This is a genomic window from Klebsiella sp. C360 (assembly GCF_048822415.1).
In the GTDB taxonomy this organism is placed as follows: domain Bacteria; phylum Pseudomonadota; class Gammaproteobacteria; order Enterobacterales; family Enterobacteriaceae; genus Klebsiella; species Klebsiella quasipneumoniae.
The window spans coordinates 168,680-226,350 of sequence record NZ_JBMEZZ010000004.1 but is presented as its reverse complement, the minus strand read 5'-3'; the positions used below and the strand labels follow the sequence as shown (position 1 = coordinate 226,350).

At 59.8% G+C, this 57,671-nt stretch carries 48 protein-coding genes and 1 pseudogene (2 of these 49 running past the window's edge); 30 read left to right on the top strand and 19 right to left on the bottom strand.

Annotation, left to right across the window (positions count from 1 at the left end):
• Positions 1 to 224, top strand: partial view of a KdgM family porin OmpK26 gene (gene ompK26 / locus ACOI7D_RS12975; RefSeq protein ID WP_004205398.1) — the 3' end only. It extends 472 nt beyond the left edge of the window; the window shows 224 of its 696 coding nt (coding positions 473-696); its start codon lies beyond the left edge, outside the window; the stop codon is at positions 222 to 224.
• Between the two features lie 132 nt (positions 225 to 356).
• On the opposite strand, the gene ACOI7D_RS12970 is transcribed toward ompK26, so the two are convergent.
• Positions 357 to 1,532 carry an oligogalacturonate lyase family protein gene (locus tag ACOI7D_RS12970; protein WP_032453989.1) on the bottom strand — a complete coding sequence of 392 codons (1,176 nt, stop codon included), beginning with the start codon at positions 1,530 to 1,532 and terminating at the stop codon, positions 357 to 359.
• 483 nt (positions 1,533 to 2,015) lie between these two features.
• On the opposite strand from ACOI7D_RS12970, the gene kduD reads away from it, so the two are divergent.
• Positions 2,016 to 2,777: a 2-dehydro-3-deoxy-D-gluconate 5-dehydrogenase KduD gene (kduD, locus tag ACOI7D_RS12965; protein WP_023290920.1), complete on the top strand. Its 762-nt coding sequence runs from the start codon at positions 2,016 to 2,018 to the stop codon at positions 2,775 to 2,777.
• A gap of 296 nt (positions 2,778 to 3,073) precedes the next feature.
• On the top strand, positions 3,074 to 4,495 hold the full coding sequence (locus ACOI7D_RS12960; protein ID WP_004205402.1) for a sugar porter family MFS transporter: 1,422 nt from the start codon (positions 3,074 to 3,076) through the stop codon (positions 4,493 to 4,495).
• Here the strand turns inward: ACOI7D_RS12960 and ACOI7D_RS12955 are convergent.
• On the bottom strand, positions 4,492 to 5,487 hold the full coding sequence (locus ACOI7D_RS12955; RefSeq protein WP_032453988.1) for a LacI family DNA-binding transcriptional regulator: 996 nt from the start codon (positions 5,485 to 5,487) through the stop codon (positions 4,492 to 4,494). The two genes, ACOI7D_RS12960 and ACOI7D_RS12955, sit on opposite strands and share 4 nt — an antisense overlap.
• A 94-nt stretch (positions 5,488 to 5,581) precedes the next feature.
• On the opposite strand from ACOI7D_RS12955, the gene ACOI7D_RS12950 reads away from it, so the two are divergent.
• The 4 genes from ACOI7D_RS12950 (at position 5,582) to ACOI7D_RS12935 (ending at position 9,888) form a co-directional block, all read left to right on the top strand.
• Entirely contained in the window at positions 5,582 to 5,716 is a 135-nt protein-coding gene (locus ACOI7D_RS12950; protein ID WP_032429210.1) for a hypothetical protein, read from the top strand.
• Positions 5,717 to 5,728: 12 nt separating this feature from the next.
• Positions 5,729 to 6,970, top strand: a complete 1,242-nt coding sequence (locus ACOI7D_RS12945) for an MFS transporter (RefSeq protein ID WP_023290917.1) — start codon at positions 5,729 to 5,731, stop codon at positions 6,968 to 6,970.
• Positions 6,971 to 6,989: 19 nt separating this feature from the next.
• Positions 6,990 to 8,423: a glycoside hydrolase family 32 protein gene (locus tag ACOI7D_RS12940; protein WP_032429209.1), complete on the top strand. Its 1,434-nt coding sequence runs from the start codon at positions 6,990 to 6,992 to the stop codon at positions 8,421 to 8,423.
• Between the two features lie 121 nt (positions 8,424 to 8,544).
• Positions 8,545 to 9,888 carry a carbohydrate porin gene (locus ACOI7D_RS12935; protein ID WP_109546963.1) on the top strand — a complete coding sequence of 448 codons (1,344 nt, stop codon included), beginning with the start codon at positions 8,545 to 8,547 and terminating at the stop codon, positions 9,886 to 9,888.
• A 59-nt stretch (positions 9,889 to 9,947) separates the two neighbouring features.
• On the opposite strand, the gene ACOI7D_RS12930 is transcribed toward ACOI7D_RS12935, so the two are convergent.
• From ACOI7D_RS12930 to ACOI7D_RS12915, 4 genes are read right to left on the bottom strand one after another with little or no spacing between them, the layout of a single operon-like run.
• The gene (locus ACOI7D_RS12930; protein ID WP_032453986.1) at positions 9,948 to 11,234 is read right to left on the bottom strand and encodes an ABC transporter substrate-binding protein; all 1,287 of its coding nucleotides are present in this window, start codon (positions 11,232 to 11,234) and stop codon (positions 9,948 to 9,950) included.
• Positions 11,235 to 11,250: 16 nt separating this feature from the next.
• A complete protein-coding gene (locus ACOI7D_RS12925; protein WP_017899248.1) occupies positions 11,251 to 12,378 on the bottom strand; it encodes an ABC transporter ATP-binding protein in 1,128 nt (375 codons plus the stop codon).
• Between the two features lie 12 nt (positions 12,379 to 12,390).
• Positions 12,391 to 13,293, bottom strand: coding sequence for a carbohydrate ABC transporter permease (locus ACOI7D_RS12920; protein ID WP_023290913.1), 903 nt, complete (start codon positions 13,291 to 13,293; stop codon positions 12,391 to 12,393).
• Positions 13,286 to 14,176 (bottom strand): carbohydrate ABC transporter permease, encoded by an 891-nt coding sequence (locus ACOI7D_RS12915; RefSeq protein WP_002915995.1) that lies wholly within the window; start codon positions 14,174 to 14,176, stop codon positions 13,286 to 13,288. The genes ACOI7D_RS12920 and ACOI7D_RS12915 overlap by 8 nt, the downstream gene beginning before the upstream one ends.
• Before the next feature lie 259 nt (positions 14,177 to 14,435).
• Between ACOI7D_RS12915 and ACOI7D_RS12910 the strand changes: the two genes are divergently transcribed.
• Positions 14,436 to 14,633 (top strand): hypothetical protein, encoded by a 198-nt coding sequence (locus ACOI7D_RS12910; protein ID WP_109546964.1) that lies wholly within the window; start codon positions 14,436 to 14,438, stop codon positions 14,631 to 14,633.
• Here ACOI7D_RS12910 and ACOI7D_RS12905 read toward each other — a convergent pair.
• Positions 14,630 to 14,956 (bottom strand): cupin domain-containing protein, encoded by a 327-nt coding sequence (locus ACOI7D_RS12905; RefSeq protein WP_023290912.1) that lies wholly within the window; start codon positions 14,954 to 14,956, stop codon positions 14,630 to 14,632. The genes ACOI7D_RS12910 and ACOI7D_RS12905 overlap by 4 nt on opposite strands.
• A 139-nt stretch (positions 14,957 to 15,095) precedes the next feature.
• On the opposite strand from ACOI7D_RS12905, the gene ACOI7D_RS12900 reads away from it, so the two are divergent.
• Positions 15,096 to 15,809, top strand: coding sequence for an aspartate/glutamate racemase (locus tag ACOI7D_RS12900; RefSeq protein WP_023290911.1), 714 nt, complete (start codon positions 15,096 to 15,098; stop codon positions 15,807 to 15,809).
• Here the strand turns inward: ACOI7D_RS12900 and ACOI7D_RS12895 are convergent.
• Entirely contained in the window at positions 15,775 to 16,701 is a 927-nt protein-coding gene (locus tag ACOI7D_RS12895; protein WP_023319085.1) for a LysR family transcriptional regulator, read from the bottom strand. The genes ACOI7D_RS12900 and ACOI7D_RS12895 overlap by 35 nt on opposite strands.
• A 136-nt stretch (positions 16,702 to 16,837) precedes the next feature.
• Here ACOI7D_RS12895 and lysA point away from each other — a divergent pair, with 136 nt between their 5' ends.
• The gene (lysA, locus tag ACOI7D_RS12890; RefSeq protein ID WP_023290909.1) at positions 16,838 to 18,100 is read left to right on the top strand and encodes a diaminopimelate decarboxylase; all 1,263 of its coding nucleotides are present in this window, start codon (positions 16,838 to 16,840) and stop codon (positions 18,098 to 18,100) included.
• Here lysA and ACOI7D_RS12885 read toward each other — a convergent pair.
• On the bottom strand, positions 18,093 to 19,094 hold the full coding sequence (locus tag ACOI7D_RS12885; protein ID WP_004229436.1) for a LacI family DNA-binding transcriptional regulator: 1,002 nt from the start codon (positions 19,092 to 19,094) through the stop codon (positions 18,093 to 18,095). The genes lysA and ACOI7D_RS12885 overlap by 8 nt on opposite strands.
• A gap of 299 nt (positions 19,095 to 19,393) precedes the next feature.
• Here ACOI7D_RS12885 and ACOI7D_RS12880 point away from each other — a divergent pair, with 299 nt between their 5' ends.
• The 4 genes from ACOI7D_RS12880 to ACOI7D_RS12865 all read left to right on the top strand — a co-directional run bounded on the left by ACOI7D_RS12880 (position 19,394) and on the right by ACOI7D_RS12865 (position 23,483).
• Complete coding sequence (locus tag ACOI7D_RS12880; RefSeq protein ID WP_109546965.1) at positions 19,394 to 20,731, top strand: PTS sugar transporter subunit IIC; 1,338 nt, start codon at positions 19,394 to 19,396, stop codon at positions 20,729 to 20,731.
• Between the two features lie 7 nt (positions 20,732 to 20,738).
• Positions 20,739 to 22,166, top strand: coding sequence for a glycoside hydrolase family 1 protein (locus ACOI7D_RS12875; RefSeq protein ID WP_109546966.1), 1,428 nt, complete (start codon positions 20,739 to 20,741; stop codon positions 22,164 to 22,166).
• Positions 22,167 to 22,233: 67 nt separating this feature from the next.
• Positions 22,234 to 23,007: a GntR family transcriptional regulator gene (locus tag ACOI7D_RS12870; RefSeq protein WP_004205433.1), complete on the top strand. Its 774-nt coding sequence runs from the start codon at positions 22,234 to 22,236 to the stop codon at positions 23,005 to 23,007.
• The gene (locus ACOI7D_RS12865; RefSeq protein WP_023290906.1) at positions 23,004 to 23,483 is read left to right on the top strand and encodes a GNAT family N-acetyltransferase; all 480 of its coding nucleotides are present in this window, start codon (positions 23,004 to 23,006) and stop codon (positions 23,481 to 23,483) included. The genes ACOI7D_RS12870 and ACOI7D_RS12865 overlap by 4 nt, the downstream gene beginning before the upstream one ends.
• Here the strand turns inward: ACOI7D_RS12865 and galR are convergent.
• The gene (gene galR, locus ACOI7D_RS12860; RefSeq protein WP_002915981.1) at positions 23,444 to 24,460 is read right to left on the bottom strand and encodes an HTH-type transcriptional regulator GalR; all 1,017 of its coding nucleotides are present in this window, start codon (positions 24,458 to 24,460) and stop codon (positions 23,444 to 23,446) included. The genes ACOI7D_RS12865 and galR overlap by 40 nt on opposite strands.
• Positions 24,461 to 25,079: 619 nt before the next feature.
• Here galR and aas point away from each other — a divergent pair.
• The gene (aas, locus tag ACOI7D_RS12855) at positions 25,080 to 27,239 is read left to right on the top strand and encodes a bifunctional acyl-ACP--phospholipid O-acyltransferase/long-chain-fatty-acid--ACP ligase (RefSeq protein WP_032453978.1); all 2,160 of its coding nucleotides are present in this window, start codon (positions 25,080 to 25,082) and stop codon (positions 27,237 to 27,239) included.
• Positions 27,232 to 28,425 carry a lysophospholipid transporter LplT gene (gene lplT, locus ACOI7D_RS12850; protein ID WP_023290904.1) on the top strand — a complete coding sequence of 398 codons (1,194 nt, stop codon included), beginning with the start codon at positions 27,232 to 27,234 and terminating at the stop codon, positions 28,423 to 28,425. Before aas ends, lplT begins: the two co-directional genes overlap by 8 nt.
• A gap of 198 nt (positions 28,426 to 28,623) precedes the next feature.
• On the opposite strand, the gene ACOI7D_RS12845 is transcribed toward lplT, so the two are convergent.
• The 5 genes and pseudogenes from ACOI7D_RS12845 to ACOI7D_RS12825 all read right to left on the bottom strand — a co-directional run.
• A complete protein-coding gene (locus ACOI7D_RS12845; protein WP_008806332.1) occupies positions 28,624 to 29,664 on the bottom strand; it encodes an NADP(H)-dependent aldo-keto reductase in 1,041 nt (346 codons plus the stop codon).
• A 221-nt stretch (positions 29,665 to 29,885) separates the two neighbouring features.
• Positions 29,886 to 30,104, bottom strand: a complete 219-nt coding sequence (locus ACOI7D_RS12840) for a YgdI/YgdR family lipoprotein (RefSeq protein WP_002915974.1) — start codon at positions 30,102 to 30,104, stop codon at positions 29,886 to 29,888.
• Positions 30,105 to 30,227: 123 nt separating this feature from the next.
• Positions 30,228 to 30,941, bottom strand: a complete 714-nt coding sequence (locus ACOI7D_RS12835) for a TerC family protein (protein ID WP_109546967.1) — start codon at positions 30,939 to 30,941, stop codon at positions 30,228 to 30,230.
• Between the two features lie 63 nt (positions 30,942 to 31,004).
• The gene (mutH, locus tag ACOI7D_RS12830) at positions 31,005 to 31,700 is read right to left on the bottom strand and encodes a DNA mismatch repair endonuclease MutH (protein WP_032453976.1); all 696 of its coding nucleotides are present in this window, start codon (positions 31,698 to 31,700) and stop codon (positions 31,005 to 31,007) included.
• A gap of 88 nt (positions 31,701 to 31,788) precedes the next feature.
• A pseudogene (locus ACOI7D_RS12825) lies at positions 31,789 to 31,929 on the bottom strand (hypothetical protein); the annotation flags it as partial.
• A 453-nt stretch (positions 31,930 to 32,382) separates the two neighbouring features.
• Between ACOI7D_RS12825 and rppH the strand changes: the two are divergent.
• The 12 genes from rppH (at position 32,383) to recD (ending at position 50,870) form a co-directional block, all read left to right on the top strand.
• Positions 32,383 to 32,913 carry an RNA pyrophosphohydrolase gene (rppH, locus tag ACOI7D_RS12820; protein WP_004205443.1) on the top strand — a complete coding sequence of 177 codons (531 nt, stop codon included), beginning with the start codon at positions 32,383 to 32,385 and terminating at the stop codon, positions 32,911 to 32,913.
• A 12-nt stretch (positions 32,914 to 32,925) separates the two neighbouring features.
• On the top strand, positions 32,926 to 35,172 hold the full coding sequence (gene ptsP, locus ACOI7D_RS12815) for a phosphoenolpyruvate--protein phosphotransferase (protein ID WP_023290901.1): 2,247 nt from the start codon (positions 32,926 to 32,928) through the stop codon (positions 35,170 to 35,172).
• Positions 35,173 to 35,416: 244 nt separating this feature from the next.
• Positions 35,417 to 36,292, top strand: a complete 876-nt coding sequence (gene lgt, locus ACOI7D_RS12810) for a prolipoprotein diacylglyceryl transferase (RefSeq protein WP_004205445.1) — start codon at positions 35,417 to 35,419, stop codon at positions 36,290 to 36,292.
• Positions 36,293 to 36,298: 6 nt separating this feature from the next.
• Positions 36,299 to 37,093 (top strand): thymidylate synthase, encoded by a 795-nt coding sequence (thyA, locus tag ACOI7D_RS12805; protein WP_023290899.1) that lies wholly within the window; start codon positions 36,299 to 36,301, stop codon positions 37,091 to 37,093.
• A gap of 189 nt (positions 37,094 to 37,282) precedes the next feature.
• The gene (locus ACOI7D_RS12800; protein WP_072421894.1) at positions 37,283 to 37,834 is read left to right on the top strand and encodes a prepilin peptidase-dependent protein; all 552 of its coding nucleotides are present in this window, start codon (positions 37,283 to 37,285) and stop codon (positions 37,832 to 37,834) included.
• Positions 37,831 to 38,388 (top strand): prepilin peptidase-dependent protein, encoded by a 558-nt coding sequence (locus ACOI7D_RS12795; RefSeq protein WP_032453975.1) that lies wholly within the window; start codon positions 37,831 to 37,833, stop codon positions 38,386 to 38,388. Before ACOI7D_RS12800 ends, ACOI7D_RS12795 begins: the two co-directional genes overlap by 4 nt.
• Complete coding sequence (locus ACOI7D_RS12790) at positions 38,385 to 38,792, top strand: DUF2509 family protein (protein WP_050533526.1); 408 nt, start codon at positions 38,385 to 38,387, stop codon at positions 38,790 to 38,792. The genes ACOI7D_RS12795 and ACOI7D_RS12790 overlap by 4 nt, the downstream gene beginning before the upstream one ends.
• Positions 38,777 to 39,100 (top strand): prepilin-type N-terminal cleavage/methylation domain-containing protein, encoded by a 324-nt coding sequence (locus ACOI7D_RS12785; RefSeq protein WP_023290895.1) that lies wholly within the window; start codon positions 38,777 to 38,779, stop codon positions 39,098 to 39,100. Before ACOI7D_RS12790 ends, ACOI7D_RS12785 begins: the two co-directional genes overlap by 16 nt.
• Positions 39,101 to 39,112: 12 nt before the next feature.
• Complete coding sequence (recC, locus tag ACOI7D_RS12780; RefSeq protein WP_109546968.1) at positions 39,113 to 42,490, top strand: exodeoxyribonuclease V subunit gamma; 3,378 nt, start codon at positions 39,113 to 39,115, stop codon at positions 42,488 to 42,490.
• Between the two features lie 120 nt (positions 42,491 to 42,610).
• On the top strand, positions 42,611 to 45,496 hold the full coding sequence (ptrA, locus tag ACOI7D_RS12775) for a pitrilysin (RefSeq protein WP_109546969.1): 2,886 nt from the start codon (positions 42,611 to 42,613) through the stop codon (positions 45,494 to 45,496).
• Entirely contained in the window at positions 45,493 to 49,029 is a 3,537-nt protein-coding gene (gene recB / locus ACOI7D_RS12770; RefSeq protein ID WP_109546970.1) for an exodeoxyribonuclease V subunit beta, read from the top strand. The genes ptrA and recB overlap by 4 nt, the downstream gene beginning before the upstream one ends.
• Positions 49,026 to 50,870 carry an exodeoxyribonuclease V subunit alpha gene (gene recD / locus ACOI7D_RS12765; protein WP_109546971.1) on the top strand — a complete coding sequence of 615 codons (1,845 nt, stop codon included), beginning with the start codon at positions 49,026 to 49,028 and terminating at the stop codon, positions 50,868 to 50,870. Before recB ends, recD begins: the two co-directional genes overlap by 4 nt.
• Positions 50,871 to 51,078: 208 nt before the next feature.
• Here recD and argA read toward each other — a convergent pair whose 3' ends face one another.
• On the bottom strand, positions 51,079 to 52,410 hold the full coding sequence (argA, locus tag ACOI7D_RS12760) for an amino-acid N-acetyltransferase (RefSeq protein WP_004149616.1): 1,332 nt from the start codon (positions 52,408 to 52,410) through the stop codon (positions 51,079 to 51,081).
• A 226-nt stretch (positions 52,411 to 52,636) separates the two neighbouring features.
• On the opposite strand from argA, the gene amiC reads away from it, so the two are divergent.
• Entirely contained in the window at positions 52,637 to 53,890 is a 1,254-nt protein-coding gene (gene amiC / locus ACOI7D_RS12755) for an N-acetylmuramoyl-L-alanine amidase AmiC (RefSeq protein WP_023290890.1), read from the top strand.
• A gap of 17 nt (positions 53,891 to 53,907) precedes the next feature.
• The gene (gene cobD, locus ACOI7D_RS12750; protein ID WP_048298196.1) at positions 53,908 to 54,987 is read left to right on the top strand and encodes a threonine-phosphate decarboxylase CobD; all 1,080 of its coding nucleotides are present in this window, start codon (positions 53,908 to 53,910) and stop codon (positions 54,985 to 54,987) included.
• Between the two features lie 138 nt (positions 54,988 to 55,125).
• On the opposite strand, the gene ACOI7D_RS12745 is transcribed toward cobD, so the two are convergent.
• The 3 genes from ACOI7D_RS12745 to pduV form a co-directional block, all read right to left on the bottom strand.
• A complete protein-coding gene (locus tag ACOI7D_RS12745) occupies positions 55,126 to 55,992 on the bottom strand; it encodes an L-threonine kinase (RefSeq protein ID WP_132133851.1) in 867 nt (288 codons plus the stop codon).
• A 91-nt stretch (positions 55,993 to 56,083) separates the two neighbouring features.
• Entirely contained in the window at positions 56,084 to 57,298 is a 1,215-nt protein-coding gene (locus tag ACOI7D_RS12740; RefSeq protein ID WP_109547585.1) for an acetate/propionate family kinase, read from the bottom strand.
• A protein-coding gene (gene pduV / locus ACOI7D_RS12735) for a propanediol utilization protein PduV (RefSeq protein WP_109546972.1) crosses the window boundary here: on the bottom strand, positions 57,298 to 57,671 show its 3' portion. 67 nt of this gene lie beyond the right edge of the window; the window shows 374 of its 441 coding nt (coding positions 68-441); its start codon lies off the right edge, out of view; its stop codon occupies positions 57,298 to 57,300. The genes ACOI7D_RS12740 and pduV overlap by 1 nt, the downstream gene beginning before the upstream one ends.

Sequence of the window (57,671 nt, the reverse complement as noted above, 5' to 3'; positions counted from 1 at the left end):
TTGCCCTCGGCGACTGGCGCACCGAGCTGAACTATGTCTATGCCCGCAGTTCGGAAGGGGTGAACCGCAACGACAACAAACCCTACTCACAGGAATATAACGTGAAGGTAGCCTATAAGCTGGATAACAACTGGTCGCCGTATGGTGAAATCGGCAACGTCGGCGTGAATGACCGCAGCGATCGCCAGACCCGTTTCCGCGTCGGGGTGGCCTACTCGTTCTGATTTCCGCCAGACCCTCATCGTCTCTCTTCCCCGGCGCCGTCAGCCGGGGTTTTTTATGCGCCAAAGCGAGGGAACAAAAAAAGCCCTCCGCGAAGGAGGGCAAGGCCAGTTACAGAAAAACGTTCGCCGGGCTCAGGCGCTCAGCATCGGCGGATGGTCAGGTAATTTCGCGATATAGATGGCCGGCTTGCCGTCTTTATCGGAGCTGAACAGAATGGCGCTGTCATCCGGCGTAAACGAGGGGTGCGGGTGAGTCACCTGGCGGCTGTTGGCTACCGTCGCCCACGAGGTATCATGGCGCGCGACGCGGAAGTAGCGCTTCTCCGCCACGTTAAAGACGTAGAGATAAGGATCGTTATCAATGGAGTAGCCGCCGGTATCTTTGACATCGACCGGCGTGCCCGATCCATCGCCCACCAGCAGCGTGCCGTCGAAATTGCTCATCAGATGCGAGCAGGCGGGCATCGTCATCAGGGCCTCGTTGACGCCGCTTTCCGGATCAAAGCGATAGATCGTCCGCCCCTGCTGGCCTTTCAGATAGGAGACGTAGATCAGCGCTGAACCGTCCGGTACCCAGAATTCATGGGTGCAGCTTTCGCCCGGGGCATGCGCTTTGACTTTACGCACGTTGCTGCCATCTTCATTGACCAGCCACATGCGGGCGTCAACCAGATCGTGCGGCCCTTCATGGCAGAAGGCGACGGTATGGTCGTCGAAGGGACGATAGATCGGATGTCCCAGCCAGATTTTTTCCTCATGGATCACCTGGCTCTCTCCGCTGCGCAGGTCGACGCGCAGCAGGCGGCAGTGCGGTCCTTTGTGGAAAAAGTCATGAAAAATCTGCCAGTCGTTGAGCGGCGTCCAGTCGCTTTTCGCAATCTCAATGCCTACCAGTTTGCTGCAATCGCTGTTCGCCACCCAGGTGCCATAGCCGACCCACTCCTCGCTGACGCGGTAAACTTCACGCTCGGCGAGGGTGGTGAGGTTCACCTCCAGCAGGGTACGGTCATTTTTCACGTAATAGAGCGACTTATCGTCCGGGGAGAGGAAGCCGCCGAAGGTGTTATCCCCGGCGCCTTCCGTCAGCTGGACGGCTTCGGCGCTGGCGATATTCAGCAGATAGTAGTTCCAGTGGCCGTCAAACTCGCCGGCGAACAGTAAATGGCTGCCATCGTTAAAAAAGCACTTCTGATAGAAGTAGTTGCGATGACAGGTGACCTCCGGGGGGGTTAAGCGGGTGACTTCCGCCCCGGTATCCGGATCGCGGCTGACGTGATAGTTCAGTTTGACCCGCATGCCTTTAGCCATGTAGTGCTCCTTTCTTTCCTGCGATGCCGCTGGACCAGAGGCGTGTCGCTGAGTGATGTGTTTTAAAAGATGGGTGTTAATTTATCAAAACAACGTTTCATTATTTGTGATGTCTCACGCAGTTCAGCGCAATTCCCGCATCTTCCACGGCCTGCTGGCCCCACTTCGACCGTCTCTCCAGACAACCGGTTGAATCATCATCCTTTTAAAACCGCTTCCTGTCCGGCGCGGGTTGCCGCATCCGTTCGCTTTTTCTTTTTTTGTAATCGACGTCATAAAAAATGAAACGACGTTTTAAATATCATTGAAAATGACAGGGCGCGGGGCTAAGATGGCACCCATTAGTAAAACGGAACTCTGTTTTATTTTTATGATGGGCTATGCCCGTGAGTTCGCCCTACGCTCAGTCGCGCCGCCGGCGCGAGCCGGGCCGAGAGAACCTTGCCTGCATACTGCAGGCTCTGAACGACTAAGGAACACATTATGATTCTTGATGCATTCTCCCTGCAGGGAAAAGTGGCCGTCGTGAGCGGATGCGATACCGGTTTAGGTCAGGGGATGGCCCTCGGGCTGGCGGAAGCGGGCTGCGATATTGTCGGTATCAATATTGTCGAGCCGGTGGAAACCATCGAGCGGGTGACGGCGCTGGGACGCCGCTTTCTCAGCCTGACCGCCGACCTGCGCCAGATCGACGGTATCCCCCAGCTGCTGGAGCGGGCGGTGGCGGAGTTTGGCCATATTGATATTCTGGTCAACAATGCCGGCCTCATCCGCCGCGAGGACGCGCTGGCGTTCAGCGAAAAGGACTGGGACGACGTCATGAACCTCAACATCAAGAGCGTATTTTTCATGTCCCAGGCGGCGGCGAAGCACTTTATCGCCCAGGGCAGCGGCGGGAAGATCATTAACATCGCCTCGATGCTGTCGTTCCAGGGCGGGATCCGTGTGCCGTCGTATACCGCGTCCAAAAGCGCGGTGATGGGCGTCACCCGCCTGCTGGCCAACGAGTGGGCTAAACACCATATCAATGTCAACGCCATCGCCCCGGGGTATATGGCGACCAATAACACCCAGCAGCTGCGCGCTGACGAGCAGCGCAGTAGCGAAATCCTCGACCGCATTCCCGCCGGGCGCTGGGGCCTGCCGTCCGACCTGATGGGGCCGGTGGTCTTCCTCGCTTCCCCAGCCTCCGATTACATCAATGGCTACACGGTGGCGGTGGACGGCGGCTGGCTGGCGCGCTAACCGTCGGCGACGGCCGGCGCGACACTCATCGCCCCGGCCGTCTGAGCAATTATTGTCCATACCGTAAAATGAGGATCGTCCATATTCCAGAGTGCAGAATGAATGTTACCGCCCTGTATGGACAGGGTTATTAACTATGCGAAACGAATTTTTTGTTACTTTGAAAGTTTAATGTCCATCACAAAACCCATCTTGCCAGCAAAATAGTCCATATCTTTGGCGTATCCAGCCTGACAAACTCCTCCGCCAGTCACGTACTTTCGTCCTATGTCTTTCTCTGTGTGGCAGGAATAAAAATGACTTCAATCAGTAACGACTCTGCATTAACGCCGCGGGCGCAACGTGACACCCGGCGGATGAACTGGTTTGTTTCTATCGCCGCGGCGGTGGCGGGGTTGCTCTTTGGCCTGGATATCGGCGTGATATCCGGGGCGCTGCCCTTTATAACCGACCACTTCACCTTATCCAGCCAGCTTCAGGAGTGGGTGGTCAGCAGCATGATGCTGGGGGCGGCGATAGGCGCGCTGTTTAACGGCTGGCTGTCGTTCCGCCTTGGCCGCAAATACAGCCTGATGGCGGGGGCCGTGCTTTTTGTCGCCGGCTCTATCGGCTCCGCTTTTGCCGCCAGCGTGGAAGTGCTGCTGGTGGCCCGCGTGGTGTTGGGGGTGGCCGTTGGGATCGCCTCTTATACCGCGCCGCTGTACCTCTCCGAAATGGCCAGCGAGAACGTGCGCGGAAAAATGATCAGTATGTATCAGCTGATGGTGACCCTCGGCATTGTGCTGGCGTTTCTTTCCGATACCGCCTTTAGCTACAGCGGTAACTGGCGCGCCATGCTGGGCGTGCTGGCGCTGCCGGCGGTGATCCTGATCGTTCTGGTCGTCTTTCTGCCGAACAGCCCTCGCTGGCTGGCGGAGAAAGGGCGCCATATCGAAGCGGAAGAGGTGCTGCGGATGCTGCGCGATACCTCGGAGAAGGCGCGCGATGAGCTTAACGAGATCCGCGAAAGCCTGAAGCTGAAGCAGGGCGGTTGGGCGTTGTTCAAGGTCAATCGTAACGTGCGCCGGGCGGTGTTCCTTGGCATGCTGCTGCAGGCGATGCAGCAGTTCACCGGCATGAACATCATCATGTACTACGCCCCGCGTATTTTCAAAATGGCGGGCTTTACCACTACCGAACAGCAGATGATCGCCACCCTGGTGGTGGGCCTGACCTTTATGTTTGCCACCTTTATCGCGGTGTTCACGGTGGATAAAGCGGGCCGCAAGCCGGCGCTGAAAATCGGTTTCAGCGTGATGGCGCTGGGTACCCTGGTGCTCGGCTACTGCCTGATGCAGTTCGACAATGGCACCGCCTCCAGCGGCCTCTCCTGGCTTTCCGTCGGCATGACCATGATGTGTATTGCCGGGTATGCGATGAGCGCGGCGCCGGTGGTGTGGATCCTCTGCTCCGAGATCCAGCCGCTGAAATGCCGCGACTTCGGCATCACCTGCTCCACCACCACCAACTGGGTGTCGAACATGATCATCGGCGCCACCTTCCTGACGCTGCTTGACGCGATCGGCGCCGCCGGGACCTTCTGGCTCTACACGGTGCTCAACGTGGCCTTTATCGGCGTCACCTTCTGGCTGATCCCGGAGACCAAAAATGTCACCCTCGAGCACATTGAGCGCAACCTGATGGCGGGCGAGAAGCTGCGCAACATCGGTAACCGTTAATGTGAGGCGCGCGGCAGCCACGGGCTGGCGACCTTGCGCGTCTCCCGATGGTTGTCGCCGTGAATGATATGCAGGGCGCTCAGGCGCCCGATGTCGTAGTGCGGCAGCTGCACCGTGGAGAGGGGCGGCAGAAACAGATCGCCAATGCCCACCATATTGTCGTATCCCACCACCGCCACGTCCTGTGGAATGCGTAACCCCTGGCCCAGCAGCGTCTGATAGACCATAAAGGCGATGCGATCGTTGCCGCAAATCACCGAGTCAAAGCCGGGTTTACCCTCGCGGATATGCGCCATCACCACCCCCGGAATATCGTGGTAATGCTCATCGCCCTGGGCCATATACGAGTGGGTCAGGCTGTCCGGTTCGATGCCCGCCTCCCGGCAGGCGCGCTCCAGCCCCTGACGGCGGCGGATTGTCGCCAGCTGGCTGGCGGGTAAGTGCAGGCACAGCGGACGACGATAGCCCGCGGCAAGCAGGGCTTTTACCGCGTCGTACTGACCCTGTTCATCGTCCGGGATATAGCTGGCCACCGGCTGGCTGAGGCTTTCGCAGTTGGCCAGCACGCAGGGCAGGGTCAGCAGTTTGTCCGGCAGCGGCACCTGGCGCAGGCCCATGGTGGTAAAGATAATGCCGTCCGGACGGTGGGAGAGGAGCAGGTCGACCACCGCTTCAGGTCGATCGTCGGAAAACATGTTGACCACAAAGCTGTTCCAGCCGTGGGCGCGGGCGGTCTCTTCGATCGAGAGGGTGATCTCCACCGAAAAGGGGGTGGTGACGGTATCCAGCGCCAGCACGCCGATGGTGCTGGGGGTGGCCCGCGCCCCGCGGATCTTTTTCGCCGACAGGTCGGGGACATAGTTGGTTTCGGCGATGGCGGCCTGCACGCGGGCCAGCGTCTCCGGCTTGAGCCGCTCCGGGGTGTTCAGCGCCCGAGAGACGGTCATCAGAGATACATTCGCCAGTTTTGCTACATCTTTCAGGGACGCCATTTTTTCCTCCGCCATAGCTGCAGAGTACAGGCTATACAACTAAGTCGCTGATGTAAAAGCGTGAAACGATTTTATGCTAGCCTCGTCCTCCACGCTGCCGCGGTTAATATTTGATCGCGATCGCATCTTCATTATGTTAACGTTAACTTTTGTGATTAACATCATGTATCGCAGCGAATCCCCCTGCGCTTTGTTTTTTGTTAACGTTACCATAATTGCATTCCTCTAACACGAGAATGTCATGATGAAAGCGCATCACTCACACAGCTACCCGTTGCTCAGTGCCTTACTGTTTTTCTTTTTCGTGACCTGGTCGTCATCCGGCTCCTTGCTCTCCATCTGGCTGCACCAGGAGGTCGGGCTGAAGGCCGGCGATACCGGTATCATCTACGCCGTTCTGTCGGTTTCCGCGCTGTTTGCGCAAGTTTGCTATGGCTTTATCCAGGATAAGCTGGGGCTGCGCAAACATCTGCTCTGGTATATCACCGCGCTGCTGATCCTCTCCGGTCCGGCGTATCTGCTGTTCGGCCATCTGCTGAAAATTAACGTCCTGCTGGGCAGCATCTTCGGCGGGATCTACATCGGCTTGACCTTTAACGGCGGCATTGGCGTGCTGGAATCCTATACCGAGCGCGTGGCGCGCCAGAGCCAGTTTGAATTCGGCAGGGCGCGGATGTGGGGCTCGCTGGGCTGGGCGGTGGCCACCTTCTTCGCCGGTCTGCTGTTTAACATCAATCCGCAGCTTAACTTCCTCGTCGCCAGCTGTTCCGGACTGGTGTTTTTTATCCTGCTGGCGCGGCTGCGCGTCTCCTCGGCGCCGCATGCGATGCAGGAGGCGGTTTCGGGCGGCAAGGTGACCCTGGAAGATGCGTTGCGCCTGCTGACGCTGCCGCGCTTCTGGGCGCTGGTCTTCTTCGTCATCGGCACCTGCATCTACGGCGTCTATGACCAGCAGTTCCCGGTCTATTTCTCATCGCAGTTCGCGACCCTGCAGGAAGGCAATGAGATGTATGGCTACCTCAACTCCTTCCAGGTGTTCCTCGAGGCGGCCGGCATGTTCTGCGCGCCGTGGCTGGTGAACCGCATCGGCGCCAAAAATGGTCTGATTTTCGCCGGCATGGTGATGGCGATGCGCATGGTGGCCTCCGGCCTGGTGGAGGGGCCGCTGCTGATCTCCATCACTAAACTGCTGCACGCGGTGGAGCTGCCGATACTGCTGGTGGCTATCTTTAAGTACAACAGCATCAACTTCGATAAACGCCTCTCCTCCACCCTCTATCTGGTGGGCTTCGCCTGCACCAGCTCGATTATCGCCAGCGTTTTGTCGCCGCTGGCGGGCTACAGCTATGAAAAATATGGCTTCGCTCAGTCCTATCTGATCATGGGCCTGCTGGTGTTCTGCACCACCTTTATTTCCATCTTCTTGTTGCGCTCCGGCAAATCCTCCGCCGATCCGCTGGTGTCGCAACCTACCGCTGTCTGAATCAAAAAGAGTGAAAATGATGACTTACACAATCTCCAGGGCTGAACAGGTACTCCAGACACAACGCCAGGCGCTCAATCTGCGCTGGTATCCGCACTATCACCTGGCGGCCCGCGCCGGGTGGATCAACGACCCAAACGGTCTGGTGTGGTTCGACGGCTGGTACCATGCCTTTTATCAACATCACCCGTACTCCACTCAGTGGGGGCCGATGCACTGGGGGCACGCGCGGAGTAAGGATCTGGTGCACTGGGAGCATCTGCCGGTGGCCCTGGCGCCGGAGGGGCCGGAGGATAAAGACGGCTGCTTCTCCGGCTCGGCGGTGGTCGATGGCGATACCCTGGCGCTGATTTACACCGGGCATAAATTCCACGGCGATCCGGGCGACGAAGCCAATCTGTATCAGGTTCAGTGTCTGGCCACCAGCCGGGACGGGATCCACTTCGAGCGCCAGGGGATGGTGGTCGACACCCCGCCGGGCATGCACCACTTCCGCGACCCGAAGGTCTGGCGGGAAGGAGACAGCTGGTACATGATCGTCGGCGCGCGCGAAGGCGATACCGGCCAGGTGCGGCTGTACCGCTCAGCCGATCTGCGCCAGTGGCAGGATGTGGGGGTACTGGATGAAGCGGAAAGCGCCATGGGCTATATGTGGGAGTGCCCGGACTTCTTCACCCTCAACGGCAAACGCGTTCTGATGTTTTCCCCGCAGGGGATGCAGGCCGAGGGGTTCCGCAACCGCAACCTGTTCCAGAGCGGCTATCTGATCGGCGAGTGGCAGCCGGGGCAGCGATTCGTCCGCCACGGCGAGTTCAGAGAGATGGATCACGGCCACGATTTCTATGCGCCGCAAAGCTTCGCCACCCCCGATGGCCGGCGGATCGTGATTGGCTGGCTGGATATGTGGGAATCACCGCTGCCGGAACAGCAGGACGGCTGGGCGGGCATGCTCTCCCTGCCGCGCGAGCTGAGCCTGAGCGCGGATAACCGCCTGCAGATGCGCCCGGCGAAAGAAGTGGAGAGTCTGCGCGGCGCCTGGTTCCCGTGGCCGGTGAGCACCCTGAACAATCAGCAGACCACGATGGTCGACAACTGCGAGGCGATGGAGGTGAACCTGCGCTGGAACTGCGCCCGCAGCAGCGCCGAGCAGTATGGTCTGCGCTTTGGCGATGGCCTGCGCCTCTACGTGGATGCCCAGCAGCAGCGTCTGGTGCTGGAGCGGCATTATCCGCAGCATGGCCTGTGCGGGACGCGCAGCGTGCCGTTGACCGCCGGGGCGGATCTCAATCTGCGGATATTTTTCGATAGCTCTTCGGTGGAGGTGTTTGTCAATGACGGCGAAGCCTGCCTGAGCAGCCGTATCTATCCGCAGGCTCCCCGCCGTGAATTAGCGTTATTTGCCTGGAGCGGCTCAGCGGCATTAACTGAAGCCGGAGCCTGGCAGCTCGAATAATAATAAGGCTGTTGTCGTTAATAACCCGTCTTTGACGATGGGCGGGTTATTATTGCCTGCATCGTCGTGCATTACCCATTAATAACAAATTGAGTTCATTTCATAATAAAAGGGTTTACCGATGAATAAAATCTGGGTCGGGTGTTTTCTCACGTCTCTCTCTCTGCCACAGGCGATGGCGCAGGCGCCGTTATCGCTGGAGGATCGGCTGGCGCAAATGGAGCAGCGGCTGAAGGCGACGGAGGCGCGCGCCGCCAGCGCAGAGGCGGAGATTAAGACGCTGAAAGGCCAGCAGCAGGCCACGACGGTCGCCCGCGCGGCGCCGGCTACGCCGCGCCTGCAGCTAAACGACAATGGCGAATTAAAATTTTATGGCGATGTCGAATTTAATCTTGATGGCGCCAGCCGCACCGGCAGCCTGACGTCGGTCAAAACCAGCGCGAATAAAAGCTGGGCGCCCGGTGATAAAGAGCGTTGGGATATTAATGGCCGTATTCTGCTGGGTTTCGATGGCAGACGTAATGGCGCCGACGGGAAATATGCCGGATTCAGCGTGCAGCCCCTGGCGGATATGGATGGCAAAATGAATCTCGATGATGCGGTATTTTTCTTTGGTCAGCAGGATGACTGGAAAATAAAAATAGGCCGCTTTGAAGCCTGGGATATGTTCCCCCTGAATCAGGATACCTTTATTGAATATTCAGGAAATACCGCCAACGACCTCTATTCCGACGGCTATGGCTATATTTACATGATGAAAGAGGGGCGCGGGCGCAGCAGCAGCGGCGGCAACCTCCTGTTCAGCAAAACGGTGGATAACTGGTATTTCGAGGTTAACACCCTGGTGGAGGATGGCAGTTCGCTGTTTGTCGATCAGAACTATCACGGTAATGCGCTGGAAAACCGCAAAAACGTGGTGTACGTGCGGCCGGTGGCGGTGTGGCAGTCCGGCGCGTGGTCGGCGGCGGCGGCGATAGAGAGCAACCTCGTCAACAACGCCTACGGCTATCAGAACCAGGGCGGGCGCTGGGTCGACCAGTCAAACCGTACCGGCTACGGGATGACCATGAGCTGGAACACCCTGAAAAGCGATCCGCAGGACGGGGCGGTGGTCAATCTGAGTACCGCCCTGCTGGACGCGGCGGACGAAACCGACTTCAGCGCCGGGATCAACGCCCTGTGGCATCGCGTGGAGCTGGGCTATATCTACGCGCATAACAAAATCGACCAGTTCAACATGGCCGGGGTGAGCAGCGAGTGCGATGACGACTGCGCAATCCTCGCGCCGGGGCGCTATGACATCCACACCGTGCATACTTCCTGGCAGTTCCCGAATATTATGGCGATGCCGAACTTCAATATTTACCTTGGCGCCTACGCCTCGTGGCTCGATTCCACGGCAGCGAAGAGTGGGAATCCCGATGAACGCTACGGCGCCCGGGTGCGCTTTAAATATTTCTTCTGACAGGATACTCAGGCAGGCTCTCCCGCGGCGGACGCCGCGGGAGGTTTCCGACGGGCAGGTTAGCGCATCGCGCGGCGCAGAATGCGGTCGGTCTGGCGCTGGAAGTCCTCGGCCGCTTCTTCCACCGACTTTTTACCGTAGTCGATGTACTGCAGGGTAGTGCCGAACTGGGCGACGATCTGCGGGTCGTCGAAGTACGGCGAGACCGGCAGAGTGGTGGGCAGGGATTGCGCCAGCTTCAGACCGGACACCGCCGGATCGTCGGCTTTGATGATCCCGTCTTCGGTCAGGTAGGTGACCGCCGCTTTACTCAGCGGCACGCCGCGCTCCAGTCCGAGAATATCCACCCCTTCTTTACTGTTCAGCAGGAAGTTAATCACTTTCGCCGCCGCCTGCGGGTTTTTCGTCGATTTGCCAATCGACAGCATTTGCGCAGGCTTGAAGAACAGTCCGGCATCGGTGGCTCCGGGGAGCATCGGGTATTCCCCCAGCACCAGCTTCGCCGGCGGCTTCAGGTTGTCGGAATATTTGTTGATGGTGGAGTTCCACATGTAGGTCCCGCCCCATTCACCCTGGATCCACGGCTTCATCTCGTACATGTTGCTCTTGCCGAAGGAGGCATAGTAGCGGGTGTCCGGCATGACATGGCTGTCGATAAGCTTCTTATACATGCCGAAGAAGTCCGCCCACTGCGCTTTGCTGTAGGAGAATTTGCGTCCTTTCTCATCGATGGCCGGCTGGTTGTATTTTTGCACCATGTAAGAGTTGAGCAGGGCCAGCACGTCCTGGTGCTCAAGCACCACCGGGTAGTACTGTTTCCCGAGTTTGCTTTCGAAAGTTTTCCCCGCCGCCAGCAGTTCGTCCCAGGTTTTCGGGAAGGGGATGCCCGCCTTTTTCCACGCTTCGTCGTTAAAGTAGAAGACCCGGGCGGTGACCGACACCGGGATGCCGTTGAGCTTGCCATTGACCGTGGTGGACTGCAGCTCTTTGGCGTCGAACTGGCTGAGATCGATCTCGTCTTTCAGAGTGTTGAGATCGTAAAAACCCTCGCCATTTTTCGAAAAAATCGGCAGCCAGTTCCAGTTGGTCTGCATCACGTCAGGCTCGGTGCCGCCGGCTATCTGGGTGGTCAGGCGCGAAAGATGGCCGTCCCAGCCGGTATATTCCGCTTTGACATTGATATCGGGATATTGCTGGTGAAAAGCCTCCAGCGCCTTGAGAGTCACCTGATGGCGGCCATTGCCCCCCCACCAGGACATACGCAGGTCGACATCCTGCGCCAGCGAGGAGAAGGCGCTAAGGCCCAGGGTGGCGGAGAGGGTGGCGCTTATCAGCACGTTTTTCATTGTTATGCTCCAGGGTTCACAGAGAGAGGTTCTGTTCGGTTTTGGCGTCAAAGATGTGACACTTGTTAAGATCAAAGGTGAAATAGACTTTTCGATTCAGTCCCTTAGCTATCATCGGCTTCGCATCGTCCGACGGCACGCGAGCGGTCAGCTCGTAGCCCGCGACCTGCAGATAGACAAAGAACTCATGGCCCATGTTTTCCACCCGCACCATCTCGCCCATGCAGCCGCCTTCGGCGAACGGCGCGTCGGAGAGCGACACGAATTCCGGGCGGACCCCGTAGAACACCTCCTGATGCTGATACGCGCCGACTTTCTCCGCCAGACGGTCGTTCAACGGCAGGCGCTGGTCGCCAAGGGTCAGGCACAGGCGGCCGTCGTGCTCAACCAGCTGGCTGGGGCGAATATTCATCTCCGGCGCGCCGATGAAGCCGGCGACAAACATATTTTTCGGCTGGTGGTAGAGGTTGTCAGGGGTATCGACCTGCATAATGTGGCCGAGCTTCATCACGCAGATGCGGTCGCCCATGGTCATCGCTTCCGTCTGATCGTGGGTAACGTAGACGGTGGTCGCCGGTTTACCGGATTTTTTCAACTGCTTATGCAGATCGGAAATGCGGATGCGCATCGAGGCGCGCAGCTTGGCGTCCAGGTTGGAGAGCGGTTCGTCGAACAGGAAGACGTCTGGTTTTTTGACGATCGCCCGGCCCACCGCCACGCGCTGCGCCTGGCCGCCGGAGAGCTGGCGCGGCAGACGTTCCAGCAGCTCCTCCAGTTCAAGAATTTTCGCCGCTTCCTCCACCTGCCGATCAATCTGCGCCTTGGGCAGCTTGCTCAGCTTCAGGCCGAAAGCGAGGTTTTCCCTTACCGTCATATGCGGATAGAGGGCGTAGTTCTGGAACACCATCGCGATACCACGGGATTTAGGCGCCAGGTTGTTGACGATCTTATCGCCGATCCGCACCTCGCCGCCGCTGATGGTCTCCAGACCCGCCAGCATGCGCAGGGTGGTCGATTTGGCGCAGCCGGAAGGGCCGACGATCACCATAAATTCGCCATCGGCAATCTTCAGGTCGATACCATGCACCGCTTTAAACCCGTTTGAGTAAACTTTTTCCAGTTTGTTGAAAATCACTTCAGCCATGATATTTCCCTCTTAACCTTTGATTCCGCTGCTGGTCACGCCCTGCACGAAGTAGCGTTGAGCCAGGAAGAAGACGATGATGGACGGCAGAATGGAGATGCTCGCCATTGCCAGAATTTCGTTCCACGGCGCGCCTTCCGTGACGTCGATAGACATTTTTAGCGCCAGCGCGATGGGATATTTATCGACGCTGTAGACGTAGATCAGCGGACCGATAAAATCGTTCATCGACCACATGAACTGGAACAGCGCCACCGAGATAATGGCCGGCTTGAGGATCGGCACTACCACATACCACAGCACCTGGATGGAGTTGCAGCCGTCGATCTGCGCCGCCTCTTCCATATCGCGCGGGACGCCGCGCAGAAACTGGATCAGCATGAAGACAAAGAATCCCTGGGTGGCGAAGGCCAGCGGCAGATACAGCGGCAGATAGCTGTTCAGCATCCCCATTTCACGGAACATCAGGTACTGCGGGATCAGCAGGACGGTGCTCGGCAGCAGCATGGTGGTGATGAGCGTCGCGAACCAGAACTTCTTCCACGGGATCTCAAAGCGTGCGAAGCCGTACGCCACAATGGTGGAGGAGATGATCGTTAACACGACCTTCGGGATCACATACTTAAAGGTGTTCAGCATATAGTGGCCGAAATGGTATTCGGTGCCGGTCTTCCAGCCGTTGATGAACCCGTCCCAGGTGGCGTGAGTCGGCCACAGCCCGAGGGTGGTGAAGATCTCATGGTTCGGCTTGAACGAGGCGGAGAACATCCACGCCAGCGGGTAGAGCATCAGCAGGCCGACGAACACCAGCACGACGTAGCGCACCACCCGGCTCACCTTTTCCCGGCGCAGCGTACGGGCGACCTCACGATCGGCGTCGCTTATCACCGGCGCCATCTGTTGAATATCAGCCATTTTTGCCTCCCTTATCGGCGGAATAGAAGACCCAGTATTTCGATGACTTAAAGGCTATCGACGCAAAGACCGCCACGACGAGGAACAGCACCCACGCCAGCGCGGCGCCATAACCCATGTCGAAGTACTTAAAGGCGGTATCGTAGATGTAGAGCGAGAACAGGTAGGTGTAATAGGTCGGGCCGCCGCCGGTTATCACGTACGGGCCGGTAAACTCCTGGAACGCCTGGGTGGTCTGCATAATAAAGTTGAAGAAAATCACCGGGGTGATCAGCGGCACGGTGACCTTCATAAACATCTGCCACTTCGAGGCGCCGTCGATCATCGCCGCCTCATACTGCGACTGCGGGACGTTCTGCAGCGCGGCGAGGAAGATGACCATCGCGGAACCAAACTGCCAGACGCGCAGCAGGGTGACCGACATCAGCGCCAGCGAGGGTTCCCCCAGCCAGTTGATGGCATCGATGCCAAAGACGGCGAGAAAACTGTTCAGCAGGCCGTCAATGGCGAACAGGGCGCGCCACAGCACGGCAATCGCCACCGAGCTGCCAAGGATCGACGGGATATAGTAGGCGGTGCGGAAAAAGCCGATACCGCGCAGTTTGAAATTGAGCACAAAGGCAATGCCGAGGGCGAAAGCCAGTTTTAAGGGGATGGTTAAAAAGACGTAGGCAAAGGTCACCCCCATCGATTTCCAGAACAGGCTATCCTCGGTCAACATATAGCGATAGTTTTCAATGCCGTTAAATACCGGCGGACTCATCAAGTCGTACTCAGTAAAACTGAGAAAGAAAGATGAAACAAAAGGAAAAGCGGTAAAGACAATCAGCCCGATGATATAGGGCGATATCCATGCCAATCCCAGCAGCTTGTTTTCATTCATACATACCTACCTGGCTTACGAGTTGTAATACGGATCCGGTGACGCGGCGCTGTCGGCCTTTGGCCGCGAACCACGCAAAAAAGTCTGAACGCTTCCTCTGGTTAACATATCCTTGTTAATGAATGGGTTAGGTTTTAACTGGCCCAGCGTGGAGGGGCCGTCAGGCTCTTTTTTTATGCTGATCTGTTTTTTATAAAACACCGTTTTAATTTCATTTTATTGCGATTTATTTCCGCGTCATGCAGATCTGGATGGAAATGTGATCAAAGTCGAAACGATGTTTCAAAAAGGTGAGATGGTAAGCATTTTAGGCGTTTGTGAGGGGCTGAAAAGTATGAAATATCAGCGTAAGCGAGGCGGGGAATATTATTATCAGGATAATGATTTTGCCGGTATATTTTATTCGAAGGTACAGGTAGATAACCGGGGGCGGCAAGCGCCCCCCGACAGGGATTAACCCTGGAGGAAATCTTCGCGGATGGGGGTAAAGGTATCGAGCAGCGTGCCGGGCTGCAGACAGACGCAGCCGTGCATGATCCCCGGCTGCTTGTACAGCGTATCGCCAGCGCTGACGACGCGCGTCTCCTCGCCGATGGTGAATTCGAACTCGCCGGAGAGCACGTAGGTGAGCTGTTCGTGAGGGTGGTTATGCATTGGGCCGACGGCGCCGGCGGCAAAATTCACCTCCACGGCCATCATTTTGCCGTCATGGGCCAGAATGCGGCGGGTTACGCCATTGCCAAGGTCTTCAAGGGTGGTGTCTTTATGGAAAATAAACATCTGCCGATCCTGTTGTTAAAATGAAACATTGTTTCACTTAAGTTATCTCACTCTTCATGAAAAAGAAATACGCGGCCAGAGAAGTGGAAAGTTGATCACAAGTTTGTTTCACTGGCAGAAACAACATAAGGAGCAAAAGATGAAAACCATTGGCCTGTTAGGCGGCATGAGCTGGGAGTCAACGATCCCTTACTATCGCCTGATTAATGAAGGCGTGAAGGCGCGACTGGGCGGGCTGCACTCCGCCAGACTGGTGTTGCATAGCGTCGATTTTCACGAGATTGAAGCCTGTCAGTCCACCGGCGACTGGGATCGCGCCGGCGCGATCCTTGCCGACGCCGCGGTTGGGCTGCAGCAGGCGGGCGCCGAGGGCATTGTCCTGTGCACTAACACCATGCACAAGGTGGCGGATGCCATCGCCGCCCGCTGCCAAGTTCCCTTTCTGCATATCGCCGACGCCACCGGAAGGGCGATTGCCGCCAAGGGCCAGCGGCGGGTCGCGCTGCTGGGCACCCGCTATACCATGGAGCAGACCTTTTACCGGGGTCGTCTGCAGGCGCAGTTTGCCATCGAGACGCTGATCCCCGAGGCCGACGATCGGGCGCGGATCAATCAGATCATTTTCGACGAACTCTGTCTCGGCACCTTCAGCGAGGCGTCGCGGGATTATTATCTGCAGGTGATTGCCGCCCTGGCGGAGCAGGGGGCGGAAGGGGTTATTTTCGGCTGCACGGAAATTGGCCTGCTGGTGCCTGCCGAGCTCAGCCCGCTGCCGGTCTTTGACACCGCGGCGATCCACGCTGAGGACGCGGTCAACTTTATGCTCTCTGCAGAACCGACGCCAGCGGCGTGAGGATCTGCGGCAGACTCTGCTGCAGGTGCGTCACGAAGGCGTCGACCAGCGCCGATCGCGGGCGATGGAGCGGGCGGATCAGGCTGACGGTAAACGGCACTTCGACGCTGAAGCGGCGCACCACCACGCCGCTATCGGCATAGTCCAGGGCGGTCAGCGGGTTAACCACCGAGATCCCGGCGCCGGCGCGCACCATGGCGCAGATCGAGGCCGCGCTGTGGGTTTCGACCACCATCCGCCGCTTGACCTGATGCTCAAGGAACAGGGCGTCGAGCAGCTGGCGATAGCTGTCGGTGCGCGACAGGCTGATGTAGTTCTCGCCCTGAAAATCGGCGGGGGTCAGCGTCGTCTGCGCCGCCAGCGGATGGCCGGCGGGCAGGACGCAGACTTCATTCAACGTCAGCAGCGGGGTGCGTTCAGTGCCCGCGGGGGTATGCAGGGTCTCCGTCAGGCCAAGGTCATGGCGCTGGGCGGAGAGCCACTCCTCCAGCAGCGGCGACTCCTGGGGGACGATCTGCAGGCTGACCTCCGGGTAGCGGGCGAGGAACGGCGGCAACAGCAGCGGCAGAAAGGACTGGGAAAAGACCGGCAGACAGGCTATCGACAGCTCGCCCTGGCGGAACTCGCGCAGGCTCTCGGCGGCGCTGACGATGCGGTCCAGGCCGTACCAGGAACGCTGAACCTCCTCAAACAGGCGCAGGCCCTGCACGGTTGGCTGCAGGCGACCGCGGGTCCGTTCAAACAGCCGCAGGCCGAGCACCTTCTCAAAGCGCGCCAGCTCGCGGCTGACGGTGGGCTGGGAGGTATGCAGCATCCGCGCGGCTTCGGTCAGGTTGCCGGTGGTCATCACCGCATGAAAGATTTCGATATGACGCAAATTGACGGCTGGCATGCGGTCTCCCTGAGGCTCGGCTGGAACTATATCATTTTTGCATAGAGTCGCGATAAAACGATATTTTTTATTCGTCCGGCGCTGTGGCGTAATCAGAAAAAACAGCGACCAACACACGCACTACACCGGAGTTCTTATGCCACACTCGCTTTACGCCACCGATACCGATCTGACCGCGGACAATCTGCTGCGCCTGCCGGCGGAATTTGGCTGCCCGGTCTGGGTCTATGATGCGCAGATTATTCGCCGCCAGATTGCCCAGCTCAGCCAGTTTGACGTGGTGCGTTTTGCGCAAAAAGCCTGCTCTAACATCCATATTCTGCGTCTGATGCGCGAGCAGGGGGTGAAGGTGGACTCGGTGTCGCTGGGGGAGATCGAGCGTGCGCTGGCGGCGGGCTACGATCCGCAGCAGAATCCAGAGGATATTGTCTTCACCGCCGATCTGATCGACGAGGCCACCCTCGATCGCGTCAAGGCGTTACAGATCCCGGTGAACGCCGGCTCGATTGACATGCTGAGCCAGCTGGGTGAAGTGTCGCCGGGCCATCGCGTCTGGCTGCGCGTCAACCCGGGCTTTGGCCACGGCCACAGCCAGAAAACCAATACCGGCGGTGAGAACAGCAAGCATGGCATCTGGTACAGCCACCTGCCGGCGGCGCTGGAAGTGATGCGTCGCTATCAGCTGCAGCTGGTGGGGATCCATATGCATATCGGCTCTGGCGTCGACTATGGTCACCTGGAGCAGGTGTGCGGCGCGATGGTGCGCCAGGTTGTCGACTTTGGTCAGGATCTGCAGGCCATCTCCGCCGGCGGCGGCCTGTCTATTCCTTACCGCGAGGGCGAAGAGGCCATCGACACCGCTCACTATTATGGCCTGTGGAACCGCGCCCGGGAGCAGATCGCCACCCATCTGGGTCACCCGGTGAAACTGGAAATTGAACCCGGACGCTTCCTGGTGGCCGAGTCCGGCGTGCTGGTGTCGCAGGTGCGCAGCGTGAAAGAGATGGGCAGCCGCCACTTTGTGCTGATTGACGCTGGCTTTAACGACCTGATGCGCCCGGCAATGTACGGCAGCTATCATCATATCACCGCTCTGGCGGCGGATGGCCGCGATCTCAGCGCCGCGCCGCAGGTGGAGACCGTGGTGGCCGGGCCGCTGTGCGAGTCCGGGGACGTCTTTACCCAGCAGGAAGGGGGGAAAGTCGAGACCCGTCTGCTGCCGGCGGTGGCCCCAGGGGATTATCTGGTGCTCCATGACACTGGCGCCTACGGGGCTTCGATGTCATCCAACTATAACAGCCGTCCGCTGCTGCCGGAGGTGCTGTTTGATGGCGGCAAGGCGCGGCTGATCCGCCGTCGCCAGACCATCCAGGAGCTGCTGGCCTTAGAGCTTATTTAAAAAAAGGTCCCGTCGTCACCGACTCACGCAACACCAGCGTGCCGGTGAACGGCGGGATCGTTTCGATCGGCTGCTGGTTAGCAAGCTTGATCGCCTGATCGATAGCCGTGGTGATCATGTTGTCGATCGGCAGATAGACCGTCGACAGCCCCGGCTCCAGCCATTTCGCGCTTGGCGCATCGTCGAAGCCAAACAGCGACACATCCTGCGGAATACGCAGCCCCGCCTGATGCAGCGCCTTAGACGCCCCCAGCGCCATATCATCGTTACAGGAAAACAGCGCGCTGAAGCGGGCTTTCTCGTCCAGCAGTTCCCGGCACAGCTCGTAGCCGCGGGTCATCGTCGAGTCCCCGTATTTCACCCGGCTCGGATCCCACTCAATACCATGTTTTATCAGCGCGTTGCGATAGCCCTGCAGGCGCGCCTGGCCGGTGGGGGTGTGCATCGGGACGGTGATGCAGGCGATATCGCGGTGCCCCTGGGTAATCAGATACTCCACGGCCTGGAAGGCAGCTTCCTGCTGTTCGAAGAACACGCAGCGTTCGCGGGCCTGCGCCACATCACGGTTAATCACCACCAGCGGCATGGCGATCGAGTTAATCAGCGACATGATCGCCTTCTCGCTCATATGCCGGGTATAGAGGATGATCGCATCGCACTGCCGGTCGGCGAGCATCTGCACCGCTTCCTCTTCGCGCTCCGGCGTATCATGGCCGTCGGTGACGATAAGCTGTTTTCCCCAGGCTTCGGTCTGGCGTGACGCCTGCTGCAGCAGACGGCCAAAGTAGAAGCCGTCAAAGGTGGATACGACCAGCCCGATACTGTTGCTGGTCTGATTGGCCAGCGAGCGGGCAAGGAAATTCGGCCGATAGCCCAGCTCTTCCATCGCTTTAAAGACCTGTTGGCGGGTGCTCTCTTTCACCTGACCTGTGCCGTTCAACACGCGGGAAACCGTCGCTTTCGAGACGCCTGCGCGAATTGAGACATCCAGCATTGTAGCCATTCATCGATTCCTGATTTCACGTGGTAAGGCGCAGTTTATCACAGACCGAAAAGGGACATATCGACGGGGCGGGGCGGAAAAACCATCGCGATCACGCTTTTAGCAGGAACTGACCAACCGGCGCTATCTGGTATGCCAATAGTTTTTATTATCGATATTTGGGATACCACGCAGCGGGTTGCGAGCGCTGTCACAGAACAATTTTTACCTGGCAACTATGTTTTGGTATGCCAAAAGTCTCTGGCTGTCCACCTGGCCGCAATAAGCCCTTTACTCTGAGGTACTCTTTTATGGCATTACAGGACAAACTGATCGACGCGCTGGGGCGTTTCGCGACGACATTCAACAGCTATCGCTACATTATGGCGATCAAATCGGCGTTTATTACCCTGATGCCGGTGATCATCGTCGGGGCCTTTTCGGTACTGATCTCCAATATGGTGCTGGATCCAAAGAATGGGCTCGCCAGCTTTTCCTCGCTCTCCTTTCTCGCCGCGCTGAAGCCGATCACCAGCGCGCTGAACTACGCCACGCTCAACTTCCTCAATATCGGCGCCGTGTTTCTGAGCGGCATTGAGCTGGGGCGGATCAACGGCATCAAAAGCCTGTTTCCCGGCCTGTTGGCGGTGATCTGTTTTATCTGCGTCACGCCGACCACGGTGGAGATGATGGTCGATGGCCAGATGCACGTGGTGAAAGATGTCCTGCTGCGTCAGTTCTCCGACACCCGCAGCCTGTTCCTCGGGATGTTCATCGCCATTCTGTCGGTCGAGATTTACTGCTGGCTGGAGGGGCGCAAGGGACTGAAGATCAAGATGCCGGATACCGTGCCGCCGAACGTCTCTGCCTCTTTTTCGGCGCTGATCCCGGCGATCATCACCACCACCGCGATCGCCACCTTGGGTTTTCTCTTCCACCAGCTGACGGGAATGTATCTCTACGATGCGGTCTACCAGGTGGTGCAGCAGCCGCTGGAGCGGGTGGTGCAGAGCCTGCCGGGGATCCTGCTGCTGATGTTCGTCGCCCAGCTGTTCTGGGTGATCGGCATTCACGGCAACCAGATGATCAAGCCGATCCGCGAGCCGCTGCTGCTGGGGGCGATCACCGTCAATATGAGCGCTTTTGAGCAGGGAAAAGAGGTACCGAACATCATCACCATGCCCTTCTGGGACGTCTACATGAGCATCGGCGGCTCGGGGCTGACCATCGGCCTGCTGATTGCGGTGATGATCGCCACCAGGCGCAAAGAGATGAAAGAGATCGCCAAGCTGTCGATAGGCCCGGGGCTGTTCAATATTAACGAGCCGGTGATCTTCGGGATGCCGATCATGCTCAACCCGATCCTCGCCATCCCGTTTATCATCACCCCGCTGGTGACCGGCAGCATCGGCTATTTCGCCACCCTGACCGGCTTCGCCGGCAAGGCGGTGGTGATGGTGCCCTGGACCACGCCGCCGCTGATCAATGCCTGGCTCTCCACCGCCGGCTCGATGGGGGCGGTGGTCACCCAGCTGATCTGCATCGTGGCCGCGGTGCTTATCTATCTGCCTTTCGTCAAAATCGCCTCCCGCCGTGCCGATGCCGCGCAGCGTCAGGCAGACAATCAACAGACCGCCAACCCTGTCTGAGGAGCCTATGACTACCGTACGGATGACTATTCCCGATGATTTTATCCTTGGCGCGGCGGCTTCCGCCTGGCAGACCGAGGGCTGGAGCGGGAAAAAACCGGGGCAGGACTCCTGGCCCGATCTCTGGTACAAAAACGACCGTCACGTCTGGCATAACGGCTATGGCCCGGCGGTGGCTACCGATTTTATCAACCGCTTTCAGGAAGATGTGCAGCTGATGAAGCTGGCCGGGCTGACCCACTACCGCACTTCGATCAACTGGTCGCGCTTTCTGACCGACTATGAAAACGTCACGGTGGATGAGGAGTATGCGGCCTATTACGACCAGCTGTTCGATGCGCTGCTGGCCAACGGCATCACGCCGATGATCTGCCTTGAGCATTACGAATTACCGGGCTATCTGCTGGAAAAGTATGGCGGCTGGGGGTCGAAAACGGTGGTCGAGCTGTTTGTGCGCTACGCGGAGCAGGTTTTTGCCCGCTACCACCCGAAGGTGACCCGCTGGTTTACCTTTAATGAGCCGATCGTGGTGCAGACCCGGGTCTATCTTGATGCCCTGCGCTGGCCCTATGAGCAGAACACCAGCACCTGGATGCAGTGGAACTACCATAAGGTGCTGGCGACCGCTTGCGTCGTGAAGCGATTTCGCGAGCTAGGCTATCCCGGGACCGTCGGCTGCATCCTCAATCCGGAGGTGACCTACCCGCGCTCACGCGCCCCGCATGACCTGCGCGCGGCGGAGATCTACGATCTGTTCTACAACCGTATGTTTCTCGACCCGCTGGTGCACGGGGTCTGGCCGCCGGCGCTTCTCGCGCTGCTTGAGCAGCATCAGGTGACGTGGGAGGCCAGCGCGGAGGATCTGGCGATTATCCGCGAGCACACCGTCGATGAGCTGGGGATTAACCTTTACTATCCGCACCGGGTCAAAGCCCCGTCGCGGGCCTGGCATCCGCATACCCCGTTCCATCCGGCCTGGTATTATGAGCCGTTTGAGCTGCCCGGCCGGCGGATGAACGCCTCCCGCGGCTGGGAAATCTACCCGCAAATCATCTTTGATATGGCGATGCGGATAAAAAATGACTATCGCAACATTCCCTGGTTCGTGGCGGAGAGCGGGATGGGGGTGGAAAACGAAGGCCAGTTCCGTAACCGCGAAGGCGCCATTGACGACAGCTATCGCATTCGTTTTATCAGCGAACATCTGTGGCAGACCCTGCGCGCCCGCGAGGCAGGGGCCAACTGCCAGGGCTATATGCTGTGGGCGTTTACCGACAACGTGTCGCCGATGAACGCCTTTAAAAACCGCTACGGGCTTATCGAAATCGACCTGCAAAACCATCGCGCCCGGCGACCCAAAGCCTCGGCGCACTGGTTTCGTCAGCTCGGCGAACGGCGTGAACTGGTGCTGGAGATCGATGATGAATACCGCTAGCCGGGGGCAATATTTGCTAAGATAGCGCCGTGTTTGACTCGCAGGCATGTAACGCACAGGTGATTTTGTGGAAAAAGCGATAATTCCGCCGGAAAAGAAGCCCTATCAGGAGATTGGTGATGACCTGCGCGCCCAGATCGCGCAGGGGCGCTACCCGGTCGGGTCGCGCTTGCCGCCGGAACGCCATATTGCCGAAACCTATGGCGTCAGCCGGACCATCGTGCGCGAAGCGCTGCTGATGCTGGAGCTGCAGGGGACGGTGGATATCCGTCAGGGATCCGGGGTGTACGTCATGCGTATCCCGCACGAAAACGACAGCGAAGAAGAGCAACTGCTCAGCAGCGACGTTGGTCCGTTTGAAATTCTCCAGGCGCGCCAGCTGCTGGAGAGCAATATCGCCGCCTTTGCCGCGAAAATGGCCACCCGCGCCGATATCGATAATCTGAAGCGGATTATCGAGCAGGAGCAGCGGGCAATCGCCCTCAACGACACCGCCCAGGATAACGCTCGTCTGTTCCATCTGGTGCTGGCCGGGGCGACGCAGAACCAGATGCTGTTAGCGACGGTGGAGCGGATCTGGCTGCAGATGGACAGCAGCCCGCTGTGGCAGCAGTTTAATGTGCATATTGCCAGCCGCGCCTGGCGGCTGAAGTGGCTCGGCGACCGGCAGACCCTGCTTGCCGCGCTGCGGCGTCGCGATGTGATGGGCGCCTGGCAGGCGATGTGGCAGCATCTGGAAAACGTTAAAAACAGTCTGCTGGAGCTGTCCGATGAAGACGCCCCGGACTTTGACGGCTATCTGTTCGACTCGGTGCCGATTTTTCAGGGGAAGCTGGTATGACGATCCTGCCGCTTTACGCCGCGCCGCAGTTCGCCCGGGAGGTGACCGACTGGCTGTGGCAGGCCTTTGGCGGCGAGGCGCTGCCGCGGGAGTTTTTCGCCAGCATTGTGCAGCATAGCCAGACGGCGGAGGCGCTGCCGCTGACCTTTATTGCCGTGGAAGGGGAGCAATTGCTGGGAACGATTGGCCTCTGGCGCTGCGATTTGATCAGCCGCCAGGATCTGTTTCCCTGGCTGGCGGCGCTGTACGTCGCGCCCGCCGCTCGCGGTCAGGGGCTGGCCGGACAGCTGCAGCGGCATGTGATCGATTATGCCCGCCGCGCGGGCTATCGGGAGCTTTATCTCTACTCCGCCTGCCGCGATTTTTATGAACGCTTCGGCTGGCGCTACATCGGCGAGGGGCTGGATTACCCGGCCACCGCCGTGCATCTCTATCGCTACGACTTATCGCCTTCCTGCGGGGCCACCACCGAATGACGGCGCACCAGCGTCGGGCTGAACAGGTGGGTGATCTCCGGCGCCGGGCGCTGCTCCGCCAGGGCTAAGGCCAGCTCGGCCGCCTGGGTCGCCATCGTGACGATCGGGTAGCGGACGGTGGTCAGCCGCGGGCGAACATAGCGCGAAATCAGGACATCGTCGAAGCCGATCAGCGAAATTTCCCGCGGGACGTCGATGCCGTTGTCGTTCAGCACCCCCATCGCGCCGGCGGCCATCGAGTCGTTATAGCAGGCGACGGCGCTAAAGTGGCGGCCGCGGCCAAGCAGTTCGGTCATCGCCTGTTCGCCGCCGCTTTCATCCGGCTCGGCGAACGTGACCAGCCGGTCGTTGCAGGGCAGGCCGCTCTCCTCCAGCGCCGCGTAGTACCCCTGCAGGCGATCTTCCGCATCAGAGATATCGTGGTTTGAGCACAGGTAGCCGATACGCGTGTGCCCCTGCTGGATCAGATGGCGGGTCGCCAGCCAGGCGCCGTAGCGATCGTCCAGCGCTACGCAGCGCGTTTCATATCCGGGCAGGATGCGGTTGATCAGCACCATGCCGGGGATCTGCTTCATCAGCCCGGCGAGTTCCTCATCGGGGATCATTTTGGCATGCACCACCAGCGCCGCGCAGCGGTGACGGATCAGCTGCTCTATCGCCTGGCGCTCCTTCTGCACGTTGTGGTAGCCATTGCCAATCAGCAAAAAGTTGCCGGTGCGATAGGCCACCTGTTCGACGGCTTTGACCATCGCGCCGAAGAAGGGGTCGGAGACATCGCCCACCACCAGGCCGACGGTTTCCGTGGACTGCTGGGCCAGCGCCCGGGCGTTCGCGTTGGGGTGATAATTGAGGGTTTCCATCGCCGCGCCCACGGACTGACGCGAGGCTTCGCTGGCTTTGGGAGAGTTGTTGATGACGCGGGAGACGGTAGCGACGGAGACTCCTGCGAGTCGGGCTACATCCTTAATTGTCGCCATACCATGCCTTTTATAGGGTAAGCGTTTACATACTGCTATGTTACGGGAAAGAGCGGCAGATTCAAGGCGCGGCGGCGAAGGAATGGCGCAAATGTGATTCAGAGCGGGCTTATCGGTGACCTGTTTACATTGACGCTATCAGTAATTGAAACCGGCTCGGGGAAATACAAACCTTTGCTTACACTTTGCGATGCGCTGTTGCGAATGTTCGCTGGTTTGTCCGCCGAGCAGGTTGATATTCTGGCTATCCCAGAGGTATTGATAGGTGGAGTCAACGTCATGTTGACCACTTTACTTACACCAGCCTGCGCAGATGCGCAGGTTTTTTTTGCCCGTCGCCGGCGTTGTTACAGGTAGCGAAAATCGTAATAACTGGTTGCACTTAGGCTCACTCCCTTGCGTTTTCCCGCTGGCCCGAACCGGGCGAAAAACGCGACAATCGAGATCCCAGAGGTATTGATAGGTGAGTTTCTCAGGTACGCTCTTCGTACTGGACGTCTTACACCAGCCTGCGCGGATGCGCAGGTTTTTTTTATTCTGAAAATCCCCCCGCTGCACTGCTTTCCCACGCCTTCTCGTGTAACCTGCTTTGACTCATCACCGGTCACATGGAGTTGTTATGCTTTTGGGATTTTTCAGACTGCTGTTCAAGGGGTTATACCGGGTCAGACTGACCGGCGACACGCAGGCTTTGCACCAGCAAAAAGTCTTGATTACCCCGAACCACGTCTCGTTCCTCGACGGCATTCTGCTGGCGCTGTTTTTGCCGGTCCGACCGGTTTTTGCCGTCTATACCTCAATCAGCCAGCGCTGGTTTATGCGCGCGCTGACGCCGATTATCGATTTTGTGCCGCTGGACCCGACCAAACCGATGTCGATCAAACATCTGGTGCGCCTGATTGAACAGGGGCGGCCGGTGGTCATCTTCCCGGAAGGGCGAATTTCGGTCAGCGGCTCGCTGATGAAAATTTATGACGGCGCCGCCTTTGTCGCCGCCAAATCGCAGGCGACCATCGTGCCGCTGCGCATTGAAGGCGCTGAGCTGACGCCCTTCAGCCGGCTGAAGGGGCTGGTGAAACGTCGCCTGTTCCCGCGTATTCAGCTGCATCTGCTGCCGCCCACCCATCTGCCGATGCCTGAGGCGCCGCGCGCCCGCGACCGGCGCAAAATCGCCGGAGAAATGCTGCATCAGATCATGATGGAAGCCCGGATGGCGGTGCGTCCGCGGGAAACCCTGTATGAGTCGCTGCTGGCGGCGCAGGACCGCTTCGGCGCGCGCAAACCCTGCGTGGAGGATATCAACTTCCAGCCGGATACCTATCGCAAGCTGCTGACCAAAACCCTGTTTGTCGCCCGCATTCTGGAAAAATACAGCCAGCGGGGCGAGAAGATCGGCCTGATGCTGCCCAACGCCGGCATCAGCGCGGCGGTGATTTTCGGCGCGATCGCCCGCGGGCGCATTCCGGCGATGATGAACTATACCGCCGGGGTGAAAGGGCTCAGCAGCGCCATCGCCGCCGCGGAACTCAACACCATTTTTACCTCGCGCACCTTCCTTGATAAAGGCAAGCTCTGGCACCTGCCGGAGCAGCTGACCCAGGTGCGCTGGGTGTTCCTGGAAGATCTCAAAGGCGATATCACCCCTGCGGACAAACTGTGGATTTTCGGCCATCTGCTGGCGCCGCGTCTGGCGCAGGTTAAGCAGCAGCCGGAAGACGCGGCGATGATCCTCTTCACCTCCGGCTCGGAGGGCAATCCGAAAGGGGTGGTGCACAGCCATAAAAGTCTGCTGGCCAACGTCGAGCAGATCAAAACCATTGCCGACTTTACCGCTAATGACCGCTTTATGTCGGCGCTGCCGCTGTTCCACTCCTTTGGCCTCACCGTCGGTCTGCTGACGCCGCTGCTTACCGGTGCGGAGGTGTTTCTCTATCCCAGCCCGCTGCACTATCGCGTGGTGCCGGAGCTGGTCTACGATCGCAACTGCACAGTGCTGTTCGGCACCTCGACCTTCCTTGCCAACTATGCCCGCTTCGCTAACCCCTATGATTTCTATCGTCTGCGCTATGTGGTCGCCGGGGCGGAGAAGCTGCAGGAGAGCACCAAACAGCTGTGGCAGGATAAATTCGGCCTGCGCATTCTCGAAGGCTATGGCGTGACCGAGTGCGCCCCGGTGGTCTCGATCAACGTGCCGATGGCGGCGAAGGTCGGCACCGTGGGGCGTATCCTGCCGGGGATGGACGCCCGCCTGCTGGCGATGCCTGGCATTGAGCAAGGGGGGCGGCTGCAGCTGAAAGGGCCGAACATTATGAAAGGCTACCTGCGGGTGGAAAATCCCGGGGTGCTGGAAGCGCCGACGGCGGAAAATCAGCACGGCGAAAAGGAAGCGGGTTGGTATGACACCGGCGATATCGTCACCTTCGACGAGCAGGGCTATGTCCGCATCCAGGGCCGCGCGAAGCGCTTCGCCAAAATCGCTGGCGAAATGATCTCTCTTGAGATGGTGGAGCAGGTGGCTCTCGGCGCGTCGCCGGACAAAATGCACGCCACGGCGATTAAACAGGACGCCAGCAAAGGCGAGGCGCTGGTGCTGTTTACCACCGATAATGAACTGACTCGCGAAGCCCTGCTGCGCTACGCTCGCCAGCACGGCGTACCGGAGCTGGCGGTGCCGCGCGATATACGCTGGCTGAAACAGCTGCCGGTGCTGGGCAGCGGCAAGCCAGACTATGTCACCCTGAAAAACATGGTCGACGAGGCGGAAACAACCCATGAGTGAGTCAGTGCATACTAACCCTTCGCTGTATTCGAAAGGGATGATGGCGGTGATCTGCGCCCAGTTCCTGTCGGCCTTCGGCGACAATGCGCTTCTCTTCGCCACCCTGGCGCTGATGAAGCAGCTTTATTATCCGGAGTGGAGCCAGCCGGTCCTGCAGATGTTGTTTGTGGGCGCTTACATCCTGTTTGCTCCCTTTGTCGGCCAGTTCGCCGACAGCTTTGCCAAAGGCCGGGTGATGATGGTGGCCAACGGCCTGAAGCTGCTCGGCGCCGGCTGCATCTGCTTCGGCGTTAATCCGTTTATCGGCTATACGCTGGTGGGGATTGGCGCCGCCGCCTATTCGCCGGCCAAGTATGGCATTCTCGGCGAACTGACCACCGGCGATAAGTTAGTGAAGGCTAACGGACTGATGGAGTCCTCAACCATCGCGGCGATCCTGCTGGGCTCCATGGCCGGCGGGATCCTCGCCGACTGGCACGTGCTGGCGGCGCTGATCGTCTGCGCGCTGGTCTATGGCGGGGCGGTGGTGGCTAACCTGTGGATACCCAGGCTGCCGGCGGCGCGTCCGGGGCAGTCATGGCGTTTTAAGCCGATGACGCACAGCTTCTTCAGCGCCTGCCGCACGCTGTGGCGCAACGGCGAAACCCGCTTTTCGCTGATGGGTACCAGCCTGTTCTGGGGCGCTGGCGTGACCCTGCGCTTCCTGCTGGTGATCTGGGTGCCGGTAGCGCTGGGCATTACCAGCAACGCCATGCCCACCTATCTTAATGCGATGGTGGCGGTGGGGATTGTGCTGGGGGCCGGGGCGGCGGCGAAGCTGGTGACTCTGGAGACGGTGTCACGCTGTATGCCGGCCGGGATATTGATCGGTATTGCGGTAATGGCGTTTGCGGTGCAGCAGTCGCTGCTGCCGGCGTTCGGACTGCTACTGCTGCTCGGGGTGTTCGGCGGCTTCTTTATCGTGCCGCTGAATGCGCTGCTGCAGGAGCGCGGGAAACACTCGGTCGGGGCGGGTAACGCGATTGCGGTACAGAACCTGGGCGAAAACGTAGCGATGCTGCTGATGCTGGGGCTCTATTCCCTGGCGGTGAGCGTGGGCGTTCCGCCGGTCGCCGTGGGGATAGGTTTTGGCGCGGTGTTTGCCGTGGCCATCGCCGCGCTGTGGGTCTGGGGGCGGCGTAAATAACTTCTCGTCGCGGTTGACTCGAAATCGTAACCCCTGCCAGGCGCGCGGGCAGAGGGAAACCCCGGGTTGCGGCTTACGCCTGACCCGGGCTACCGCGGCTGCTGAGGCGGCTACCCGACCGGGGTAGCGAAGGCCCGGTAAGGCGTAGCCGCCACCGGGCAACAACGCGACGCCAGAAGCCGGCGTCGACAGGTCATGCTACGGAGCCGGGTAGGTATAAACCTGATGCACCGCTTCAATCTCCGCTAATACCTCTTCGCTCAGTTCAAGCTGTAAACTTTCCACGTTGGCCTGCAGCTGCGCCATGGTCGTCGCCCCCAGCAGGGTGCTGGCGACAAACGGCTGCCGACGCACAAAGGCCAGCGCCATTTGCGCCGGATCGAGGCCGTGGCGTTTGGCGATATCCACATACGCCGCCACCGCTTTCTGCGACTGCTCGCTGCTGTAGCGCGTAAAGCGGCTGAACAGCGTATTGCGCGCCCCCGCCGGCTTCGCGCCGTTGAGGTACTTCCCGGTCAGGGTGCCGAAAGCCAGGCAGGAGTAGGCCAGCAGCTCCACGCCTTCGAACTGGCTCACTTCCGCCAGGCCGACTTCAAAGCTGCGGTTCAGCAGGCTGTAGGGGTTCTGAATGGTCACGATCCGCGGCAGGTCGTGCTTATCCGCCAGGTGCAGATAACGCATCACGCCGAAGGCGGTTTCGTTCGACACGCCGATGTAGCGGATCTTGCCGGCGCGCTGGAACTCGGTCAGCGCCTCGAGGGTATCCAGCAGGGTCACCGCGGGGGCGGCGTCGGCCCAGGTGTAGCCCAGCTTGCCAAAGCAGTTGGTGGGGCGCTGCGGCCAGTGTACCTGGTACAGGTCGAGATAATCGGTCTGCAGACGCTTCAGACTGGCGTGCAGCGCCTCGCGGATATTTTTCCGGTCCAGGACGTGGTTTGGTCGAATACTGCTGTCGTTATTACGCGCGGGCCCGCTGACCTTCGAGGCGAGCACCAGCTTTTCGCGATTGCCGCGTTTCGCCAGCCAGTTGCCGACGTAGGTTTCGGTCAGCCCCTGAGTTTCCGGGCGCGGCGGGACAGGGTACATTTCAGCGACATCGATCAGATTGATGCCGTTGGCGACCGCATAGTCGAGCTGCTGATGGGCATCGGCCTCGCTGTTCTGCTCGCCAAAGGTCATGGTTCCCAGCCCGAGGGTGCTGATTTCAAGTGAACTGTGTGGGATACGGTGATACTGCATAGCCAGCTTCCTTTTTATTTATAAGGTCAGGCATTCCCCGACAAAGGAGTATCAACATGGCAGAGGGTGAGAAAAAGAGGAAGTAAAAAAATCAAAAAAGCCGGGTGACGAGGAGGAGCGGTGGGTGAAACCCGCGGTGTCCTGGTGTGTCCCGACTCTTCTCAGAAGACTGGTTGTCGGTAAGCGCAGCGTCAACAGAGGCTGGGGCCGACGGGGAAAAATTAACGCTTAATGATTTGTGAAACGTCGTCACGATTGATCTGCATTTTATTACCCTGCTGATCTTCGTAGCTGATAAGACCTGTATCGTCATCCACGGTGGGTTTACCGTCGGTCAGGATCATTCGCCCATCTTTGGTCGCCATGACGTAATCGCTGCTGCAACCGGAAACCGAGAACGCCAGTCCTACGGCGGAAATCAATACTGCCCATTTTTTCATCGTCATCACCTCTTGAGTAGCTGCACCCCATACCTGTCTATTAATAGCCTGATTTGTGAGACATAAAAAGCAGTAAAGTCTGAAAAAGGGTTGCAGCCTGTGACCAGGCTGCAATTTTGTGGTTTACAGCGGGTTTTTCTTATTGCGCAGCAGGTTAAGACTCTCCACCGCAATAGAGAAGAACATCGCGAAGTAGATGTATCCCTTCGGCACATGGACGTCGAAACTTTCCAGCATCAGGGTAAAGCCGACGAGGATCAGAAACGACAGCGCCAGCATTTTTACCGACGGATGACGGTCAACAAAATCGCCGATCGGTCGCGCGGCGAACATCATGACCCCCACCGCAATCACAACCGCCGCCATCATAATAAACAGATGATCCGACAGGCCGACGGCGGTGATCACCGAGTCGAGGCTAAAGATGATGTCCAGCAGCATGATCTGCACGATGGCGCCGAGGAAGGAGTGAACGTTAGTTTTCAGCCCCTCCTCTTCGCCTTCGATAGATTCATGGATCTCTTTACTGGCTTTCCAGATAAGGAACAGTCCGCCAAACAGCAAGATCAGATCGCGAAACGAAATCTCCTGACCGAGGACGGTAAAGAGCGGGTTGGTCAGCTTAACGACCCAGGCGATAGAGGCCAGCAGCGCCAGGCGCATGACCATCGCCCCCATTAAACCGATCCGTCGCGCGTGGCCGCGCTGGGCGGTGGGGAGCTTGGCCACGACCAGAGAGAGAAAAATAATATTATCGATCCCGAGCACGATCTCCAGCAGCGTCAAGGTGCCCAGCGCCAGCCAGGCGTTAGGATCGGTTATCCATGCAAATAACATTGTTCAAAGTCCTGCAAAATAGAAAGCAGCAATTATATGCAAGCCCCAACGCAGAACAAAAAATTAATCGTGTTGTAACAAAAAATGGCGGGCGAGCAGGGCGGCGGTAAAATTCTTTTTCAGGTAGAAGCCGCGCGGCAGCGTGAGGATCGTCTCCCCGCGGGCGCCGATGGCTTCGGTCAACGCCTTGCTGTTGGCCGCTTTCGGTCTTAGCTGTAGCACCTCGCCGTGGCGGGCGGTAATGCGCTCCACCTCACCGAGGACAATAAGATCCATCAGCTCTTCCCAGTCCATGCGCAGCTGGCGCTCCTCTTCTTCGTCCGGACTCCACAGCAGCGGTGCGCCGACGCGCCGCGCCGCCAGAGGAATGGTGCGCTCTCCCTCCACAGGGATCCACAGGACTCGCTGCAGCTTATGCCGCACATGGCTGCTCTCCCAGGTGACGCCGCTATTGCCAGTTAACGGTGCGACGCAGACAAAAGTCGTCTCCAGCGGACGGCCCCGGCTGTCGATAGGGATCGTTTTGAGCTCCACCCCCAGCGCGGCGAAATCCTGCTCGGGTTTACTGCCCGCGCTGGCCCCCAGCCACAGCTCCAGCAGGATGCCCGTCCAGCCTTTATCACGTTTCAGATCGCGGGGAATGGGGATCCCGGCCAGCGCCGCCAGCTCACCCAGCGTATAGCCGGCCAGCTGGCGGGCCTGGGCCAACAGCTGTTCCTGACTTTGCGGCGGAGAGGAGAGCGGAGCGATAGCGGGCATAGGGCGACACCTTTGGTTAAAAAATGAGCGCTAATTTTGCGCGTTGTGGATAGAGTTTATCGTTTTCTGAGTAACTATACCAATCCCATGATTTATATGATTTTTTAAGGTCATTACGCGGCAGGTGAAAACCATGAAAACAGGTTTTCCAGAACTGGTCACTGACAATAAACAGGATCTTACACCATGTTATCCACAGAAAAGTGGGATAACTGGGGAAAAGCCCCACTACTGGTTCGATTTACAGCCTTGACGTGCGACGAAAATCGAATTTTTAGAGAAAATATGCCCGCGACCTGCGCGTAATCTGTGGATAAAATCGACATTGCTCGATCTTTCATCAGTCGGCGGATCGCATGTGTGATGATCGTCACGTTACGCTGTAATAAGTGAAAGGAATATATTCTAACTTAATGAATATGCTATCATTATTATAAGGTGCTAGCAGTGCGATGTTCAGATTACTCCGGGTTTTCCCGGGTTAATTCCGTACTTCTTCACAACTCTATCCACAGAAAAAGTGAATAAAATCGGACGTCGGGCGCTTTCGCTGTTTATAACTCTGGCAATTACTGTGAGTTATTCAAATGTTATCCGTTCTCAGTGTGCGAACAGAGTGGTTTACCGTTTCCGACGAGTGTGAAACAATCATTCACATTGAAGCTTATCTTGAGGTAGTCCGGTGATTGATGACGATGGCTACCGCCCAAATGTCGGTATTGTAATCTGTAATCGTCAGGGCCAGGTCATGTGGGCCCGACGCTATGGTCAGCACTCGTGGCAGTTCCCGCAAGGGGGCATAAATCCAGGAGAATCCGCAGAGCAGGCGATGTATCGGGAATTGTTTGAAGAGGTCGGGTTAAGCCGTAAAGATGTGCGGATCCTTGCCTCAACCCGTAACTGGCTGCGTTACAAGTTGCCTAAACGTTTGGTGCGTTGGGACACAAAGCCGGTTTGTATCGGCCAGAAACAAAAGTGGTTTCTTTTGCAGTTGATCGGTAACGACGCGGACATCAATATGCAAACCAGCAGCACACCTGAATTTGATGGCTGGCGCTGGGTGAGTTACTGGTACCCGGTGCGTCAGGTGGTGTCGTTCAAACGCGACGTCTACCGCCGGGTGATGAAAGAGTTCGCCAGCGTCACTATGTCGCTGGCGGAGAGCGCACCTAAGCCGCAAAGCGCGCCTGCTTATCGACGTAAAAGAGGTTAAGCCACGCACATTATGCTCACTCGGTTGCGAGAAATAGTCGAGAAGGTCGCGAGTGCGCCGCGTTTAAACGAGGCGCTGGATATTCTGGTGACGGATGTCTGCCAGGCGATGGAGACGGAAGTCTGCTCGGTTTACCTGGCTGACAATGATCGACGCTGCTATTACCTGATGGCTACCCGCGGGTTAAAAAAACCTCGCGGGCGCACCGTTGCGCTGGCGTTCGATGAAGGCCTGGTGGGGCTGGTTGGCCGCCTGGCGGAGCCCATCAACCTCGCCGATGCGCAAAAACACCCCAGCTTCAAGTATATTCCCGCCGTCAAAGAGGACCGCTTCCGCGCCTTCCTTGGCGTGCCGATCATCCAGCGCCGCCAGCTGTTGGGCGTGCTGGTGGTTCAGCAGCGTGAGCTGCGCCAGTTTGATGAAAGCGAAGAGTCTTTCCTCGTCACCCTCGCCACCCAGATGGCGGCGATCCTCTCCCAGTCCCAGCTGAACGCCCTGTTCGGCCAGTATCGTCAGACGCGCATTCGCGCTCTGCCGGCCTCTTCCGGGGTGGCGATCGCCGAGGGCTGGATGGACGTCAGCCTGCCGCTGATGGAGCAGGTGTATGAAGCCTCGACGTTGGACACCGCCTCGGAACGTGAACGCCTGACCGGCGCGCTGGAAGAAGCGGCCAACGAGTTTCGTCGCTACAGCAAACGCTACGCCGCCGGCGCGCAAAAAGAGACGGCGGCGATCTTCGATCTCTACTCGCACCTGCTCTCCGACGCCCGCCTGCGTCGCGAGCTCTTTGCCGAAGTCGACAAAGGCGCCGTCGCCGAGTGGGCGGTCAAAAAGATCATCGAGAAGTTCGCCGAACAGTTTGCCGCGCTGAGCGACGGCTATCTAAAAGAGCGGGCCGGCGACCTGCGCACGCTGGGTCAGCGTCTGCTGTTCCATCTCGACGACAGTATTCAGGGACCTAACACCTGGCCGGCGCGCATTATCCTCGTGGCGGACGAGCTGTCGGCCACCACCCTCGCCGAGGTGCCGCAGGATCGTCTGGCCGGCGTGGTGGTGCGCGATGGCGCTGCCAACTCCCATGCCGCCATTATGGTGCGGGCCCTTGGCATCCCAACGGTGATGGGCGCCGATATTCAGCCCTCGCTGCTGCATGGCCATACGCTGATTGTCGATGGCTATCGCGGTGAGCTGCTGGTGGATCCTGAACCTGTTCTGTTGCAGGAATATCAGCGGCTTATCAGCGAAGAGAACGAGCTCAGCCGCCTGGCGGAGGACGATCTCCAGCGCGCATCGGAGCTGAAAAGCGGCGAACGGGTGAAAGTCATGCTCAACGCCGGCTTAAGCCCGGAGCACGAAGAGAAGCTCGGCAGCTTTGTTGACGGTATTGGTCTGTACCGTACCGAAATTCCTTTTATGCTGCAGAGCGGCTTCCCCTCAGAAGAGGAGCAGGTCGCCCAGTATCAGGGCATGCTGCAGATGTTTAACAGCAAACCGGTGACCCTGCGTACTCTGGACATCGGCGCGGATAAACAGCTGCCGTACATGCCGATCAGTGAAGAGAATCCGTGCCTTGGCTGGCGCGGGATCCGCATCACCCTCGATCAGCCGGAGATCTTTTTGATCCAGGTGCGGGCGATGCTGCGCGCCAACGCCGCCACCGGCAACCTCAGCATTTTGCTGCCGATGGTGACCAGTCTGGAAGAGGTCGATGAGGCCCGTCGGCTGATCGACCGCGCCAGCCGGGAAGTCGAAGAGATGATCGGCTACGCCATCCCGCGTCCGCGTCTGGGGGTGATGCTGGAGGTGCCGTCGATGGTCTTTATGCTGCCGCAGCTGGCCAGCCGGATCGATTTTATCTCGGTAGGCACGAACGACCTGACCCAGTACCTGCTGGCCGTCGACCGTAACAATACCCGGGTCGCCAGCATGTATGACAGCCTGCATCCTGCGGTATTGCGGGCGCTGGCGATGATCGCCCATGACGCGGAGCGCTTTGGCATCGATCTGCGACTGTGCGGCGAGATGGCAGGCGACCCGATGTGCGTGACGATCCTCATCGGTCTCGGTTATCGCCATCTGTCGATGAACGGCCGCTCGGTGGCGAGGGTGAAATATCTGCTGCGCCGCATCGATATCGAAGAGGCGCAGGAGCTGTCGCGTCGCAGCCTCGAAGCCCAGATGACCGCCGAGGTGCGCCATCAGGTGGCGGCCTTTATGGAGCGGCGCGGTCTCGGCGGCCTGATCCGCGGCGGGCGGTAGCGGTAGCCCGGGTGAGGCGTAAGCCGTAACCCGGGAATCCTCTGTTCGCACCCTCCTGCAAAATAGAATACCACCGGGAAAACGGCATTCTGTTAGCATCCGTATACATATCTTTTACACGCCGGCGCGGATCGCACACCTGGCTTATGCTATGATTCGCCTCCTTCGGCGTGCCCGTTTTAATCGGGCATGGATCATCACCGCTGTCCACTTTCGGCGGAATAACAAGTCTTTATGGTGACAGATGAATAGTGGCTACCTGCATTTTCCGGAGTTCGATCCGGTCATTTTTTCTCTAGGCCCGGTCTCCCTCCACTGGTACGGTTTAATGTACCTGGTGGGCTTTGTCTTTGCGATGTGGCTGGCCACCCGTCGGGCGAATCGTCCGGGCAGCGGCTGGACGAAAAATGAAGTGGAAAACCTGCTTTACGCGGGCTTCCTCGGCGTCTTCCTGGGCGGCCGTATCGGCTACGTGCTGTTCTACAACCTGCCGGTCTTTCTTGCCGATCCGTTGTATCTGTTCCGCGTCTGGGACGGCGGCATGTCGTTCCACGGCGGCCTGATCGGCGTGATCCTGGTGATGATTATCTTCGCCAGACGCACCAAACGGACCTTCTTCCAGGTCTCAGATTTTATCGCGCCGCTGATCCCGTTTGGCCTTGGCGCCGGGCGTCTGGGCAACTTTATCAACGGCGAGCTGTGGGGCCGCGTGGACCCGAGCTTCCACTACACGATGATTTTCCCGGGCTCCCGTGCCGAAGACCTGGCGCTGCTGCCGACCCACCCGGAATGGCAATCGCTGTTTGATACCTATGGCGCGCTGCCGCGCCACGCGTCGCAGCTGTACGAGCTGGCGCTGGAAGGCGTGGTGCTGTTCCTGATCCTGAACCTGTTTATCCGTAAACCGCGCCCGACCGGTTCCGTTTCCGGCCTGTTCCTGATTGGCTACGGCCTGTTCCGCATTATCGTGGAATTCTTCCGCCAGCCCGACGCCCAGTTCACCGGCGGCTGGGTGCAGTACATCAGCATGGGGCAGATTCTTTCGATCCCGATGGTGCTTGCGGGTATCATCATGATGGTTTGGGCTTACCGCCACCGTCCGCAGCAACTGAATTCTTGAGGAACCATGAAACAGTATCTTGATTTGATGCAGAAAGTGCTCGCCGAGGGCACGCCAAAAAATGACCGCACCGGCACTGGCACGATCTCTATTTTCGGCCATCAGATGCGTTTTAACCTGCAGGAAGGCTTCCCGCTGGTGACCACCAAGCGCTGTCATTTACGCTCCATCATCCATGAACTGCTGTGGTTCCTGCAGGGTGACACCAACATCGCCTATCTGCACGACAACAACGTCACCATCTGGGACGAGTGGGCAGATGAAAATGGCGACCTGGGGCCGGTTTACGGCAAACAGTGGCGTTCCTGGCCTGCGCCGGACGGTCGTCATATCGACCAGATCAGCACGGTGATGGACCAGCTGAAAAACGACCCGGACTCCCGCCGGATCATCGTTTCGGCGTGGAACGTCGGCGAGCTGGATAAGATGGCCCTGGCGCCGTGCCACGCCTTCTTCCAGTTCTATGTCGCCGACGGCAAGCTCTCCTGCCAGCTGTATCAGCGCTCCTGCGACGTCTTCCTCGGCCTGCCGTTCAACATCGCCAGCTACGCGCTGCTGGTGCATATGGTGGCGCAGCAGTGCGATCTGCAGGTCGGCGATTTCGTCTGGACCGGTGGCGATACCCATCTGTACAGCAACCATCTCGAGCAGACTCATCTGCAGCTGAGCCGCGAACCGCGTCCGTTGCCGAAGCTGGTCATCAAACGCAAGCCCGCGTCGATCTTCGACTACCGCTTTGAAGACTTCGAGATTGAAGGTTACGATCCGCACCCGGGAATCAAAGCGCCAGTGGCGATTTAACCCCCTCTGCAGATATGACCAACCGGCGTCCAATGGCGCCGGTTTTTTTATGCCGTTTTCACCACCTGAATGGGGTGGCAGCCCTCGTCGCCATTAGGATAGGAACGCTTCATCCCGCCCCCTGGCCACAGGCGGTTGTGGGCGGGAATGTTGGAAAGAGGCTCGCAAAAAAATGTTCTGCTGTTGATCATACAAACCTTTTTTGCGTGTCTGGCCGGGAAAGCTATTTTCCGTCGTCGCGCCAGGGCTAACCGCCGCGGCATACTCTGCGCCATGAACAGAGAACATGGCTATACCCTGATGGAAACCCTGGTGACGCTGACGTTAATGATGATCCTCAGCGTCGGCGGCCTGTACGGCTGGCAGCGCTGGCAGCAGCAGCAACGACTGTGGCAAACCGCCGTCCAGGTGCGGGATTTCCTGGTCTTCCTGCGCGATGACGCCAACGCCTACAACCGGGACCGCGTGCTTCGCGTCGGCCAGGATGAAGAGGGCTGGTGCCTGAGTGCGCAGGGGGAGGCGCCGGCGTGCGCCTCCGGGTCGACCTTAACGCTGCGCCCGCGCTGGCCGGGGATCTCGCTGGCAGGCGTCACGCCTGGCCTGGGATTCTACGGCCTGCGCAGCACCGCCTGGGCGGGGAATCTGCGGCTGCAGAGCGAGGCCGGCAGCTGGAGCATTGTGATTTCACACTGGGGGCGGATTCGTTTATGCCGCAGCGACAGCGCGGGAGGGTGCCAGTGAGCCGCCGCGGATTTTCCCTCGCGGAGGCGCTTATCGCCATGGCGATAGGCTCGCTGCTGCTGATTGGCGCCTGCCGCTTTCTACCCGCCCTGCAGCGCCATATTCTGCGCCAGGGCGAACAGCTGGCCCTGGAGAATGAACTGTGGCAGCGGGTGCATGCCGTGGGTAAACATCTGCAGCGCGCCGGATACTGCCGGGGAGCGTGCGGCGGAGCCGGACTGGAGCTTGCCGCCGACGGCGAGTGCCTGATTGTGCGCTGGGACGCGAACAGCAATGGGACATGGGAAACCTCCCCTGCGGCAGCGGCGGAGAGCACCGGCTTTCGCCTGCGCGACGGCGCGCTGGAGACTTTGCGCGGAGCCAGCGACTGCCGCGGCAGCGGATGGGAGAAAATCACCAATCCGGCCGCTATCGTGGTGACGCGCTTTGCGGCGCAGCGTCTGCTGACCGAGGGCTTCGCGCCGGAGCTGATCGTGACGCTGGCGGCGCGTTCTGCCCGGCAGGCGGGTCTGGCGGCCGAGGTGGAGCAGCGGGTGACGGGGTATAACCTGTGATCCGCCAGCGTGGAATGTCGTCGCTGCTGATGGTGCTCCTGTTGCTGACTCTCGGTAGCCTGCTGCTTGAGGGGCTTAATCTGCAGCAGCGGGCGCTGCTGGCGCAAACCGCCAGCGAAACGCAGGCGATCCGCGATACGGCTGTGGCCCATTCGGCGCTACAGTGGGGAAAGCAGCAGGCCTGGTCGGCACAGGCGCCGCTGGCCTGCCGCGAGCAGGCGCAGCAGGGCTGGCGCGCCTGTCTGCGCATCTTCGACGACGGTTCGCTGCTGCTCAGCAGCGCCAGCGGCGAGGTGCAGGTCTGGCAGTCCGGCGAGGTGCGCGGCGGGCAGGTGCGTTTCTTCGCCCATGGCTGGAGCGATTTTTGCCCGCTCAGGGAGGTGAGCTTATGTCAAATGCCATGAAGCGCCAGCGGGGTTTTAGCCTGCCGGAGACCGTGCTGGCGATGGCGCTGATGGTGCTGACGGTCGCCGCGCTGGGCGGCTATCAGCGCGGAATGGCGCAAGGGGTCCACCAGCTGAACCAGACGCGTCAGCTATGGCGCGACGCCTGGCGCTATAGCCAGCTCTCCGCGCCGCCTCCGCCGGCAGGCGAGCAGGTAAGCCGTATGCAGACATCGACGCAAAGATGTGTCAGCATCACGGTAACGATCAGTATGCCCGTTGCAAAGCGGGCGCAGATGACCCGGCTGCATTGCCCGGTCAGCCAGTAGTCAGGAGCAATTATGTTAAGGGTATACCACTCAAACCGGCTGGATGTTCTCGAGGCGTTGATGGAGTTTATCGTCGAGCGCCAGCGGCTGGATGACCCTTTTCAGGCTGAAATGGTGCTGGTGCAGAGTACCGGTATGGCGCAGTGGCTGCAGATGACCCTGGCCTCGCGCTTCGGAATTGCCGCCAACATCGAGTTTCCGCTGCCGGCGAGCTTTATCTGGGATATGTTCGTGCGCGTCCTGAAAGATATCCCTGGCGAAAGCGCCTTCAGCAAGCAGAGCATGAGCTGGAAGCTGATGACTCTCCTGCCGCAGCACCTGGAAGAAGACGATTTTATCCTGCTGCGCCAGTATCTGAGCGATGACGGCGACAAACGCAAGCTGTTTCAGCTGGCCGCCCGGGTAGCGGACCTCTATGACCAGTATCTGGTCTATCGCCCGGAATGGCTGATGCGCTGGGAGGCCGACCAGCGGGTTGACGGCCTCGGCGACGCCCAGCAGTGGCAGGCGCCGCTGTGGAAAGCGCTGGTGCGCTATACCGCCGAGCTCGGTCAGCCGCAGTGGCACCGCGCCAATCTCTATCAGCGCTTTATCAGCGCCCTGGAAAAGGCAGATGAACCTCCCGCCGGGCTGCCGTCGCGCGTCTTTATTTGTGGAATTTCCGCGCTGCCGCCGGTCTACCTGCAGGCGCTGCAGGCGCTGGGTAAGCATGTCGATGTCTATGTGCTGTTCACCAACCCCTGCCGCTACTACTGGGGAGATATTAAAGATCCGGCGTTTCTGGCGAAGCTACTGTCGCGTCAGCGACGCCATCACCGCGAGGCGCGCGCGCTGCCCCTGTTCCGCGACGCCGGGCAGGCGCCAGGGCTGTTTAATGACGCCGGGGAGCAGGAGGTCGGCAACCCGCTGCTCGCCTCCTGGGGCAAGCTGGGGCGCGACTATATCTACCTGCTGGCGGGGCTGGAGCGCTATGAGGAGCTGGACGCCTTTGTCGATATCGTTCCCGATAACCTGTTGCATAACCTGCAGTCGGATATCCTCGAACTGCGCAACACGGCGGTGGCCGGGCAGAGCGCAGAGGCGTTCGCTCACAGTCGCGACAAACGTCCGCTGGCGCAGGACGACCGCAGCCTGAGCATTCACGTCTGCCACAGTCCGCAGCGTGAGGTGGAGGTTCTGCACGATCGGCTGCTGGCGATGCTGGAGGCGGATCCGACGCTCACGCCGCGGGATATCATCGTCATGGTGGCGGATATCGATAGCTACAGCCCCTTTATACAGGCGGTGTTTGGCGCCGCCAGCGGCGACCGCTGGCTGCCGTGGGCGATCTCCGACCGCCGCGCCCGGGAGTCGCACCCGGTGCTGCAGGCGTTTATCACGCTGCTCTCGCTGCCCGACAGCCGCTTCGCCAGCGAAGATGTGCTGGCGCTGCTGGACGTGCCGGTGCTGGCGGCGCGCTTTAACATCAACGAAGAGGGGCTGCGCTACCTGCGCCAGTGGGTCAACGAGTCCGGGGTCCGCTGGGGAATGGATGACGACAACGTCCGTGAGCTTGACCTGCCGGCGACCGGCCAGCACACCTGGCGGTTCGGCCTTACCCGCATGCTGCTGGGCTACGCGATGGACAGCCGGGAGGGCGAATGGCAGTCGGTGCTGCCCTATGACGAATCCAGTGGTTTGATCGCCGAACTGGTGGGTAACCTCGCATCGCTGCTGATGCAGCTTAACCTGTGGCGACGCGGTCTCGCCCAGCAGCGGCCGCTGGCGGAGTGGCTGCCGGTCTGTCGCGATCTGCTGAATGACTTTTTCCTGCCGGACAGCGAGACCGAAGCGGCGCTGGCGCTGATTGAGCAGCAGTGGCTGGCGGTGATTGATAGCGGTCTGGAGGCGCAGTATGGCGACCAGGTGCCGTTGACGCTGCTGCGCGATGAGCTGGCCCAGCGCCTCGATCAACAACGGATCAGCCAGCGCTTTCTCGCCGGCCCGGTCAACATCTGCACCCTGATGCCGATGCGCTCTATTCCTTTCAAAGTGGTTTGCCTGCTGGGGATGAACGATGGGGTTTATCCGCGAACGCTGCCGCCGCTGGGCTTTGATTTAATGAGTCAGAAGCCGCAGCGCGGCGACCGCAGCCGGCGCGATGATGACCGCTACCTGTTCCTTGAGGCGCTGATGTCCGCCGAACAGACGCTGTATATCAGCTACATTGGCCGTTCTATCCAGGACAACAGCGAGCGCTTTCCCTCGGTGCTGGTGCAGGAGCTGGTGGATTACATCGGCCAGAGTCACTGTCTCGCAGGCGACGAGGAGCTTGATTGCGACACCAGCGAGGCGCGGGTTAAAGCCCACATCACTCACCTGCATACCCGCATGCCGTTCGACATCGCCAATTTCCAGGAGGACGAGAACAAGAGCTACGCCCGGGAATGGCTGGCTGCCGCCGGCCAGCAGGGTGAGGCGCATAGCGACTTCATTCAACCGCTTACCCCGCCGCCGATAGACAGCCTGCCGTTCGAGCAGCTCCTGCGCTTCTGGCAGCACCCGGTTCGCGCGTTCTTTCAGCAGCGTCTGCGGGTCAATTTCCGTGCGGAAGAGGATGATATTCCCGATGACGAGCCCTTCACCCTGGAAGGGCTGAGCCGTTATCAACTGAACCAGCAACTGCTCAATACCCTTATCGAGGAACAGGACGCCTCGGCCATGTTCCGCCGCTTCCGCGCCGCCGGCGAGCTGCCGTATGGCGCCTTTGGCGAGCTGGTGTGGGAGACGCAGCGTCTGGAGATGCAGGCTCTGGCCGAGCGGGTGAAAGCCGAGCGCCAGCAGGCGCAAAGCATGGAGATCGATCTCCAGTGCGGCGGCGTAAATCTGACCGGCTGGCTGCAGCAGGTGCAGCCGGACGGGCTGCTGCGCTGGCGGCCTTCGCTGCTGAGCGTCTCCCAGGGGATGCAACTTTGGCTGGAACACCTTGTCTACTGTGCCAGCGGCGGCGCCGGCGAGAGCCGGCTGTTTGTGCGTAAAGAGGGAGAGTGGCGTTTTCCGCCGCTGGCGCCCGCCGAGGCGCAGGCGTACCTTAATGAGCTGGTGGATGGCTATTTGCTGGGGATGTCGCAGCCGCTGCTGCTGCTGCCGGAAAGCGGTGGCGCCTGGCTGAAAGCCTGTTATGACGCCGAAAAGGATGTCATCGTAATGGATGAAGAGACGCAGCAGAAAGCGCGGAGCAAATTCCTGCAGACCTACGAAGGTAACATGGTGGTCAGCGGGGAGGGCGCCGATATCTGGTATCAACGCCTGTGGCGTTCGCTGGAGCCGGCGCATTACGAAGAAATCATTGCCCAGACGCAGCGTTATCTGTTACCGCTATATCGTTACCATCAGTCCACACAAATTTAAATAGTATAAAAATTGCGCAGTGAATGGCGGTTCATTTATTATGCGCAACGTATCACGGACTGATGGACATAAAAGGCTGCACGCCGTGCAGCGCAAGTTTGTTAATGATGAGGTTCGTGAATGCCCCGCAGTTTATGGTTCAAGGTTTTTGTCGTGCTGGCCGCCCTCTGGGCGCCGTTGAGTCAAGCCGACACCGGATGGCAGCCTGTTCAGGAGACGATCCGCAAAAGCGAAAAAGATACGCGTCAGTATCAGGCGATCCGTCTTGATAACGACATGGTCGTGCTGCTGGTTTCCGATCCGCAGGCGGTGAAATCGCTGTCGGCGCTGGTGGTGCCGGTGGGATCCCTGCAGGATCCGGCCGATCATCAGGGGCTGGCGCATTTTCTGGAACATATGACGCTGATGGGGTCGCAAAAATATCCCCAGCCTGACAGCCTTGCAGAGTTTCTTAAGCTGCATGGCGGCAGCCATAACGCCAGCACCGCGCCCTACCGCACCGCGTTCTATCTCGAAGTGGAGAATGATGCGCTGGACGGGGCCGTAGACCGGCTGGCCGACGCCATCGCCGCGCCGCTGCTGGATAAAAAATATGCCGACCGCGAACGTAACGCGGTCAACGCCGAGCTGACGATGGCCCGGACGCGAGACGGGATGCGCATGGCCCAGGTCAGCGCAGAAACCATTAACCCGGCTCACCCGGCGGCCCACTTCTCTGGCGGCAACCTCGAGACGCTTAGCGATAAGCCCGGCAACCCGGTTCTTGATGCGCTGCACACCTTCCGCGATAGCTGGTACTCCGCCAACCTGATGAAAGCGGTGATCTACAGCAACAAGCCGTTGCCGGAGCTGGCGCTCATGGCCGCTGACACCTTTGGCCGCGTGCCGAATCGTCACATCAGCAGGCCGGAAATAAGCGTCCCGGTGGTAACCGATGCGCAAAAAGGCATCATTATTCACTATGTGCCGGCGATGCCGCGTAAAGTGCTGCGCGTCGAGTTTCGCATCGACAACAACAGCGATCGTTTCCGCAGCAAAACGGATGAACTGGTCACTTACCTGATCGGCAACCGCAGCCCGGGGACGCTCTCCGACTGGCTGCAAAAGCAGGGACTGGCGGAAGGTATCCGCGCGGATTCTGACCCGGTGGTGAACGGCAACAGCGGCGTGCTGGCGATCTCGGCCACCCTCACCGATAAAGGCCTGGCGCACCGCGACGAAGTGACGGCGGCCATATTCAGCTACCTCAACCTCCTGCGTACTCAGGGTGTCGACAAACGTTACTTTGACGAGTTGGCGCATGTGCTGGCGCTGGATTTCCGCTATCCGTCGATCAACCGTGACATGGATTACGTGGAATGGCTGGCGGATACCATGATCCGGGTGCCGGTCGAGCATGCGCTGGACGTGGTCAACATTGCCGATCGCTACGACCCGCAGGCGATCAAAGACCGGCTGGCGATGATGACTCCGCAGAACGCGCGCATCTGGTATATCAGCCCGCAGGAACCGCATAACAAGACCGCTTATTTTGTCGATGCGCCGTATCAGGTGGATAAGATCGGCGAGCAGACGTTCGCTGACTGGCAGCAAAAAGCGCAGGCGATCAAGCTGCAGCTGCCGGCGCTCAACCCCTATATTCCGGATGATTTCACCCTCATCAAAAGCGATAAAGCCTGGCCGCACCCTCAGCTGATCCTCGATGAGCCGACCCTGCGGGTGGTTTATGCCCCGAGCCAGTATTTCGCCAGCGAGCCGAAGGCGGATATCTCTCTTGTGCTGCGTAATCCCCAGGCGATGGACAGCGCTCGCCGGCAGGTGATGTTTGCCCTCAACGATTATCTCGCCGGCATCGCCCTCGATCAGCTCAGTAACCAGGCGGCGGTCGGCGGCATTTCGTTCTCCACCGGCGCCAATAACGGGTTAATGGTCAATGCCAACGGCTACACCCAGCACCTGCCGGCGCTGTTCAGCGACCTGCTGCAGGGATACTTCAGCTATACGCCGACCGAGGAGCAGCTGGAGCAGGCCAAATCCTGGTACGCGCAAATGATGGACTCCGCTGAGAAGGGCAAAGCCTACGATCAGGCGATAATGCCGATCCAGATGGTCTCCCAGGTACCGTATTTCCAGCGCGAAGTACGCCGGGCGCTGTTGCCTTCCATCACCTTGCAGGAAGTGCTCGACTACCGCGCCAACCTGAAAACCAAGGGGCGCCCTGAACTGATGGTGATCGGCAATATGTCCGCCGATGCCGCCACGACGCTGGCTCGCCAGATCCAGCAGCAGCTGGGCGCTGACGGCAACGAATGGTGCCGCAATAAAGACGTGGTGGTGAACCGGCAGCAGCTGGCGATCTTCAACAAAGCGGGCAACAGCACCGACTCCGCGCTGGCCGCTGTGTTTGCGCCGCCCAACGTGGATGAATTCAGCAGCACCGCCGCCAGCACCCTGCTGGGACAGATTATTCAGCCGTGGTTCTACAACCAGCTGCGCACCGAAGAGCAGCTCGGCTACGCGGTCTTTGCCTTCCCGATGAACGTGGGGCGCCAGTGGGGTATGGGCTTCCTGCTGCAGAGTAGCGATAAGCAGCCGGCTTTCCTCTGGCAGCGGTTCCAGGCCTTCTTCCCCACCGCGGAGGCGAAGCTGCGGGCGATGAAGCCGGAAGAGTTTGCCCAACTCCAGCAGGCGGTGATAAGCCAGATGCTGCAGGCGCCACAGACGCTGGGCGAAGAGGCATCGAAACTGAGCAAAGATTTCGATCGCGGTAATATGCGTTTTGATTCACGTGATAAAGTAGTGGCTCAGATTAAACTGCTGACGCCGCAAAAACTTGCCGATTTCTTCCATCAGACGGTGGTGGATCCGCAGGGCATGACGATATTGTCCCAGATTTCCGGTAGCCAGAATGGCAAAGCGGACTACGCCCAGCCGGCAGGCGGCAAAGTGTGGGAAAACATCAGCGCATTGCAGCAATCCTTACCCCTGATGCGAGAGAATGAATGACCGACACCGCTGAGTCTTTGGATCCCCTGCGCTTGCCCTTGAGGGGCGAGCGCCTGATAGAAGCCTCTGCGGGCACCGGAAAAACCTTTACCATCGCCGCGCTGTATCTGCGGCTGCTGCTGGGGCTGGGCGGCGAGGCCGCCTATCCCCGCGCCATCAGCGTTGAAGAGCTGCTGGTGGTGACCTTTACCGAGGCGGCGACCGAAGAGCTGCGCGGACGTATCCGCAGCAACATCCATGAACTGCGCATCGCCTGTATGCGCGGTGAATCCGACAACCCGCTCTACAGCGCGCTGCTGGCGGAGATCGCCGATAAAGACGATGCCGCGAAGACCCTGCTGTTGGCCGAACGGCAGATGGACGAGGCGGCGGTGTTCACCATCCACGGTTTTTGCCAGCGGATGCTGAGCCTTAACGCCTTCGAGTCGGGCATGCTGTTCGAGCAGCAGCTGATCGAGGATGAATCCCGCCTGCGCTATCAGGCCTGCGCCGACTTCTGGCGCCGTCACTGTTATCCACTGACCCGCGATATCGCGGCGGTGATCCATGATGTCTGGAAAGGGCCGCGCGACCTGCTGAAGTCCCTTGACCGCTGGCTGCAGGGCGAAGCGCCGCAGCTCAAGTCGCCGCCAGCCGCCGACGAGACGCTGGCCGAGCGCCATCAGCAAATCATCGGCCGCATTGACTCGCTCAAGCAGCAGTGGCGCGAGCAGGTGGGGGAGATCGAAGGCGTGCTTGAAGATTCCGGCCTTGACCGGCGGAAGTTCAATCGCGGCAACCAGGGCAAATGGCTTGAGAAAGTGACCGCCTGGGCGCAGGAAGAGACGTTGAGCTATCAGTTGCCCGACGCGCTGGAGAAATTTGCCCAGTCGTTTCTGCTTGAGCGTACCAAAGCCGGTGGCGAACCGCCCGTGCATCCTCTGTTTAGCGCCGTCGAATCGCTGCTGGCCTCGTCGCTGACGCTCACCGATCTGGTGCTGGCGAGAGCGATGGTCGAGATCCGTGATGCGGTCGCGCGCGAAAAGCGCCGTCGCGGCGAGCTGGGGTTTGACGACATGCTCAGCCGGCTTGATGAGGCGCTGCGCGGCGACAGCGGCGAGGCGCTGGCCAGCGCCATTCGCCAGCGTTTTCCGGTGGCGATGATCGATGAGTTTCAGGATACCGACCCCCAGCAGTACCGGATTTTCCGCCGTATCTGGCGCCAGCGTCCGGAGACGGCGCTGCTGCTGATCGGCGATCCGAAGCAGGCCATCTACGCTTTTCGCGGCGCCGATATCTTTACCTATATGAAAGCGCGCGGCGACGTTGCCGCGCACTACACGCTTGACACCAACTGGCGCTCCTCCCCTGGCATGGTGGGCAGCGTTAACCGGCTGTTCAGCCTCAGTGATAACCCCTTCATGTTTCGCGAGATACCGTTCCTGCCGGTGAAGTCGGCGGCGAAGAACCAGGGGCTGCGCTTTACCGTTGACGCGGCGGATGTCCCGGCGATGAACGTCTGGCTGATGCCCGGCGACACCGTTGGCGCCGGCGATTATCAGACGTTTATGGCCCAGCTCTGCGCCACGCAGATCCGCGACTGGCTGAGCGCCGGTCAGCAGGGGCGCGCACGGCTGTGGCGTGGGGAAACTTCGCGCCCGGTGCAGGCTTCGGATATTACCGTGCTGGTGCGCAACCGGCTGGAGGCGGCGCAGGTGCGTGAAGCGCTGCAGACGCTGGGCATCCCCTCGGTCTACCTCTCCAACCGCGACAGCGTTTTTGAGACGCTGGAGGCCCAGGAGCTGCTCTGGCTGTTGCAGGCGGTGTTGTCCCCGGAGCGGGAAAATACCCTGCGCAGCGCGTTGGCGACCTCAATGTTTGGCCTGACCGCGCTGGATATTGAAAACCTCAACCAGGATGAGCAGGCGTGGGACGCGCTGGTGGAGGAGTTCAGCGAATACCGCCAGATCTGGCGTCAGCGCGGGGTGATGCCGATGCTGCGGGCGCTGATGACGGCCCGGCACATCGCCGAGAACCTGCTGGCGACCCGGGGCGGCGAGCGGCGCTTAACCGACATACTGCACATCAGCGAATTGCTGCAGGAGGCGGCCAGCCAGCTGGAAAGCGAGCATGCCCTGGTGCGCTGGCTGACACAGCATATCGCCGAGCCGGACAGCAACGCCGCCAGCCAGCAGATGCGTCTCGAAAGCGATAAGCACCTCGTGCAAATCGTCACTATTCACAAGTCAAAAGGACTGGAATATCCCCTGGTCTGGCTGCCGTTTATCGCCCGGTTTCGCAAACAGGACCAGGCGTTCTATCACGATCGCGAGACGTTCGCGGCGGTACTGGATCTGGGCCAGGATGAGGCCAGCCTCGAGCTGGCGGAGGCGGAGCGGCTGGCGGAAGATCTGCGCCTGCTGTACGTCGCTCTCACCCGCGCGGTCTGGCACTGCAGCCTTGGCGTGGCGCCCCTCAGCAGTCGAAAGTCCGGCAACAGCGATTTTCATCTGAGCGCCCTCGGGCGGCTGCTGCAGGCGGGCGAAGCCATGGATGCCGCCGGGCTGGCCGCGCGTTTAGCGGACTTCTGCCATGGCGATATTGCATTACAGAGACCTGGCGAGCTGGATCTGACCCCGTGGCAGGCGCCGGCGGCGAGCATTCCCCCGCTGTCGGCGCGCGAGCTGCAGCGCCGCATCGCCGACGACTGGCGGGTGACCAGCTATTCCGGGCTGCAGCAGCATGGTTTCAGCGGCGGACAGGATCTGCTGCCGCGTCTGGATGTCGATGCCGCCGGCGTCGGCGAAGTCGTGGAAGATCCGCAGCTGACCCCGCACCAGTTTCCGCGCGGCGCCGCGCCGGGAACCTTCCTGCACAGTCTGTTTGAGGAGCTGGACTTTACCCAGCCGGTACCGGACGGGTGGATGGCGGAGAAACTGCAGCTGAGCGGGTTTGACGCGCAGTGGGCGCCGGTGCTGACCGACTGGCTGGGGGGCGTGCTGAAGACCCGTCTGCCGGGGCCGGATATCGCGCTCAATCAGCTGGCGGCGCGGGATAAACAGGTGGAGATGGCATTTTATCTGCCTATCGCCCAGCTGCTGACGGCGGAGCGCCTTGACGCGCTTATCCGCCAGTACGAGCCCCTTTCCGCCGACACGCCGCCGCTGGATTTCCGTCAGGTGCGCGGTATGCTGAAGGGCTTTATCGATCTGGTCTTCCGCCACGAAGGCCGCTATTACCTGCTGGATTACAAATCGAACTGGCTGGGGGAAGATCGCGAGGCCTATACCCGGCCCGCGATGGAGCAGGCGATGCGGGCTCACCGCTACGATCTGCAGTATCAGCTGTACAGCCTGGCGCTCCACCGCTATCTGCGCCACCGGCTGGCCGATTACGACTATGACCGCCACTTCGGCGGCGTGATTTATCTCTTCCTGCGCGGCATGGACGGGCAGGAGGGGGGGCAGGGGATCTTCACCACCCGGCCGGTGCGACCGCTGATTGACGGTCTGGATCAGCTGTTTGCCGGAGAAACTCAGGAGGAGGCCTCATGACTTTCGAACAACTACTGCTGGCGGCGGTGGAGCAGCGTCTGCTGCGGCCGCTGGACGTCCAGTTTGCTCTGATGGTGGCGCAAAACGACCCGCCGGCGGTCAAGCTGGCGGCGGCCTTGCTGAGCCGGGACGCCGGCGAGGGGCACGTATGCCTGCCGCTCTCGCGGCTGAGCGGCGACGAGGCGCTCGGCGGGAAAGCGGGGGAAATCCGCGATCGGCTGCTGGCCGAAGCCGGCGCGCCGGAAGACTGGCCCGCGATGCTGCTCGCTTCGTCGGCGGTGAGCGGCGGCGATGCCCCGGCGCCGATGATCTTATGCGGCGACCGGCTCTATCTGAACCGGATGTGGCGCAACGAGCTGACCGTCGCCCGCTTCTTCAACGAAGCCAACCGGGTGCTGGAGATGGATGAGGCCCGGCTGGCGTCAACCCTGAACGCTCTGTTCCCTGCCACCGGCGAAACCGACTGGCAAAAAGTGGCCGCAGCGGTGGCGCTGACCCGCCGCATCTCGGTGATCTCCGGCGGTCCCGGGACCGGGAAGACCACCACCGTGGCCAAACTTCTGGCGGCGCTAATCCAGATTGAAGACAGTCCGCGCTGTCGTATTCGCCTGGCGGCGCCGACGGGGAAAGCGGCGGCGCGTCTGACCGAATCGCTGGGCGCGGCGTTGAGAAAACTGCCGCTGACCGACGCGCAGAAAGCGTTGATTCCCACCGAGGCCAGCACGCTGCACCGTCTGCTGGGCGCCCAGCCCGGCAGCCAGCGCATGCGCTATCACGCCGGCAACCCGCTGCATCTGGACGTGCTGGTGGTGGATGAAGCCTCGATGATCGACCTGCCGATGATGTCGCGGCTCATCGACGCGCTGCCGGCTCACGGGCGGGTGATTTTTCTCGGCGATCGCGACCAGCTGGCCTCCGTGGAAGCGGGGGCGGTGCTGGGGGATATCTGCGCCTGGGCGAGCTCGGGCTATACCGCCGCGCGGGCGCAGGAGCTGACCCGGCTGACCGGTTCACCGGTACCGGCGGGCGAGGGGGCTATCGCTGGCGCGCTGAGAGATAGCTTGTGCCTGCTGCAAAAGAGCTATCGCTTCGGCAGTCACTCCGGCATTGGGAGCCTGGCGCGGGCGGTGAACGCTGGCGCGCGCGCGGAGGTGAAGGCCACGCTGCGCCAGCCGTTTGACGATATCGCGCTTCATCCCCTCAGCACGACCGAAGAGTACGAAGCCATGCTCGGCGCGGCACAGCAGGGCTATGAGCGCTACCTGCAGCTGCGCCGCGAGCGGGCGGAACCGCAGGCGATGCTGGCCGCCTTCAGCGAATTTCAGCTGCTGTGCGCGCTGCGGGAAGGGCCGTACGGCGTGAGCGGCGTCAATGAGCGGCTGGAGCAGCGGCTCAACCGTCAGCGGGCGATCGCCCTGCCGCGCCACTCCCGCTGGTATGACGGCCGGCCGATTATGATCGCGCGCAACGACAGCGCGCTGGGACTGTTTAATGGCGATATCGGGATAGCGCTGGAGCGCAACGGCGAGTTGAGGGTGTGGTTCCGCATGCCCGACGGCGCCATCAAGTCGGTGCAGCCGAGCCGCCTGCCGGAGCATGATACCGCCTGGGCAATGACCGTGCATAAATCGCAGGGATCGGAGTTCGACCATGCGGCGCTGATCCTGCCGGCGCGCAGCGTCCCGCTGGTGACGCGCGAACTGGTCTACACCGCGATCACCCGCGCGAAACAGCGGTTGTCGCTCTATGCCGACGAGCAGGTGCTCTCCCAGGCCATTGTGACGCGAACCGAGCGGCGAAGCGGCCTGACGGAGATCTTCGCCGGGCACAAAGCCCCCTGAGATGCCGCGTTTGGGCGACGGGTAGCGTGACGACGCACCTCGACGGCTGGGCGCATATCGGTGAGCCAGCGAGGTAAAGGGTCTACGCGAAGAGCAGAATTCTACCCGCGAGCCGCAGACAGCGTGCCGGCCAGGCGTAGCAGGGGACAGGCCCGGGGAGCGATAAACGCCGTTTTATCCCGGGCCGTTAGCAACAGCGAAGAAGGGCTTAAGCGAGGTCGGCCATCAGCACCTTCGACCGGCGCTGATAGTTATACATCTGCTTTTTACTCTCCGGCAGCAGGTCGATATCCACCGGCGTGAAGCCGCGCTCCTGGAACCAGTGGATGCTGCGGGTGGTTAACACAAACAGCTTGCTCAGCCCCATCTGTCTGGCCTGGGCGGCAATGCGCTCCAGCAGCACCTCTCCCCGCGACGAGCTCCGGTAATCCGGATGCACCGCCACGCAGGCCATTTCGCCGATCTTCTCTTCCGGGAAAGGATAGAGGGCGGCGCAGGCGATAGTGGTGTTATCGCGCTGAATAATAGTGAATTTGTCGATCTCCATCTCCAGCTGCTCGCGGGAGCGGCGCACCAGGATGCCCTGCTGTTCCAGCGGGCTTATCAGCTCGAGAATACCGCCGATATCGTTGATGGTCGCCCGACGGATTTGCTCTGCGCTTTCCATGACGATCTGGGTGCCGATGCCGTCGCGTGAGAATAGCTCCTGCAGCAGCGCGCCATTTTCCTGATAGCTGATCAGGTGGCAGCGCCGCACGCCGCTGCGGCAGGCCTTCACGGCCCCGCGCAGGAAGCGCACGGTACCGGAGTTATAATCTTCGTCCGCTTCCAGCTCTTCGACGCGGGCCTGCGCTTCATTGGGGAACAGTTCGGAGACAATTTCCCCGGCCTGGTTGTAAACCCCTTGCGAAGAACAGAAGCCGATCATTTTCTCTGCTTTCAGCTTGATGGCCAACTGGGTGGCGATCTCTTCCGAAGTCAGGTTAAAGCTTTCGCCGGTAACCGACACCGCGACCGGCCCCATCAGCACAATGGCGCCGCTGTCGAGCTGGCGATGAATCGCCTCTTCGTCAATGCGGCGAATGCGGCCGCTGTGGCAATAATCAACGCCGTCATCAACGCCCAGCGGCTGGGCAATGATAAAGTTGCCGCTGACGACGTTGATATGGGCTCCCTGCAGCGGGGTGTTGTTGAGGCTCATCGACAGGCGGGCGGTGATCTCCAGCTGCAGCATCCCCGCCGCCTGCTTAACCAGCTCCAGCGTTTTGGCGTCAGTCACTCGCGTCTGCTTGTGATAGACCGGCTCGTGATGGTGCTCGGCGAGGTTAGCGTCAATCTGCGGGCGGGCGCCATAGACCACCACCAGGCGAATGCCCAGGCTATGCAATAACCCTATGTCATTGACAATATTTGAGAAATTTTCATGCTCAATGGCTTCGCCGCCCAGCATGATGACAAACGTTTTTCCCCGATGGGCATTAATATAGGGAACAGAATGGCGGAATCCTTCTACCAGTTCAGTGCGACGTTCCTTCACCATGACAAACCCTCAATGCATGATTATTCGTAATTATTGTATTTTTATTCTGTTTTGCCGTTAAACGCAAGCCCCAATTTCAGGCTAAGCCCTGAAAAACATGTGACCCGGCGCAGGGTGTCAATGAATGTTTACCCTTTTATAGATGACAGGTTATATGCCTTTCGTTAAAGTTTCTGGTCAATCTGTTTGTTTTGGGTATAAATGCGTTTTATTGCTTGGGAGTGGCATGTCGGGAAACAACTCTGGATTAAGCCGTCGCCGTCTGCTGCAGGGCGCGGGCGCCATGTGGTTAATGAGCGTGAGCCCCGTTGGGCTGGCTGCCGCCGCGCGGGTGGTTGCCGTTCGCGTCTGGCCTGCATCGACCTACACGCGCGTCACGGTGGAATCGAATCATGTGCTGAAATACCGGCAGTTTGCCCTCAGTAATCCGGAACGGGTGGTGGTGGATCTGGAAGGGGTTAATCTGAACTCGGTGCTGAAAGGCATGGGGGGGCAGATCCGCGATGACGATCCCTTTATTAAGTCCGCCCGCGTGGGCCAGTTTGATCCGCAAACCGTGCGCATGGTCTTCGAGCTCAAGCAGAACGTTAAGCCGCAGCTGTTTGCCCTTGCGCCGGTGGCCGGCTTTAAAGAGCGTCTGGTGATGGATCTTTACCCCGCCAACGCCACCGATGTGCAGGATCCGCTGCTGGCGCTGCTCGAGGATTACAACAAAGGCGATCTGCAGCGTCAGGTACCGCCGGCGCAAAGCGGGCCGCAGCCGGGCAAAGCCGGGCGCGATCGGCCGATTGTCATTATGCTCGATCCCGGCCACGGCGGCGAAGATTCGGGCGCTGTGGGCAAGTATCGCACCCGCGAGAAAGACGTGGTGCTGCAGATTGCCCGTCGCCTGCGGGCGCTGATCGACAAAGAAGGCAATATGAAGGCCTATATGACCCGCAACGAAGACGTGTTTATCCCGTTGAAGGTGCGTGTCGCCAAGGCGCAGAAGCAGCGCGCCGACCTGTTCGTATCGATTCACGCCGACGCCTTTACCAGCCGCCAGCCCAGCGGCTCCTCGGTGTTTGCGCTTTCCACCAAGGGAGCCACCAGTACCGCGGCAAAATATCTCGCCCAGACGCAGAACGCCTCGGATCTGATCGGTGGGGTCAGCAAGAGCGGCGATCGCTATGTCGACCACACCATGTTCGATATGGTGCAGTCCCTCACCATCGCCGACAGCCTCAAATTTGGTAAGGCGGTGCTGGAGAAAATGGGTAACATTAATAATCTGCACAAAAATCGGGTAGAGCAGGCGGGCTTTGCGGTGCTCAAGGCGCCCGATATCCCCTCCATTCTGGTGGAGACGGCGTTTATCAGTAACGTGGAAGAGGAGCGGAAGCTGAAAACGGCCAAATTCCAGCAGGAGGTGGCCGAGTCGATCCTTGCCGGGATTAAAGCGTACTTCGCCGACGGCGCGACGCTGGCCCGGCGTGGATAACCACACAGGAAAAGGATATGGCCTTACTGAAAAGCGCCCATGGCGGCAATATCCGCGAGGCCGCCGCCCTGCTGGGCATTGCTCCCAACGAGCTGCTGGATTTTAGCGCCAACATCAATCCGCTGGGAATGCCGGAAAGTTTAAAGCGCGCAATCCTCAACAATATGGACTGCGCTGAACGCTATCCCGACGTTGAGTATCAGCAGCTGCACCTTGCGCTGGCGGAACATCATCATATTCCTGCGTCGTCGATCCTTGCAGGAAACGGCGAAACTGAAGCGATTTTTACCCTGGTTCAGGGGCTGAAACCGCGCCAGGCGATGATCGTCACTCCGGGTTTTGCCGAATATCGCCGGGCGCTGCAGTCGGTGGAGTGCGCGGTGCGGGAATTTCTGCTGCGCGAGGAGGATGGCTGGCAGCTCACCGGAGCGATTCTTGACGCCCTGACGCCGGATCTGGACTGCTTATTTCTCTGCACGCCGAACAACCCAACCGGCCTGCTGCCCGATCGTCGACTGCTGGCGCTGATTGCTGAACGCTGTCAGTCGCTGGACATCGCCCTGATCCTCGATGAGGCGTTTATCGATTTTATCCCCGATGAGCCGGGATTTATTCCGCTTCTGGCCCACAATCCGCACGTGTGGGTGCTGCGTTCGCTCACCAAATTTTATGCCATACCTGGCCTGCGCCTGGGGTATCTGGTCAATGGCGATGCGCGGGCGGTGGCAAGAATGCGCGAGCGACAAATGCCGTGGTCGATAAATGCTTTTGCCGCCCTGGCGGGGGAGATCATTCTCCAGGATAGCGCCTACCAGCAGAAAACCTGGCAGTGGCTGGCGGAGGAAGGGCAGCGCTTTTATCATCAACTGCGCCATATTCCCGGCCTGACGGTCTATCCCGGACAGGCAAACTATCTGTTTCTGCGCTGCGACGTTGCAGATCTGGATCTGCAATACGCGATGCTGCAGCAGCACATCCTGATCCGCAGCTGTGCCAATTATCCAGGGCTCGACGGGCGCTACTTTCGCGTCGCGATCCGCAGCCAGCAGGAAAATACCCGGCTGCTGACGGCCTTCAGGCGGGTATTTAACGAGTAGATGTCTGCCGCTATTGTTCGTCTGCGGTTCTTCCCGGCTCGCGCTGTGCTTAGCCGGGCTACGGGTTCATAGCCGTCTGCGGGTCGGTAGCCCGGATAAGGCGCGCAGCGCCGCCTCCGGGGCATAGCTGCGGCAGCGTTAGCGCAGTTCGACGCCGCCCTGCACCATGCGCAGCAGGTGCTGCCTGGGCCAGAGCTCGCTAAGTCGCGTCTCTTCCAGCCGTCGCTGTAAATACTCAATGTCGTGACGTTGACGGTCGAGCATCAGGCCGACTACGCTGCCGCTGTGCGCCACGTTAATACCGTATAAATCGCACTCTTCCACCAGCCCCCGCAGCGTATCAAACCCCGGCTTTGGTAACAGATGCTGGCTGGCGACGGCGCTAAGCGTCGCGGCCTCTCCCATCCGCCGGGGATTATCCGTCTCGCAGGCTAGCTGAACTTTCTCCCAGGCTAGCTGCAGAGACGCGGAGTAGGCGTGCAGCTTTTCAAGCCGGGGAAGTCGGTGGTAATCGGTGGTCAGCAGCGTAGCGGGGCTTTCCAGCACCAGCAGATCGAGCTGAGGCTGGCTGTCACAGGCAATCTGCGTGGCGGCGGTATTATGGTCGAACAACGTCAGCTGGCGGAACAGGGTGCTGTCGGTGGGCTCCAGCGCGACGCACAGGCGCGCCAGCGTCGGCTCATCCAGCGCGTGGCCCAGATGATGGGCGGTAGCCGCCGCGGTGGCGGCGATATCGGCGGTGCTGCTGGCCATCCCTTTGGCGACCGGGATCGTCGAGTGCAGGGTGATGCGGATCTGCTGACTCAGCGCCGCCGGGTAGCCCCAGTGGGCCAGCAGCTGGTCGACCATCGCCCGCGACAGTGGCCGCTCATCGTTTCGCGGCGTGCCGGTCTCGACCTCGACGGTGCTGTACCAGTCCACCGGGCAGGAGACCAGCTTCTCGCTGCCGAGGATCCAGCCCTGGATAAGTTCTCCGCACGAGGCGGGACATTGTGCAACGGCCACGTTTTCACCTTTCCGCTTACCTTCGCCAGGGCGCATAGTGGCACGGCGATTCGCCGGTTACCATGATTCTCCGCAAGGGGAGAGGCGCCGTTTATACCGATACCGCCAGCTCGTGCGCCTGCGGCAGCGCCAGGCGCATCACATCGCGGGCAATCATCAGCTCTTCATTGGTATTGATGACCGCCACTTTGACCATCGCATTTTCGGCCTGAATAAAGGTAGCGTTGTGCTGGTTTTTCTCTTCATCGACCGAGAGCCCGAGGAAATTCAGGTTATGGCAGATGGCGCTCCTGGCGCGGGCGGAGTTTTCGCCGATGCCGCCGGTAAAGATCAGCGCGTCCAGGCCGCCCATCTGCATAATATAACTGCCGATGGTGGCGCGAATGCGCTCGGTAAACAGCGAGAGCGCCAGGGCTGCCTGACGATTACCGCTGTCCGCCGCCTGCTCGACATCGCGATAATCGTGCGAGATGCCGGAAACCCCCAGCAGGCCGGACTCGTTATTCAGCAGCTGATTAAGCTGCTCTGGCGTTTTTCCCTCATGCAGCGCCAGCCACGGTAGAATCGACGGATCGATATCGCCGCTGCGGGTGCCCATCATCACGCCGGACTGCGGCGTAAAGCCCATTGAGGTGTTAACCGAGCGCCCGCCTTTGATTGCGCAAACGCTGCTGCCGTTGCCGAGATGGCAGCACACCACGCGCAGAGCGCTCAACGGTACGCCCAGCTTTTCCGCCAGCGTCGCGCTAACGTACTTGTGGCTGGTGCCGTGGAAGCCGTAACGGCGAATGCCCAGCTCGCTGTAGTAGCGCCAGGGTAGCGGATAGATAAACGCGCGCTCGTCCAGCGTTTGGTGAAAAGCGGTATCAAACACCGCCACCGACGGCGCGTCGGGCAGCAGCTGGCGGAAAACGTTAATGCCCAGCGCGTTGACCGGATTATGCAGCGGGGCCAGCTCCGCCAGGCGCTCGATTTCCGCTAAGGTCTCATCGGTCACCGGCGTCGAATCTTTAAAGCGCTCCCCGCCGTGCGCCACGCGGTGGCCGACGCCATCGATATCCCGCAAACTCTGGATAATCCGATGGTCGAGGAGCTTTTCCAGCAGCAGGGTGACGGCTTCACGGTGATCGGCTACGGGCGCCGTTTCCTGCCATTTTTGCGCCGGCGTTTTGAGGGTCACCTGGGCGTTTGCCATGCCGATACGCTCGATCAATCCCTGGCAGAGCATGTCGCCCTGCGGCATCTCCAGCAGCTGGAATTTTAACGATGAACTGCCGGCGTTAATGGCCATGATTTTGTAAGACATCATAAAGGTTCCTTCGAATTCAGAAAATTCAGCACGGCATCAAGACCCAGGTTATTCAGCGCGCTGGTGATAAAAATTTGCCGGGCGCCAGCCTGCCTGAGCCACTCGCCGATCAGCGATATCCGCTGCGGGTCGGCGAGGTCAGCTTTGGTGACCAGGCCAATCGTCGGACGGTTCATCGGGACGGTAAAACCCGGAGAAAACGGCGACCACTGGGCGTCGGCATTCAGCACCAGCGCGATAACGTCGGCCTCGCAGGCGCTGGTCAGCAGGGCGCTATAAAGGCAGCGGTTCTCCAGATATTCGCCCGGCGTGTCGATGGCCATCGGCGACCATTCAATCACCTGAGTTTTCTTGTAATGGAGCGCTTCGC

Bases quoted from the DNA above. Each gene is read 5' to 3' on its own strand.
- ptrA (WP_109546969.1), top strand. From the start codon at position 42,611: ATGCCCCGCAGTTTATGGTTCAAGGTTTTTGTCGTGCTGGCCGCCCTC.
- recB (WP_109546970.1), top strand. From the start codon at position 45,493: ATGACCGACACCGCTGAGTCTTTGGATCCCCTGCGCTTGCCCTTGAGG.
- recC (WP_109546968.1), top strand. From the start codon at position 39,113: ATGTTAAGGGTATACCACTCAAACCGGCTGGATGTTCTCGAGGCGTTG.
- lgt (WP_004205445.1), top strand. From the start codon at position 35,417: ATGAATAGTGGCTACCTGCATTTTCCGGAGTTCGATCCGGTCATTTTT.
- kduD (WP_023290920.1), top strand. From the start codon at position 2,016: ATGATTCTTGATGCATTCTCCCTGCAGGGAAAAGTGGCCGTCGTGAGC.
- lplT (WP_023290904.1), top strand. From the start codon at position 27,232: ATGAGTGAGTCAGTGCATACTAACCCTTCGCTGTATTCGAAAGGGATG.
- aas (WP_032453978.1), top strand. From the start codon at position 25,080: ATGCTTTTGGGATTTTTCAGACTGCTGTTCAAGGGGTTATACCGGGTC.
- ACOI7D_RS12900 (WP_023290911.1), top strand. From the start codon at position 15,096: ATGAAAACCATTGGCCTGTTAGGCGGCATGAGCTGGGAGTCAACGATC.
- ACOI7D_RS12740 (WP_109547585.1), bottom strand. From the start codon at position 57,298: ATGTCTTACAAAATCATGGCCATTAACGCCGGCAGTTCATCGTTAAAA.
- ACOI7D_RS12960 (WP_004205402.1), top strand. From the start codon at position 3,074: ATGACTTCAATCAGTAACGACTCTGCATTAACGCCGCGGGCGCAACGT.
- ACOI7D_RS12895 (WP_023319085.1), bottom strand. From the start codon at position 16,701: ATGCCAGCCGTCAATTTGCGTCATATCGAAATCTTTCATGCGGTGATG.
- ACOI7D_RS12930 (WP_032453986.1), bottom strand. From the start codon at position 11,234: ATGAAAAACGTGCTGATAAGCGCCACCCTCTCCGCCACCCTGGGCCTT.
- ACOI7D_RS12905 (WP_023290912.1), bottom strand. From the start codon at position 14,956: ATGTTTATTTTCCATAAAGACACCACCCTTGAAGACCTTGGCAATGGC.
- thyA (WP_023290899.1), top strand. From the start codon at position 36,299: ATGAAACAGTATCTTGATTTGATGCAGAAAGTGCTCGCCGAGGGCACG.
- ACOI7D_RS12845 (WP_008806332.1), bottom strand. From the start codon at position 29,664: ATGCAGTATCACCGTATCCCACACAGTTCACTTGAAATCAGCACCCTC.
- argA (WP_004149616.1), bottom strand. From the start codon at position 52,410: ATGGTGAAGGAACGTCGCACTGAACTGGTAGAAGGATTCCGCCATTCT.
- ACOI7D_RS12885 (WP_004229436.1), bottom strand. From the start codon at position 19,094: ATGCTGGATGTCTCAATTCGCGCAGGCGTCTCGAAAGCGACGGTTTCC.
- ACOI7D_RS12920 (WP_023290913.1), bottom strand. From the start codon at position 13,293: ATGGCTGATATTCAACAGATGGCGCCGGTGATAAGCGACGCCGATCGT.
- ACOI7D_RS12865 (WP_023290906.1), top strand. From the start codon at position 23,004: ATGACGATCCTGCCGCTTTACGCCGCGCCGCAGTTCGCCCGGGAGGTG.
- ACOI7D_RS12935 (WP_109546963.1), top strand. From the start codon at position 8,545: ATGAATAAAATCTGGGTCGGGTGTTTTCTCACGTCTCTCTCTCTGCCA.
- ACOI7D_RS12785 (WP_023290895.1), top strand. From the start codon at position 38,777: ATGTCAAATGCCATGAAGCGCCAGCGGGGTTTTAGCCTGCCGGAGACC.
- ACOI7D_RS12840 (WP_002915974.1), bottom strand. From the start codon at position 30,104: ATGAAAAAATGGGCAGTATTGATTTCCGCCGTAGGACTGGCGTTCTCG.
- galR (WP_002915981.1), bottom strand. From the start codon at position 24,460: ATGGCGACAATTAAGGATGTAGCCCGACTCGCAGGAGTCTCCGTCGCT.
- ACOI7D_RS12915 (WP_002915995.1), bottom strand. From the start codon at position 14,176: ATGAATGAAAACAAGCTGCTGGGATTGGCATGGATATCGCCCTATATC.
- ptsP (WP_023290901.1), top strand. From the start codon at position 32,926: ATGCTCACTCGGTTGCGAGAAATAGTCGAGAAGGTCGCGAGTGCGCCG.
- ACOI7D_RS12955 (WP_032453988.1), bottom strand. From the start codon at position 5,487: ATGGCGTCCCTGAAAGATGTAGCAAAACTGGCGAATGTATCTCTGATG.
- ACOI7D_RS12835 (WP_109546967.1), bottom strand. From the start codon at position 30,941: ATGTTATTTGCATGGATAACCGATCCTAACGCCTGGCTGGCGCTGGGC.
- ACOI7D_RS12945 (WP_023290917.1), top strand. From the start codon at position 5,729: ATGATGAAAGCGCATCACTCACACAGCTACCCGTTGCTCAGTGCCTTA.
- amiC (WP_023290890.1), top strand. From the start codon at position 52,637: ATGTCGGGAAACAACTCTGGATTAAGCCGTCGCCGTCTGCTGCAGGGC.
- ACOI7D_RS12970 (WP_032453989.1), bottom strand. From the start codon at position 1,532: ATGGCTAAAGGCATGCGGGTCAAACTGAACTATCACGTCAGCCGCGAT.
- cobD (WP_048298196.1), top strand. From the start codon at position 53,908: ATGGCCTTACTGAAAAGCGCCCATGGCGGCAATATCCGCGAGGCCGCC.
- ACOI7D_RS12940 (WP_032429209.1), top strand. From the start codon at position 6,990: ATGACTTACACAATCTCCAGGGCTGAACAGGTACTCCAGACACAACGC.
- ACOI7D_RS12925 (WP_017899248.1), bottom strand. From the start codon at position 12,378: ATGGCTGAAGTGATTTTCAACAAACTGGAAAAAGTTTACTCAAACGGG.
- ACOI7D_RS12880 (WP_109546965.1), top strand. From the start codon at position 19,394: ATGGCATTACAGGACAAACTGATCGACGCGCTGGGGCGTTTCGCGACG.
- lysA (WP_023290909.1), top strand. From the start codon at position 16,838: ATGCCACACTCGCTTTACGCCACCGATACCGATCTGACCGCGGACAAT.
- mutH (WP_032453976.1), bottom strand. From the start codon at position 31,700: ATGCCCGCTATCGCTCCGCTCTCCTCTCCGCCGCAAAGTCAGGAACAG.
- recD (WP_109546971.1), top strand. From the start codon at position 49,026: ATGACTTTCGAACAACTACTGCTGGCGGCGGTGGAGCAGCGTCTGCTG.
- ACOI7D_RS12875 (WP_109546966.1), top strand. From the start codon at position 20,739: ATGACTACCGTACGGATGACTATTCCCGATGATTTTATCCTTGGCGCG.